This window comes from Pseudoalteromonas sp. SR41-1, from assembly GCF_014164015.1.
GTDB lineage: Bacteria > Pseudomonadota > Gammaproteobacteria > Enterobacterales > Alteromonadaceae > Pseudoalteromonas > Pseudoalteromonas distincta.
Genome location: NZ_JACJEK010000017.1, coordinates 57,672 through 106,735 on the forward strand (window position 1 = coordinate 57,672; position 49,064 = coordinate 106,735).

48 protein-coding genes and 2 rRNA genes (1 of these 50 only partly in view) are annotated in these 49,064 nt (G+C 39.1%); 18 read left to right on the plus strand and 32 right to left on the minus strand.

Annotated features, from left to right (window positions below; all coding sequences use genetic code 11):
- The 5 genes from metK to serA form a co-directional block, all read left to right on the plus strand.
- On the plus strand, positions 1-558 hold the end of the coding sequence (gene metK, locus H5118_RS15010) for a methionine adenosyltransferase (protein WP_002958976.1). It extends 594 nt beyond the left edge of the window; 558 of the gene's 1,152 nt are visible here — the last part of the coding sequence; its start codon lies beyond the left edge, outside the window; it ends in the stop codon at positions 556-558.
- A 175-nt stretch (positions 559-733) separates the two neighbouring features.
- A complete protein-coding gene (locus H5118_RS15015) occupies positions 734-1,282 on the plus strand; it encodes a hypothetical protein (RefSeq protein ID WP_024595234.1) in 549 nt (182 codons plus the stop codon).
- Positions 1,283-1,300: 18 nt separating this feature from the next.
- Positions 1,301-1,897 (plus strand): 5-formyltetrahydrofolate cyclo-ligase, encoded by a 597-nt coding sequence (locus H5118_RS15020; protein WP_182749307.1) that lies wholly within the window; start codon positions 1,301-1,303, stop codon positions 1,895-1,897.
- A gap of 53 nt (positions 1,898-1,950) precedes the next feature.
- Positions 1,951-2,604, plus strand: coding sequence for a ribose-5-phosphate isomerase RpiA (gene rpiA / locus H5118_RS15025; RefSeq protein WP_002958979.1), 654 nt, complete (start codon positions 1,951-1,953; stop codon positions 2,602-2,604).
- A gap of 9 nt (positions 2,605-2,613) precedes the next feature.
- Entirely contained in the window at positions 2,614-3,843 is a 1,230-nt protein-coding gene (gene serA, locus H5118_RS15030) for a phosphoglycerate dehydrogenase (protein WP_024595232.1), read from the plus strand.
- 52 nt (positions 3,844-3,895) lie between these two features.
- On the opposite strand, the gene panP is transcribed toward serA, so the two are convergent.
- On the minus strand, positions 3,896-5,521 hold the full coding sequence (gene panP, locus H5118_RS15035) for a pyridoxal-dependent aspartate 1-decarboxylase PanP (RefSeq protein ID WP_002958981.1): 1,626 nt from the start codon (positions 5,519-5,521) through the stop codon (positions 3,896-3,898).
- A gap of 532 nt (positions 5,522-6,053) precedes the next feature.
- Here panP and H5118_RS15040 point away from each other — a divergent pair.
- The gene (locus H5118_RS15040; RefSeq protein ID WP_182749309.1) at positions 6,054-7,934 is read left to right on the plus strand and encodes a GGDEF domain-containing protein; all 1,881 of its coding nucleotides are present in this window, start codon (positions 6,054-6,056) and stop codon (positions 7,932-7,934) included.
- Positions 7,935-8,200: 266 nt separating this feature from the next.
- Here H5118_RS15040 and H5118_RS15045 read toward each other — a convergent pair whose 3' ends face one another.
- The 8 genes from H5118_RS15045 to folB form a co-directional block, all read right to left on the minus strand.
- Positions 8,201-8,878 carry a tRNA (guanosine(46)-N(7))-methyltransferase TrmB gene (locus H5118_RS15045; RefSeq protein ID WP_002961024.1) on the minus strand — a complete coding sequence of 226 codons (678 nt, stop codon included), beginning with the start codon at positions 8,876-8,878 and terminating at the stop codon, positions 8,201-8,203.
- Entirely contained in the window at positions 8,878-9,645 is a 768-nt protein-coding gene (locus H5118_RS15050; protein ID WP_002961025.1) for an ABC transporter permease, read from the minus strand. The genes H5118_RS15045 and H5118_RS15050 overlap by 1 nt, the downstream gene beginning before the upstream one ends.
- Complete coding sequence (locus H5118_RS15055) at positions 9,646-10,575, minus strand: ABC transporter ATP-binding protein (RefSeq protein ID WP_182749311.1); 930 nt, start codon at positions 10,573-10,575, stop codon at positions 9,646-9,648.
- The gene (locus H5118_RS15060; RefSeq protein ID WP_182749313.1) at positions 10,575-11,195 is read right to left on the minus strand and encodes a flavin prenyltransferase UbiX; all 621 of its coding nucleotides are present in this window, start codon (positions 11,193-11,195) and stop codon (positions 10,575-10,577) included. Before H5118_RS15060 ends, H5118_RS15055 begins: the two co-directional genes overlap by 1 nt.
- Position 11,196: 1 nt before the next feature.
- Positions 11,197-12,552: a UDP-N-acetylmuramate:L-alanyl-gamma-D-glutamyl-meso-diaminopimelate ligase gene (gene mpl, locus H5118_RS15065; protein ID WP_182749315.1), complete on the minus strand. Its 1,356-nt coding sequence runs from the start codon at positions 12,550-12,552 to the stop codon at positions 11,197-11,199.
- 175 nt (positions 12,553-12,727) lie between these two features.
- Positions 12,728-13,528, minus strand: coding sequence for an undecaprenyl-diphosphate phosphatase (locus tag H5118_RS15070; RefSeq protein WP_182716854.1), 801 nt, complete (start codon positions 13,526-13,528; stop codon positions 12,728-12,730).
- Positions 13,525-14,013: a 2-amino-4-hydroxy-6-hydroxymethyldihydropteridine diphosphokinase gene (gene folK, locus H5118_RS15075; RefSeq protein ID WP_024595488.1), complete on the minus strand. Its 489-nt coding sequence runs from the start codon at positions 14,011-14,013 to the stop codon at positions 13,525-13,527. The genes H5118_RS15070 and folK overlap by 4 nt, the downstream gene beginning before the upstream one ends.
- Positions 14,014-14,373, minus strand: coding sequence for a dihydroneopterin aldolase (gene folB, locus H5118_RS15080; RefSeq protein WP_024595489.1), 360 nt, complete (start codon positions 14,371-14,373; stop codon positions 14,014-14,016). It abuts the gene before it with no gap.
- Between the two features lie 230 nt (positions 14,374-14,603).
- Here folB and plsY point away from each other — a divergent pair, with 230 nt between their 5' ends.
- On the plus strand, positions 14,604-15,215 hold the full coding sequence (gene plsY / locus H5118_RS15085) for a glycerol-3-phosphate 1-O-acyltransferase PlsY (RefSeq protein WP_182749316.1): 612 nt from the start codon (positions 14,604-14,606) through the stop codon (positions 15,213-15,215).
- A gap of 11 nt (positions 15,216-15,226) precedes the next feature.
- Here the strand turns inward: plsY and tsaD are convergent, their stop codons facing one another.
- From tsaD to H5118_RS15100, 3 genes are read right to left on the minus strand one after another with little or no spacing between them, the layout of a single operon-like run.
- Positions 15,227-16,240, minus strand: a complete 1,014-nt coding sequence (gene tsaD, locus H5118_RS15090; protein WP_165744224.1) for a tRNA (adenosine(37)-N6)-threonylcarbamoyltransferase complex transferase subunit TsaD — start codon at positions 16,238-16,240, stop codon at positions 15,227-15,229.
- Positions 16,241-16,278: 38 nt separating this feature from the next.
- Positions 16,279-16,869 carry a YjaG family protein gene (locus H5118_RS15095; RefSeq protein WP_002961040.1) on the minus strand — a complete coding sequence of 197 codons (591 nt, stop codon included), beginning with the start codon at positions 16,867-16,869 and terminating at the stop codon, positions 16,279-16,281.
- The gene (locus H5118_RS15100) at positions 16,862-17,215 is read right to left on the minus strand and encodes a DUF2007 domain-containing protein (RefSeq protein WP_002961041.1); all 354 of its coding nucleotides are present in this window, start codon (positions 17,213-17,215) and stop codon (positions 16,862-16,864) included. The genes H5118_RS15095 and H5118_RS15100 overlap by 8 nt, the downstream gene beginning before the upstream one ends.
- A 75-nt stretch (positions 17,216-17,290) precedes the next feature.
- On the opposite strand from H5118_RS15100, the gene H5118_RS15105 reads away from it, so the two are divergent.
- The 3 genes from H5118_RS15105 (at position 17,291) to H5118_RS15115 (ending at position 19,687) form a co-directional block, all read left to right on the plus strand.
- Positions 17,291-17,713: a DUF2721 domain-containing protein gene (locus H5118_RS15105; protein ID WP_002961042.1), complete on the plus strand. Its 423-nt coding sequence runs from the start codon at positions 17,291-17,293 to the stop codon at positions 17,711-17,713.
- 377 nt (positions 17,714-18,090) lie between these two features.
- A complete protein-coding gene (locus H5118_RS15110; RefSeq protein ID WP_182720489.1) occupies positions 18,091-18,975 on the plus strand; it encodes a LysR family transcriptional regulator in 885 nt (294 codons plus the stop codon).
- Positions 18,976-19,066: 91 nt separating this feature from the next.
- Entirely contained in the window at positions 19,067-19,687 is a 621-nt protein-coding gene (locus H5118_RS15115; protein WP_002961046.1) for a 2OG-Fe(II) oxygenase, read from the plus strand.
- Between the two features lie 38 nt (positions 19,688-19,725).
- Here the strand turns inward: H5118_RS15115 and ubiA are convergent, their stop codons facing one another.
- Together ubiA and H5118_RS15125 are read right to left on the minus strand one after the other, a co-directional pair.
- On the minus strand, positions 19,726-20,604 hold the full coding sequence (gene ubiA, locus H5118_RS15120; RefSeq protein ID WP_182749319.1) for a 4-hydroxybenzoate octaprenyltransferase: 879 nt from the start codon (positions 20,602-20,604) through the stop codon (positions 19,726-19,728).
- A complete protein-coding gene (locus tag H5118_RS15125; RefSeq protein WP_002961048.1) occupies positions 20,601-21,140 on the minus strand; it encodes a chorismate lyase in 540 nt (179 codons plus the stop codon). The genes ubiA and H5118_RS15125 overlap by 4 nt, the downstream gene beginning before the upstream one ends.
- Before the next feature lie 154 nt (positions 21,141-21,294).
- Between H5118_RS15125 and H5118_RS15130 the strand changes: the two genes are divergently transcribed.
- Entirely contained in the window at positions 21,295-21,693 is a 399-nt protein-coding gene (locus tag H5118_RS15130; protein WP_182749320.1) for a flagellar basal body-associated protein FliL, read from the plus strand.
- Positions 21,694-21,696: 3 nt separating this feature from the next.
- Here H5118_RS15130 and glpG read toward each other — a convergent pair whose 3' ends face one another.
- The 6 genes from glpG to H5118_RS15160 form a co-directional block, all read right to left on the minus strand.
- The gene (gene glpG / locus H5118_RS15135) at positions 21,697-22,515 is read right to left on the minus strand and encodes a rhomboid family intramembrane serine protease GlpG (RefSeq protein WP_182749322.1); all 819 of its coding nucleotides are present in this window, start codon (positions 22,513-22,515) and stop codon (positions 21,697-21,699) included.
- Complete coding sequence (glpE, locus tag H5118_RS15140; RefSeq protein WP_010554397.1) at positions 22,512-22,829, minus strand: thiosulfate sulfurtransferase GlpE; 318 nt, start codon at positions 22,827-22,829, stop codon at positions 22,512-22,514. Before glpE ends, glpG begins: the two co-directional genes overlap by 4 nt.
- Before the next feature lie 68 nt (positions 22,830-22,897).
- Positions 22,898-23,923 carry an L-threonine 3-dehydrogenase gene (gene tdh / locus H5118_RS15145; protein ID WP_024595694.1) on the minus strand — a complete coding sequence of 342 codons (1,026 nt, stop codon included), beginning with the start codon at positions 23,921-23,923 and terminating at the stop codon, positions 22,898-22,900.
- A 50-nt stretch (positions 23,924-23,973) separates the two neighbouring features.
- Complete coding sequence (locus H5118_RS15150; protein WP_182749324.1) at positions 23,974-25,167, minus strand: glycine C-acetyltransferase; 1,194 nt, start codon at positions 25,165-25,167, stop codon at positions 23,974-23,976.
- A gap of 159 nt (positions 25,168-25,326) precedes the next feature.
- On the minus strand, positions 25,327-25,890 hold the full coding sequence (gene gmhB, locus H5118_RS15155; RefSeq protein ID WP_182749326.1) for a D-glycero-beta-D-manno-heptose 1,7-bisphosphate 7-phosphatase: 564 nt from the start codon (positions 25,888-25,890) through the stop codon (positions 25,327-25,329).
- A complete protein-coding gene (locus H5118_RS15160) occupies positions 25,890-26,948 on the minus strand; it encodes a glycosyltransferase family 9 protein (protein WP_182749328.1) in 1,059 nt (352 codons plus the stop codon). The genes gmhB and H5118_RS15160 overlap by 1 nt, the downstream gene beginning before the upstream one ends.
- 122 nt (positions 26,949-27,070) lie before the next feature.
- On the opposite strand from H5118_RS15160, the gene H5118_RS15165 reads away from it, so the two are divergent.
- Positions 27,071-27,799: a 3-deoxy-D-manno-octulosonic acid kinase gene (locus H5118_RS15165; RefSeq protein ID WP_182749330.1), complete on the plus strand. Its 729-nt coding sequence runs from the start codon at positions 27,071-27,073 to the stop codon at positions 27,797-27,799.
- A gap of 31 nt (positions 27,800-27,830) precedes the next feature.
- Here H5118_RS15165 and H5118_RS15170 read toward each other — a convergent pair whose 3' ends face one another.
- Both H5118_RS15170 and H5118_RS15175 read right to left on the minus strand, forming a co-directional pair.
- A complete protein-coding gene (locus H5118_RS15170) occupies positions 27,831-28,916 on the minus strand; it encodes a glycosyltransferase (protein ID WP_182720495.1) in 1,086 nt (361 codons plus the stop codon).
- Positions 28,913-29,986 (minus strand): glycosyltransferase, encoded by a 1,074-nt coding sequence (locus tag H5118_RS15175; protein WP_182720496.1) that lies wholly within the window; start codon positions 29,984-29,986, stop codon positions 28,913-28,915. The genes H5118_RS15170 and H5118_RS15175 overlap by 4 nt, the downstream gene beginning before the upstream one ends.
- A gap of 211 nt (positions 29,987-30,197) precedes the next feature.
- Between H5118_RS15175 and H5118_RS15180 the strand changes: the two genes are divergently transcribed.
- The gene (locus tag H5118_RS15180) at positions 30,198-31,703 is read left to right on the plus strand and encodes a capsule assembly Wzi family protein (protein WP_182749336.1); all 1,506 of its coding nucleotides are present in this window, start codon (positions 30,198-30,200) and stop codon (positions 31,701-31,703) included.
- A gap of 259 nt (positions 31,704-31,962) precedes the next feature.
- Here H5118_RS15180 and hldE read toward each other — a convergent pair whose 3' ends face one another.
- Positions 31,963-33,402 carry a bifunctional D-glycero-beta-D-manno-heptose-7-phosphate kinase/D-glycero-beta-D-manno-heptose 1-phosphate adenylyltransferase HldE gene (gene hldE / locus H5118_RS15185; protein WP_182749332.1) on the minus strand — a complete coding sequence of 480 codons (1,440 nt, stop codon included), beginning with the start codon at positions 33,400-33,402 and terminating at the stop codon, positions 31,963-31,965.
- On the minus strand, positions 33,402-33,992 hold the full coding sequence (locus tag H5118_RS15190) for an SIS domain-containing protein (RefSeq protein ID WP_002961065.1): 591 nt from the start codon (positions 33,990-33,992) through the stop codon (positions 33,402-33,404). The genes hldE and H5118_RS15190 overlap by 1 nt, the downstream gene beginning before the upstream one ends.
- Positions 33,993-34,174: 182 nt before the next feature.
- Between H5118_RS15190 and waaA the strand changes: the two genes are divergently transcribed.
- Positions 34,175-35,458: a lipid IV(A) 3-deoxy-D-manno-octulosonic acid transferase gene (waaA, locus tag H5118_RS15195; protein ID WP_024595686.1), complete on the plus strand. Its 1,284-nt coding sequence runs from the start codon at positions 34,175-34,177 to the stop codon at positions 35,456-35,458.
- Positions 35,455-36,003, plus strand: a complete 549-nt coding sequence (locus tag H5118_RS15200; protein ID WP_002961067.1) for a DUF1415 domain-containing protein — start codon at positions 35,455-35,457, stop codon at positions 36,001-36,003. Before waaA ends, H5118_RS15200 begins: the two co-directional genes overlap by 4 nt.
- 48 nt (positions 36,004-36,051) lie before the next feature.
- Here H5118_RS15200 and H5118_RS15205 read toward each other — a convergent pair whose 3' ends face one another.
- The 4 genes from H5118_RS15205 to purL all read right to left on the minus strand — a co-directional run bounded on the left by H5118_RS15205 (position 36,052) and on the right by purL (position 43,211).
- Positions 36,052-36,381 (minus strand): YdbL family protein, encoded by a 330-nt coding sequence (locus H5118_RS15205; protein WP_002961068.1) that lies wholly within the window; start codon positions 36,379-36,381, stop codon positions 36,052-36,054.
- An 11-nt stretch (positions 36,382-36,392) separates the two neighbouring features.
- Positions 36,393-36,590 (minus strand): YnbE family lipoprotein, encoded by a 198-nt coding sequence (locus tag H5118_RS15210; RefSeq protein WP_007378800.1) that lies wholly within the window; start codon positions 36,588-36,590, stop codon positions 36,393-36,395.
- Between the two features lie 2 nt (positions 36,591-36,592).
- On the minus strand, positions 36,593-39,043 hold the full coding sequence (locus H5118_RS15215; protein ID WP_182749335.1) for a YdbH domain-containing protein: 2,451 nt from the start codon (positions 39,041-39,043) through the stop codon (positions 36,593-36,595).
- 277 nt (positions 39,044-39,320) lie between these two features.
- Positions 39,321-43,211 carry a phosphoribosylformylglycinamidine synthase gene (purL, locus tag H5118_RS15220; protein WP_154903689.1) on the minus strand — a complete coding sequence of 1,297 codons (3,891 nt, stop codon included), beginning with the start codon at positions 43,209-43,211 and terminating at the stop codon, positions 39,321-39,323.
- Between the two features lie 211 nt (positions 43,212-43,422).
- On the opposite strand from purL, the gene mltF reads away from it, so the two are divergent.
- Together mltF and H5118_RS15230 are read left to right on the plus strand one after the other, a co-directional pair.
- Positions 43,423-44,931, plus strand: a complete 1,509-nt coding sequence (gene mltF, locus H5118_RS15225) for a membrane-bound lytic murein transglycosylase MltF (protein WP_182696573.1) — start codon at positions 43,423-43,425, stop codon at positions 44,929-44,931.
- A gap of 164 nt (positions 44,932-45,095) precedes the next feature.
- Positions 45,096-45,263: a hypothetical protein gene (locus tag H5118_RS15230; protein ID WP_002961076.1), complete on the plus strand. Its 168-nt coding sequence runs from the start codon at positions 45,096-45,098 to the stop codon at positions 45,261-45,263.
- A 2-nt stretch (positions 45,264-45,265) separates the two neighbouring features.
- On the opposite strand, the gene tadA is transcribed toward H5118_RS15230, so the two are convergent.
- Entirely contained in the window at positions 45,266-45,781 is a 516-nt protein-coding gene (gene tadA / locus H5118_RS15235) for a tRNA adenosine(34) deaminase TadA (protein ID WP_002961078.1), read from the minus strand.
- Between the two features lie 178 nt (positions 45,782-45,959).
- Between tadA and H5118_RS15240 the strand changes: the two genes are divergently transcribed.
- Complete coding sequence (locus H5118_RS15240) at positions 45,960-47,264, plus strand: inosine/guanosine kinase (RefSeq protein WP_033021433.1); 1,305 nt, start codon at positions 45,960-45,962, stop codon at positions 47,262-47,264.
- Positions 47,265-47,300: 36 nt separating this feature from the next.
- Here H5118_RS15240 and glsB read toward each other — a convergent pair whose 3' ends face one another.
- The 3 genes from glsB to rrf (H5118_RS15255) all read right to left on the minus strand — a co-directional run bounded on the left by glsB (position 47,301) and on the right by rrf (H5118_RS15255) (position 49,062).
- Positions 47,301-48,224, minus strand: a complete 924-nt coding sequence (glsB, locus tag H5118_RS15245) for a glutaminase B (RefSeq protein ID WP_002961081.1) — start codon at positions 48,222-48,224, stop codon at positions 47,301-47,303.
- A 546-nt stretch (positions 48,225-48,770) separates the two neighbouring features.
- Positions 48,771-48,885, minus strand: a 5S ribosomal RNA gene (gene rrf, locus H5118_RS15250).
- A gap of 62 nt (positions 48,886-48,947) precedes the next feature.
- Positions 48,948-49,062, minus strand: a 5S ribosomal RNA gene (rrf, locus tag H5118_RS15255).
- Positions 49,063-49,064 lie beyond the last annotated feature (2 nt).

Below are 49,064 nucleotides of genomic sequence, written 5' to 3' on the forward strand. Positions count from 1 at the left end.
TTAGTAGAAGCGGTGATGGAGACTATCATCAAGCCGGTACTTCCTGCAGAGCTTATTACAAGCGCGACTAAATTTTTCATTAACCCAACGGGTCGCTTTGTAATTGGCGGACCAATGGGCGATTGTGGTTTAACAGGTCGTAAAATCATCGTTGATACATACGGTGGTATGGCTCGTCACGGTGGTGGTGCTTTCTCTGGTAAAGATCCATCAAAAGTTGACCGCTCAGCTGCATACGCTGCACGTTACGTTGCTAAAAACGTAGTTGCGGCTGGCCTTGCTGATAAATGTGAATTACAAGTTTCTTACGCAATCGGTGTTGCAGAGCCTACATCTATCAGCGTTGAAACGTTTGGTACAAGCAAGTTAGAAGAAAGCCGTTTAATCGAACTTATTCGTGAACACTTTGACCTGCGCCCTTACGGCTTAATTCAAATGCTTGATTTAGAGCGCCCTATCTACCTTCCTACAGCGGCTTACGGCCACTTTGGTCGTGACGAATTCCCTTGGGAACGTACAGATAAAGCTGATGCACTTCGTGCAGCTGCTGGCCTTTAAGCTAAAAGTGTTGAAGTAAATTAAAAACGGCCCTTAATAGGGCCGTTTTTGTATCTAAAACTTATCAGTTACATTGTTTGTAGTACGTCTACAAAATAACTATAAAATCAACCTCGAATTCTTTTGTACTTTAGGTATATACTCATTTCATTATAAAAGCTTTAGGGATAGTTAAATGGCCGATAACTTTCGCGTTATATTTGCAGGACTTGCCGATAACGTTGACATAAAAACAGCGTGCGCAAACTTAGCTGCAAAATTAAAAACGTCAGATGAAAAAGTAGCTCTTTTTTTTAAAGGTAAGCCGCTGTTTGCGCCAAGCGATAAAGACAAAGCGTTAAAACAGACTAAGTTATTAGCAAGCCTAGGTATTAAAAGTAAGCTGCAAGCTGTTTCAAATGCGATTCAAAATAGCTCCCCCGCAGCTGCAAATAACAACCAACGTGATGAACGTATTTTTGATGCACTTGATTACATCACTAGCAGCTTAATACGCCTTGAAGAAAAGCTAGATGAGCTAGAGCAACGCCTTCCTGAAGCTCAATTAAATACACCAGACGAAAGTGTAGACGAATGGCAAAATGACGACCTAATGCTAGATGAGGATTTAGCTACTCCTAAAAAACGCAGTAACTTACTTTTATATTCATTGATTGCAACTGCCACCATTTTGCTAGTTGTACTTGCTGTTTTTTTAATTTTTCCCGATTTATTCTCTTTTTAAAAATGGCTAATTAGTTTAATGAGCAATGAACGCGCACAAATAAGAGCTGAAATTCGTAACACCCGTAAAAACTTGTCAAATAATCAGCAAATAATTGCTGCGCAATCGCTAAAAATGAATTTTATTCAACACTTAAAAAGCGAAAACACAACGAATTCAAAGCATATTGCCATTTATTTAAGTAACGACGGAGAACTAGACACTTCATTGTTAATTAAAGAATTATGGAACTTAAACCATGCTGTTTATCTACCTATAATACACCCATTCAATGGCGCTAATTTACTATTTCAGCGCTATGAGAAAAACTCACCCATGAGGGCAAATCGCTATGGTATCTTGGAGCCTAAGCTGAACTGCTCTCAAATATGCCCATTACCAGCGCTTGATTACCTCCTTATGCCATTAGTGGCATTTGATAAACAAGGTAATCGCCTAGGAATGGGAGGTGGGTTTTACGACCGGACATTGGCACGTTTACATGAACAAAATTGGCAAAAACCACAACTAATTGGCCTTGCACATGAATGCCAAAAAGTTGATGCTCTACCAATCGAGTCATGGGACGTACCTCTTAAAACCATTATCACCCCAGATAAAACATACTGTTGGTAACATTTAATTTTGGTTACTAACCGCATATTTCTGACATACATGAGCACAAAGCAATGACACAAGACGAATTAAAAAAAGCAGCTGCTTGGGCAGCTCTCGAGTTTGTAAAAGAAAACACCATTGTAGGTGTCGGTACAGGCTCTACTGTTAATCACTTTATTGATGCCCTTGGCTCAGTAAAGGACACTATTGTAGGCGCTGTATCAAGCTCAGAAGCGTCAACTGCACGTTTGGAAGCGTTAGGTATTGAAGTGTTTGAACTTAATAACGTTGATGCTTTAGATGTATACGTTGACGGCGCTGACGAAATAAACGCTCAAAACGAAATGATTAAAGGCGGCGGCGCAGCACTAACACGTGAAAAAATAGTAGCTGCAGTTGCAAAACAGTTTGTGTGTATTGTTGATGACACAAAGCTGGTAGATACATTGGGCGACTTCCCGCTTCCGGTGGAAGTTATTCCAATGGCGCGCAGCTACGTTGCACGAGAATTATTAAAACTTGGTGGTGACCCTGTTTATCGCCAAGGCGTAGTTACCGATAATGGTAACGTTATATTAGATGTATTTAACTTAAAAATTACCAATGCCAAACAACTTGAAACACAAATAAATTCAATTGTTGGCGTAGTTACCAACGGCCTATTTGCGATGCGAGGTGCTGATAAAGTGATTATCGGTACCAAAAATGGGCCACAAATTAAATAGGATGAGGTTATGAGTAAGGTATCGTTAGCAAAAGACAAAATTAAAATTCTCTTGCTTGAAGGTGTTCACCAAAGCGCTGTTGAAACGCTAAAACGTAACGGTTACAGCAATATCGACTACGTTAAAACATCCTTACCTGAGGACGAGCTTAAAGAGCGCATTAAAGATGTTCACTTTGTAGGACTTCGTTCTCGTACTCATATTAACCAAGCCGTATTAGACTCAGCTGAAAAGCTAGTTGCTATTGGTTGTTTTTGTATTGGTACAAACCAAGTTGATTTAGATGCTGCACGCGAACGTGGTATTGCTGTATTTAACGCTCCATTTTCTAATACTCGTTCAGTTGCTGAACTTGTACTTGGCGAAATTCTACTTTTATTACGTGGTATTCCAGAGCGTAATGCAGCGGCTCATCGTGGTGGCTGGTTAAAAACAGCAAATGGTTCGTTTGAAGCACGTGGTAAAACATTAGGTATTATTGGCTACGGTCACATTGGTACTCAGCTAGGTATTATGGCTGAAAATATCGGTATGAACGTGGAGTTTTACGATATCGAAGATAAGTTATCACTGGGTAATGCAACACAAGTTCATAACCTTACTCAGCTGTTACAACGCTCTGATATTATTAGCTTACATGTACCAGAAACACCGCAAACTAAAAACCTTATTGGTACAGCAGAACTTGCAGTTATGAAGCAGGGGTCTATTTTGATCAATGCATCACGCGGAACTGTTGTTGATATTGATGCTCTTGCAGAAGCGCTTACAGAGAAAAAACTAAGTGGTGCAGCAATCGATGTGTTCCCTACTGAGCCAAAATCTAACGATGAAGAATTTGTATCGCCACTGCGCCAATTCGACAATGTTATTTTAACGCCGCACATTGGTGGTTCTACACAAGAAGCGCAAGAAAACATTGGTATTGAAGTAGCGGGTAAATTGGCTAAATATTCAGATAATGGCTCAACTATTACTGCGGTTAACTTCCCTGAAGTATCGCTACCTGAGCTTGCTAATCGTAGCCGTTTATTACACGTACACCACAACCGCCCAGGTGTACTAACGCAAATTAACCAAGCGTTTGCACAGCACGGTATTAATATTGCTGCGCAATACCTACAAACAGACGCATCTATTGGTTATGTAGTTATTGATGTTGATACAGATCAATCTGAAGTAGCACTTAAAGAACTGAGCGCTGTTGAGGGTACAATTAGAGCACGTATTTTACATTAACCATTCTTTGATATTAAAAAAGGGTCCTTATGGACCCTTTTTTGTATTTAGATTACATATACTTTCTCAAGTATTTTTTGAATACCGGATCTGTTGCAGCCAACTCTTTTTGCTCAGCTAATATCTCTTTTAAAATAGCGCCTGAGGTAAGCGGGTTAGCTAGAACCACTCTAAATACAACCGTTGGTTGATTGTCGTATTTAGAAGGCGTTAAGCGTGTACGTGATACAAATGAGCGACCTGACTCGCGTTGACGCTTTTGCATACTGGCAGTAAAACGGTTCAGTGAAGCAAAAATATCTAACCGAGTTGCAGCATCTGCATCGGCTATTGCTTGTTTAATTTGCTTAGGTACATAACGATACGTTAATAAGCACAACTCAGGCTCCGAAATAAGCTCAAAGTCTTCATCAGCCTTAATTAAATCAGCAAAGTAATGTGCTTTTTTGATGCTGCGATCAATCAGCATTTCGTAACCTTTACGACCAATAACACGTAAGCAAGCGTGTACTAACATTGCCATACCCGGTCGGCTGCCTTCAAGCGTGTGGCTACCTAAGTCTTTTGAACCTTTACGTAATATGTACTCAGCGTGATGCTCTATTGCATCAGTTGCAGCGGGGTCTTTAAATAAAACCAAACCCGCTCCCATTGGTACATACATTTGTTTATGTGCATCGATGGTAATTGAATCTGCTCGCTCAATCCCTTTTAGTAAAGGACGGTGCGTACTCGATAAAAGGGTCGCTCCCCCCCATGCAGCATCTACATGAAAATGGCAGTTAATGTCTTGTGCTAAGTCGGCCATTTCATCAAGTGGGTCAATATTACCGGTTTCGGTTGTCCCCGCGACCCCAATAATCGCCATTACTTTAATGCCTTGCGCTTCAAGCTCACGTGCTTTTTCACGCATAGCTGTTACATCGACTTTATTATTTTCACAAGTTTTAATACCAATTAAGTTATCGCGACCAATGCCGAGTAAATCAACCGATTTACCTAATGAGTAATGTCCGCGTTCTGATATTAATACTGCTAAACCTTTATAACCGTAATGCAGCATACCAGCAATTAAGCCTTGTGCACCAATGCCTCTAAAATCGCCATCAGGTTTTAATAAGCGGTTTCGCGCAATCCAAAGCGCAGTAATATTAGCAACCGTACCACCAGAGCAAAATGCACCTAATGAGGTTTTAGCACTGTGCATCCATTTAGAATAAAATGAGTCTTCTTGCCCATAAGCTAAATGATGCATCATCCCAAGCACTTGACGCTCAAGAGGCGTAAACGCTTTAGATGTTTCTATTTTTACTAGATTTTGATTTAGCCCTACCATCAATTTTGACAGCGGTAATAAAAAGTGCGGCAAGGCAGAGGTCATGTGACCAATAAAACTAGGCGCAGCTGTATGCACAGAATGTGCAACAAGTTGCTCCATTATGTCTTGGGCATAAGCAGAGACAAACGTTGGATCTTCTGGGATCACTGCCGATTGAAAATCTTTTTCTATTTCATGTAATGGTTTTTCAATTGCCGCTATATTTTCGTTTAGAAAACCTGCTAAATTACTCGAAATTTCAAGCTCGATTTTGCTTAAAGTTGAGTCTGGCGCTTCAGGTACAGTAAATATACGCTTAAGGCTTTCTTTAGAGGCGACGGCACAACGCTTTTGATCCATCTTAATACCTAGTGTGTGTGTAGCTAAAACACGCGCTTACCCATCAAAAACGCCTACTTATTAGGACATTTGGAGCAATCGTGTTTCTTTAAAAATTGCGCTAACTTTACTGCAATATAACTAAAATGTCTCGTTTAAACCTATAAAAGCAATCAAAGCGATGACAAAAAAATGATAATTTAGGGTCTATTTATCTTTCAAGGTTAAATTTGCAGCAGCCTGTTTGGTATTTAGGCAAGGCAGCGCCTATGTAGTGTGGTTATTCCCCATAAATAGGCGATAACGTAGCATTAATGCCAAACAGGCGCTGCCCAAAGGGTTCTGCCTAGGGTCTATTTACTCTTTGTTGCTCGGTTTTTACTTAGACCACTAGGTTACAAATCTCGCGCCGCGATTAAATCGCCCCTAGTTTGAACAAATTATAATCCGCAAAGATAAACAGACCCTAATTAAAACTCTACCAAACCTAATTATTTATTGGGCATTTACTTATTTTGGGTATAATAAATTTGATAACAAAAAAGGGACACATATGCCAGAAGGAAGAGTCAAAGTTAGTTGGATAGTGGCAGGCTTTAGCTTGTTTTTAATAAGCTTGCTAACCTACGTTTACTACACTTACCAAACCACGCGTGCTGAAATAATGCAGTCGGTTGATAATCGCTTACTTAATGCCGCCACCAGCGTTAAACATATTTTAGGTGACGATTATTTAAGTGCGGTTAATCAAGGCGATAATATAAGTTTTTCTTACTATCAAGATAAAAGTAAACAACTCTCTGAGTTTGCTCAAGCACTTGATATTGCTTATGTCTATTCAATGATTTTAAAAGACGGTAAGGTGCTTTTTAGCTCATCAAGCTACACGCAAGACGATCAGAATAATGGCAAGGTAACTCAATTTTTAGATCTCTACCCTGAAGCTACCGATGCAAATATAAGTGCTTTTTATTCAACAGAGCCAGTATTTGAAATATCGAGCGATCAGTGGGGCCACTTTAAAACAATTTTTATTCCTTACGTTGACCCAATCAACGGCAATACCTATTTAACGGGTGCCGATATCACTATTTATGACTTAAACGAGAAACTTAAAGAAAGCGTATCAAAAGCTGCTGCAATGGCTAGCTTCTTCTTTTTTATCGCGATACTCGTTGCCGCCATATATATTTATTTACTAAAACGGTCTTTAGCAACTGACTCAAGTACTGGTTTTTCAAATCATATTGCACTTGAGTATTTTATTAAAAAAAGTAATGCACATCACATGCAATTAGCCGTTATTTGGGTTAATGAAATAGAAGATATAAACAGTTTTTATGGCACTGAAGTGGGTGACAAGGTAATGAAAAACTTACTTATTCACTTTAAACTTAGAAGCTCTACGCATTGCCATATATACAGACTAGCAACAAATAAAATAGTATTACTCGCGCCTAAGGAAATGAGTAATGACGAATTTACCGACCTCGTAAAAACATATAACTTTAATACACCGGTGTTAACTGACCCTTTTATCTACATAACCCTATGTGCAGGTATTGCCAGTGGTAATAAATCGCTACTACTTGAAAACGCTCATATAGCAGCGCTGCAAGCTAAACAAGGCAGGCATAGTGTAGTTAACTACTCAAAAGCGCTACACGATGTAAAAACGCAATATCAATACAATGTAGAAATGGCTAAAGAAGTGCGAGAAGCGTTTGATAACAATCGTATAGTGCCTTACTTTCAACCCATTATTGACACAAATACCAATAAGGTCGTTCAATACGAATGTTTAGCTCGAATGGTAACAGCGCAAGGGGAAGTATTAAAACCTGATGCATTTTTAAATGTTGTTACCCGCTCAAGACTGGACGGAATACTTACCCGTACTATATTTTCACAATGTGTTAGTCGCTTTAGAAAAACCGATATTTGCTGGAGTTTAAATATAACAGCACAAGATATGCTCGACCCTAATTTAAGTGAGTTTATTGCGGACGAACTTAAGCGCTACCCGCATCCTGGTAATATCACATTAGAGCTTTTAGAAACCCAAGCTATTGCCAACTTCTCTGAAGTAAAAGCATTTATTGGCATGGTTAAAACGAAAGGCGTTAAGGTTATTATTGATGACTTTGGTAGTGGTTATTCAAATATATCAAACGTACTTAAGCTTGAAGTAGATGGTATTAAATTAGATGGCGCATTAATAAAGCAAATAGTGAATGACAAAGATATCTACTTGTTTATTGAGCATATAGCCAGCTTTGCTAATCAACTTGGTTTACAATTAATGGCAGAATCGGTAGAAAATACAACCATAGTAACCGCACTTAAAAAGGCGAATGTGACACTAATGCAAGGCAATTATTTTGCCCACCCAGTCCCACATGTTAATACGGTTACAGAAGAATTAGCACTTTGACTTACTTTAACCAGGGCGTGTTGATCTTTGTGGATTGAAATTTGTTCAATCTAGGGGCGATTAAATCGCGGCGCGAGGTTTGTAACCTAGTGGGCTAAGTAAAAACTGAGCAACAAAGAGTTAATCGTCCCTAGAAAGAACCCAAAGGGCAGCACATGTTTGGTCTTTATGCTGCGTTATCGCCTATTTATGGGGAATAACCACACTACATAGGCTCCGCCTTGCCTAAAAACCAAACATGCTGCTGCAAAATCAATCACGAAAGGTCAACACGCCCTAGGTAAGTTTATAACGAGTCGGTGGCTTTGCTGGCCACTGGCCCAGTATTTACGCTCAAAAGGCGTAATTGCATCGTCTGACTCATAAAGTGTTACATCGCAAGGGTTGCCTGTTAATTCAAGCGCCCGAGCAAACTCCTTAACGTAAATATCCCAATTGCTGCGCACTTCTAATTTTCCACCTAACTTAACGATAAATGGAAAAATAGCTGCGCCATGCCAGCGCCTACGAATATGCTTAGATTTAGGCCACGGGTTTGGATACAACAAATAATGGTGCGTAGGTTGCCAATTGGCGGCTACCGCTAAACGCCAAAAGTCATTTAAATCTGCTTGCACTAAGATGTACTGACCACTGTCGGTTTGCTTATATTCAACATCATGCTTATCTAATCGGTGCGAAGATTTATCAATTCCAACTATAAGTGCATCAGGGTGGCGCTTAGCTAAGTTAGCTGAGCTTTCACCCACGCCACAACACGAGTCCAAAATAAGCGGGCCACTAAAGGCTTGTACTTTAGCATTAACCTCGTCAAATGCGGCTTGGGTATGCGCTGCTATTGGCTTTTTAAATTCAGCATCTAAATGCTTATTTACTATTTCATCAAGCTTTTCGTGAATACCCGCTTGATTAGATACAATACTACGTGAATTTGCATCACTCATTAGTGTCTTAGCCCCACACCTTTTTTAATTAAAGTTAGCGCTAAAGTAAATAACACCGTAATAAACACCAAAATAACACCTAGCGCTACACTTAAATCAACATCCGACACACCTAAAAAGCCATAGCGAAATGCATTTACCATGTAAATAATAGGGTTTATTTGCGATACGTTTTGCCAAAATTCTGGCAATAACGTAATTGAATAAAATACACCGCCTAAGTAAGTTAATGGCGTTAGTATAAAGGTGGGAATAATGCTTATATCGTCAAAGCTATTTGCATAAATTGCATTAATTAAGCCACCTAAAGCAAACACAGCTGAGGTTAAAATAACGGTCGCCATAATTACAAAAATATTATGAATTTGAATATCAACAAATAATAACGATACACAAGTAACTATAAAGCCCACCATAATACCGCGCGTCATACCGCCGCCCATATAACCCAGTACAATGATGTAATTAGGCACAGGTGCAACTAAAAGCTCTTCAATGCTTTTTTGAAATTTTGTTGAGTAAAAACTAGAGGCTACGTTGGAATAGGAATTAGTAATAACCGACATCATTATAAGACCAGGTACAATAAACTCCATATAACTAAAGCCGCCCATATCACCAATACGTGAACCAATTAAGTTACCAAAAATAACAAAATATAAGCTCATCGTAATTGCTGGCGGCACTAAGGTTTGTACCCAGATACGTAAAAAACGAATACACTCTTTAATCCATAAACTCTTTAAGGCTACGCCATATTTAAACATTTATTCGCCCCGCCCTTGCTCTAGTAATCCTACAAATAACTCTTCTAGTCTGTTTGCTTTATTTCGCATACTCAATACTGTATTTCCTTGGGTTGTTAATGCGCTAAATACCGCATTTAAGCCCTGTGATTTAGCGACTTCTACTTCAACAGTATGATCGTCCGTCATCGTAAACTTATAACCTTCAAGCGTGACAGGGTTTGCTGGCATTTTTAAATCTAAAATAAAGGTTTCTTTATCAAGTTTTGCAAGCAGTGCTTTAATGGTGGTGTTTTCAACAATTCGACCAGAATCAATAATCGCTATGTTTTTACACAGTAACTCAGCTTCTTCAAGGTAGTGTGTGGTTAAAATAATAGTAACGCTTTGCTCATTTATTTGGCGTAAAAAATCCCACATTGAACGACGAAGTTCTATGTCTACACCCGCTGTTGGCTCATCAAGTATAAGTAATTTTGGCTCGTGCATAAGGGCGCGTGCAATCATTAATCGACGTTTCATTCCGCCTGAAAGCGTACGAGCTTGCTTGTCTTTTTTCTCTAATAAACCCAGCTGTGCTAGGTATTTATCAGCACGTTTATGGGCTTCACCACGTGGCACACCATAATAACCGGCTTGGTTAACCAGTATTTGGCTAAGCGTTTCAAACTGGCTAAAATTAAATTCTTGCGGCACTAAGCCTAAATGCGCTTTTGCAGCTTCTAAATCAGTATCAATATCACAGCCAAATACTTCTACTTTGCCTTTTGTTTTATTAACAAGTGACGAAATAACACCAATAGTAGTTGATTTACCAGCTCCATTTGGACCAAGCAAAGCGAAAAAATCGCCCTCTTCAACTTGTAAATCAACGCCTTTAATAGCCTCAACACCATTTTTATAAACCTTGGTAAGGCCTTCTATATTTAAAGCAATATTTTGCTTATTCATTACTTACCCTCACCATAACCCCAACGTTTTGTTAGGTTATGCTCAATATTTAAATGATCTAAAATTCTCGCCACCATAAAATCAACTAAGTCTTCAATACTTTGTGGCTTATGATAAAAACCAGGTGCGGCTGGCATAATTGTTACCCCTAAACGAGATAACTTAAGCATGTTTTCTAAATGAATTTCGTTAAATGGTGTTTCGCGAGGCACTAAAATGAGCTGTCCGCGTTCTTTAATTACCACATCAGCGGCGCGCTCTAATAAATTATCAGACGCCCCCACTGCAATTGCAGAAACCGACCCGGCACTACATGGGCATACTACCATTTTTTTAGGAGCAGCAGAGCCCGAAGCCACAGGGCTAAACCAGTTATCTTTACCGTATACTTTTAGCTGTTCAGGTTTGGCATTAAACAGCGAACTTAACTGCTCTGTGGCTTTATCTTCATTACCAGAGAGCTTAATATTTGATTCTGTATCAAGCACCACGCGTGCTGCACTTGAAATGAGAACGTAGACCTGAAATTGCTGCTCTAGTAATACTTCAAGTAACCTAAGCCCATAAGGCGCACCCGATGCACCACTAAAAGCGAGCGTAATTCTATCTTTAAATTGCACACTATTCTCCGCTGTATTTATCAGCTAAGCCATCAACAAGGTGTTGATGAAGGCCATTAAAACCGCCATTGCTCATAATTAAAATATGCTGATTAGGCTCAATATTTTCAAGCACCGTATCAATAATTGTTTGTGTGCTGTTAAAGCACTGCATGCCTGCTTTATCTGCTTGCTCTTTTAGCGACCAATTTAGATTCTCTGGTTCAAAAAGGAGTACGTTGTCAGCATCACGTAATGAATCTAATAATGTATATTGGTGCACGCCCATTTTCATGGTGTTTGAGCGCGGCTCTAAAATAGCGATAATTTTTTCATCGCCTACTTTTGCGCGCAATCCTGCTAGCGTAGTTTTAATTGCTGTTGGGTGATGCGCAAAGTCGTCATACACTTTAATATTATTTATATCCGCTTTTAGCTCCATACGCCTTTTAGGGCTAATAAATTCTCCTAACGCATCAATACTATGATCAACAGCTATACCCACATGGCGCGCTGCTGCGATAGTCATAATCGCATTTTTAACGTTATGCTCGCCTATTGCTTGCCAACAGACAGTGCCCTGCTTTTCGCCATTAAGTAATACATTAAACTCACTTCCATCGGCTTTTATTAATTCATAGCTCCAATCATCGCCTAGCGTTTCGCTTTCGCTCCAAAGCCCTTGTGCTATTACGTCATTAAGCGCTACGTCTTGCTTTGGCCAAATTACCTTGCCGCTTTGAGGTAATGTACGCATTAAGTGATGAAATTGTTTTTTTATTGCGTTTAAATCTTCAAAAATATCAGCGTGATCGAATTCAAGATTATTTAAGATAAGTGTACGCGGGAGGTAATGCACAAACTTACTGCGCTTATCAAAAAAAGCAGTGTCGTATTCATCTGCTTCAATAACAAAAAAAGGCGTTTCACCCACTTTTGCCGATACACCAAAATTTTGCACTATGCCGCCAATTAAAAACCCTGGTTTCAAACCTGCGTACTCTAACACCCACGCAAGCATACTTGCTGTGGTTGTTTTACCATGCGTACCAGCAACCGCAAGCACCCAAGAATCTTGCAGTAAGTTATGCTTAAGCCACTCAGGGCCTGAAGTATAAGGCAGGCCTTTATCAAGCACATATTCAACACACGGGTTACCACGGCTCATTGCATTACCAATAACGACCATATCTGGCTTTGGCTCTAATTGAGATACGTCGTAGCCTTGAGTCAGTTCAATGCCAAGCTCTTCAAGTTGCGTACTCATTGGTGGGTAAACGTTCTGATCAGAACCCGTTACTTTATGACCTAATGATTTAGCAATGGCTGCAATGCCACCCATAAACGTGCCACAAATGCCCAAAATATGTATATGCATATACTTTCCTTAAATCGTATGCTCACTTTACAGCTATGCAAAGTTTAATGGCGCTATAATGCCAAAATTCGTGCTTAGTTACCATTGCGAGTAAGCATTTCACTCGTGCCAAAATGACCACTTGATAATAAAAAAGCCTTCTTAATTAGAAGGCTTTTTTATTAGTCATTATTTGCTACATCATTAAAAATACTATTAAACCTATACCGAGCAATAAACGATATATCACAAATGGCAACATGCCCATTCGCTCTATTACTTTTAAAAACATAAATATACATGCATAAGCCGATAAGAACGATAGCACCACACCTAGTAATAATGTATTCCAATCAACCACATGGTCACCCAAAGCAAGCTCTGCAGTATAATAAAGCCCCATCATAGAAATAATTGGAATTGCCAGTAAGAACGAAAAACGCGCTGCGCTTTGCTTATTCATTCCAAGCATTAAACCAGCAGTCATCGTGATACCTGAGCGAGAAGTTCCCGGGATCATTGCAACAGCTTGTGCAAAACCAATAATAAGTGCTGTTTTCCAATTAAGCTGATAAATAGTTTTAATTTGCTTACCTTTTGCATCCGCGTACCAAAGCAATAAACCAAACACAATTGTGGTAGTAGCAATTACCCAAGCGCTTCGTAGGTACAACTCTATAAAGTCTTTTAAAAGTAAGCCTAAAATAGCGGCAGGCACAGTGCCTAAAATTATCCACCAACCTAGCTTACTATCATCACTAGTACCCTGTGCTCCAAAGGATTTAAACCACGCACTGAGTATGTCGACGACCTCTTTGCGAAAATAAATAACAACAGCAATTAAAGTACCAACATGGACTGCCACGTCAAACGCAAGCCCTTGATCTTCCCAGCCTAAAATTTGCGATGGGAGAATTAAGTGCGCAGAACTAGAAATTGGTAAAAACTCAGTAAATCCCTGTATGAGGGCTAAAATAATTATTTCGATGATACTCATGGGTTAGAAAACTCCACCTTCCATAGCTTTTGTTGAGGGTTATTATATTCATTCCATAACTGCGCAATCGTTTGTTTAGCTACAGGATGATAGAAATCTGGGGCAACCTCGCTAAGAGGTTGTAATACAAATGCGTTTTTAGTTATTTCATCTCGTGGTAATTGTGCTGGGGAGTCGCAAATTACATCATCATAAAATAGTAAATCTAAATCGAGCGTTCGTGGACTAAATTTTTTATCGTTCGCTGTGCGTCCATTATCACGCTCTATTTGTTTTAATAAAGCGCATACATCAACAAGCGACATATCAGTTGTAGCGCCAACGACTGAATTATAAAAATTATTGCCAGCAAACCCAACTGCTTCACTTTCAAAAACAGACGAGTGTACAATATGTTCAAAGTGCTGCTTAAGTGCAATTAATGCACATTGTATATAATGCGCTTTATTTATATTTGACCCTAGGCTGATATAAATTTGAGCCATTTAACCAATTGCCTTAACACGTGTAATTTCAACACCTACAGTTTGCGCTTGTGCTACTGCTGCAGGTTTACTTACTCTTATAGTAACTTGTGGAGTATTAAACTCGCTTAAAATAATATGCGCTAATTGTTCAACTAAAGTTTCTAGCAACTCTACAGGTTTTAAAGTGCAGTGCTCAATAACTCGCTCACTTACTTTTGAGTAATCCAGTGCTAAATTAATATCGTCATTTTCAGCTGCAGGCTTAATATCGCTTAGCATTTCAATATCAAAATAAAGGCTCTGTTTACTTTCTTTTTCAAAGTCGTACACTCCAATAATAGTGTCGACGTGCAATTGAGATATAAAAACCTTATCCATTGATACTCCAAATAACAACAAACTACTAAGCAACTATACTAAGCATCAATAAAATTAATACTGTATATGGTTTAGCCAGTGTTTAAATATGTAAAAATAACTTCTACAATAGCAAAATAACTAAACTAGCTATTAAATAGCCTGTTAATAATTTTTACGATAAATTTTGCTGTCAATAATAGCCTAAAAGCACTATCAATTGGTATAGCAATTAAAAAATAAGGAAGCGCGTGTTAGCCTCTATAATGTTTGTTTTAGCTTATTTACTTGGGTCGATTTCGTCGGCTATTTTAGTGTCGCGGTTGTTCAAACTTCCAGACCCTCGTAATAGTGGTTCTAACAACCCAGGAGCTACAAATGTCTATAGATTAGGCGGAGCATTTCCGGCTTGCTTGGTTCTGGTGTTTGATATTTTAAAAGGCACTATTCCGGTATGGGGGGCTTATTTTTTAGAAGTTGAACCTTTAGAGCTTGGTTTAGTCGCAGTAGCTGCTTGTTTAGGCCATATGTACCCACTGTTTTTTAGCTTCAAAGGCGGTAAAGCCGTAGCAACGGCATTTGGCTCATTATTACCTATTGGCTTATCATTGGCAGGTTTACTTGTGAGTACTTGGTTAGTTATAGTGGCAATAACACGCTATTCATCACTGGCGGCGCTTGTAGCTGTATCTTTAGCGCCCTTGTATACATGGCTAATAAAGCCACTTTATACTCTTCCCGTTACTTTTATCACGCTGTTAATTATATTTCGTCACCGTACTAATATTATTCGATTATTTAGTGGGGAAGAACCAAAAGTGGGTGCTAAAAAAGCACCCACCGATGAAAACAAAAATATCTAAAATATGAGTCATTAAATCGGCTCAAGGCTATCTATAGGCCAACGAGGTTTTGTTTTCATATCAAGCGTGGCAAATTGCCCTGCTTTTAAACGTTGCATTCCGGCATAAGCAATCATTGCACCATTGTCGGTACAAAATTCAGTACGCGGATAGAACACTTCGCCTTTCATACCTTTCATTACGCGTTCGAGCTGCAGTCGAAGCTGTGTATTTGCACTCACACCACCGGCGATGACCAAACGCTTAATACCTGTTTGTTTAAGCGCACGCTTGCACTTAATAACGAGGGTATCAATAACCGCAGTTTGAAATGCATGCGCTATATCAGCTTTGGTTTGATCGTCGTCGTCATTTTCACGAATCGTGATTGATGCCGCTGTTTTTAAACCACTAAAACTAAAATCAAGACCTGGCTTGTCGGTCATAGGGCGAGGAAATACAAAGCGCTTTGCTACGCCTTGTTCGGCCATTTTAGCTAAGCGTGGGCCACCGGGGTAATCAAGACCAAGTAACTTAGCCGTTTTATCAAAGGCCTCGCCTGCGGCATCATCAACTGACTCACCTAGTACTTCGTATTGTCCAATACCCGCTACTTTAACCATCATGGTATGACCGCCCGATACAAGCAATGCAATAAACGGAAACTCAGGGGTATTTTCCTCAAGCATCGGAGCAAGTAAATGCCCTTCCATGTGATGTACTGCTACCGCAGGTATATCCCAACCGTATGCTAATGAACGACCAATAGACGTACCTACCAATAATGCACCAACTAGACCTGGGCCTGCAGTATAAGCAATACCGTCTAAATCTTCAGGGCCACAACCTGCTTGTGCAAATGCTGCATCTATAAGTGGTAATGTTTTACGAACATGATCGCGCGATGCAAGTTCCGGCACTACACCGCCGTAATCAGCGTGTACTTTTACTTGGCTGTATAATTGATGAGCTAACAAGCCTTTTTCGTCATCATATATTGCAATACCCGTTTCATCACATGACGATTCAATGCCTAAAATTCGCACTGTACTTCTCCTGCCTTTTAAATTCTACTTTGCTTCTTTTATAACGTAAGACCAATATTTGTTTGGCCATCTTCAAGGGCAAACTTTTTAAGTGCCTTTACGCTATCAGAGGTAATACGCCCCATATTTTCTACAAAATCAATTAGCTCACCTAATACTTCAATTTCGTACTGCATTAATGGGTGCTCTCTCACTGCTGTGTTATCAGCAATCTCACCTTCAACCGTCATTTGATATTCAATAAAGCGAGCCACTGTTGCTTGAGATATTTTGCTCACACTAATGAACTCTTGCTCATCTTGCGCCACTAAACCGTGCATTAAGCTAAGTAAAGACGTTGCAGCATCAATAGCAGGATAAGTACCAAACATATCAAAATCAGCAAGTTCAGGAACATTTGGCTCTATTTTTTCAACTTGTTTTTCGAGATCTATTTTACTTTTAGGCAGTAAGATTTTTTCCCAACAAACATTAAGCGAATTACGTAATAAGGTTTCATCACCAAACCCCGTTGCTTCGCTAAATAAACCGTAATTTGGCAGCATTCGCTCTATTAAAGCACTTGCTAAGACGGCCTTTTGTAAATAGTTAAGCTCTCTAATACGCTGAAAATTATTTGCTTTAGTCATTCTTTAACGTCTCACACGACCAACAAAAATCAAATGTTGATCCATTATGCTCATTACAATTAGGGCATACCCAATCTGGAGCGGATTGTTTTACTTGTTGATAGTTTACCAATATTTGCCGCGCATGGCGCTCTTTTATCGCATAAACCTGCACACTAACTTGCGCCTGATCATATGGAATTTCTCCAAGCGCCCCTTGGAGCATCTCGCCTTTAATTTTACACTCTATTCCAGCAGTTTGTATTAAGCCTTTTACGATATTCGCTTCCAAGGTATTTTCAGCTTTATAAATTGTAACCCATTGAAAAGAGCTATCTGTTGAATTGTTATTATTAATATTTTGCAATATTCACCTCATTTATTTTGTGTTAACAATATCCTGCGCTAAATTATTAGCATGCTGTACTTTTAAGGAATAAACATGACACTAACAACCCCAGGCTTACTTTTTCCGGCCATATCGCTGCTATTACTCGCCTATACAAACCGATTTTTAGTTTTAGCGCAATTAATTAGGGAGCTAAATGCGCGTGAAGGTGAATCTATTCGGCCTGTTGTAGTGGCTCAAATCACTAACTTACGTAAACGCATTAAGCTAATTAGAACGATGCAAGTGTACGGGGTAGCCTCTTTTCTACTGTGTACACTATCAATGTTTGCATTATTTATTGAGTTTAATGCCACAGGAATTATTTTATTTGGCATTAGCTTAGCTTGCTTAAGTTTATCGTTATTAACGTCTTTATTTGAAATACATATTTCCTGTGATGCAATCGAGATAGAACTGCAAAGCATTGAAAATAAACCACTAAGTAGCCGAATAAATAGAAATTTTGTAAAATAGTTTATTATAAATAAAACACTCTATTCTTTGCCACAATCATGTTGTATGAACGCCCCTTTTTGGGGCGTACTTTTTTATTAATTAGAACAATTTAATCCAAATATACTAACTAACTTACTGACTACAAATAAGTTTACTTAGCTAGCCCATTGCAAAAACATAGATAAAATACAATAAACAACTAGTTATGAATTTAAAAAGTAATACTATTTGGTCGCTTTTCTCTTTAATTAATACTAAAAGGGGGGTATCCTGCTGGAAACACGTATGAACTTGCAACCGTATTTCAATATAGAATTTTACTAAACTTTAGAATAAAAATTAATATATTTGATGTCCGTGGTATCTGCGACTTACTTATAAAAAGGGACTATAAAGTGAGATTTGAACAATTAGAGCAATTTGTAGCACTTGGTATATTACGTCATTTTAGACAAGCTGCTGAACAAACCCAAATTAGTACTTCAGCGCTAACGCGCAGCATTCAAACACTTGAAGATGAAATGGGATATGAGTTAGTAAAACGCTCAACACGCTCTGTTAAATTAACGCCAGAAGGCGAGCTTTTTCTAGAATATGCTAAAACAACCCTATCGGAACTTGAGCTAACGAAAAAGCGGATTTTTCAATCAGTAAACGGTAATGCCAATGAAAAGCTCGTTATTGGGTATACCAATAAGGCAAGCAGCATAGTACCTATTTCTTGTGGACAGTTTTTAGCTCAATACCCTCATATAAAAATTGAGATGCAGCTACAAGATCAGCAAGAGTTAACACGCAAACTCCAACAAGGTGAAATAGACATTAGCGTATACTCTCAAGCTATTAATAGTATTGGCAGTGACATTCACTTACCTGATCAGCTTGTGTTATTTGTTTCAAAAAACCACCCTCTTGCCCATAAAAACGATATAAGTAAACAAAACCTTGATAACTATCCGATGTTTGGCTGTTTCTCTGAGTCTAAACAAGTACAAACTATGCTTAATGAAGCAATTGATTCTTTAAATAAATCATCAAGTATTAAAGTGGGCAGTATTGAGCAAGTAATGGCAGGTGTAGTTAAATCAGATCATTTTGCTATTGCAAGCATTGAACATGCTAATGCAATCGCAGAGAATTCTGAATTAGTACAACTTAAAACAAATAAAGATTTAAACCACGAACAACTCGTTGTACAAACAAGCCAACAGACGTCGATTACTGAACATGTAGAGCATTTACTATCGCTTATAAAAAAAGCGGGTGCTGCATTTAGCTAATCTGATGTTTCAAAAAGTGCGGCACAATAAACAGTAGCTTTTAACAGCTTTTCGGCTACACTGTCGCACCTTTTTTAAACAGCTGATGTGAATGAACACACTTTTTGGTCCTGATGTCTATTTAGATGATATAGAACGCCAAGGATATACCGTAATTCATAACGCGCTTATTGCCGATTTAGTTAACGATTTAGTTGCAGACTGCCACCGTATAAACCCTCACTTTAGCCTTGCTGGTATTGGTCGATTAAATGACTTACAAATAGATAAAACCGTACGTACTGATAAAACCTATTGGTTTGACGGCAGCTCTCAAGCACAGCTTACCTATCAAGCAATAATGCAAAGTATAAAGACCACGTTAAATCGCAGTTTTTTTATGGGGTTATTTGATTACGAATGCCATTATGCAAAATATACACAGGGTGATTTTTACAAAAAGCACTTAGATGCATTTAAAGGTCGCTCTAATCGAGTATTTACAACGGTACTTTATTTAAATACGCCTAAGCAAGGTGGCGAACTTGTTATTTATAAACCTAAAAGTAAAGAGATAGAAATAACAATTAAACCAACTGCTGGCACATTAGTAATGTTTGAAAGCGAACGCTTTGCCCACGAAGTACTTCCCGCCGTTGACGATCGCTATTCTATTGCAGGCTGGTTTAGAAAAAACGCCTCTATTAGCGGCATTATTGATCCGCCCCGATAACTCCTAATAGAGCATTTTAACAGCCTTTATTGAGGCTTTTAAAATGCTATTGGGTATGAAAGTAATAACCCTATAAAGATAGCCAAACCCACGTAATGATTATTTAAAAACGCTTTAAAACAGGCATCTCTTTCACGTTTATGAATAAGCGTTTGTTGGTATGCCAATAGGCCCGCAGCAATACTTAAACCAACGCCAAATGCGACACTTAAATGATTGCTTATACCAATAAAAGCAACCAACGCTATAAATACAGCATTAAGTAAAAAGATAATATGGCGGTCGTATTTACCAAATAAAATAGCGGTTGATTTTACCCCTATTTTTAAATCGTCGTCCCTATCAACCATCGCATACATGGTATCGTAAGCCACTGTCCAGCAAATATTGGCTATAAATAATAACCATGCCTGCTGTGGTAGTGCATTAATTGAAGCCATATAAGCCATAGGAATAGCCCAACCAAATGCAGCCCCTAAAATAACTTGAGGTAACTGTGTATAGCGCTTCATAAAGGGGTAACAAAAGGCTAAAGCCAAAGCACCAAAAGAAAGCAAAATAGTATTAACGCTAAGCATTAATACTAAAATGAACGCAATAACTATGAGTAGTAAAAATAGACTAAGTGCTTCACCACTACTCACCTGCCCTGAAGCTAGCGGCCGTTGAGCTGTGCGTTTTACCGAGCCGTCTATTTTTCTATCTGCAAAATCATTAATTACACACCCTGCGCTACGCATAACAACAACGCCCAACGTGAATATAATAAGGTTGAGTAAGCTCGGCATCCCACTATTAGCAAGCCATAAAGCCCAGTATGTTGGCCAAAGTAATAACAAGGTACCAATGGGCTTATCTATACGCATTAACTGTATATAATAAGGAATATGTTTTGGCTTTAAAGCGGCTAATTTCATGAGTATAAATATGCTCCAGGTAAAAACACTTCACACACTAAAAACTTATATTCTTTGAGTGAGAATACACTTCGACGCCCTAGTAAGTTTTTCTCGGGTAAGTTCAATTTTGTAACTAATTGCTGAATAGGGTGCGTGTCATCAAAATAAGCAATTTCTATATCCGTTCTTTTTAATGCTGGGTCTTGAAAAATCACATCACCTAAAGGACGCTCGCCCATATTGTGCAAAGGATTAATAGAATCATTTTTAGGAAGCCAGCTTTGTGCGTACACCACAGGTTTGTTATCGCACAGTAAGAGAACTTCTCTATTAATAGCTGTTTTAGCTGTGCTGTTTAGTAGTAAGTTTTGCTCTGGGCTTAAAGTAAATAACTGCTCACTTAATACCTTTACATTAAAAGTTTTTGAGTTACTTTTTAATTTAGCCGTTAATGAATTCTGTTCAAAAAGCCACTCTTGCTCTAGAGGAGATAAGTCACTTATATAAGAAGTGGACTGCCAATTAGCAGATATAGACAGAGGATAAGTAATCACAATAGCTCAACAAAATAAAAAACAACGAGATGATACCATTGCCAAAGCTTTTGAAAAAGTGATGTTTTATAACCATAAATAATTGCTTGGCGCTGTTTATTACCTACTATTAAGTATAAACTATTTGTAACAAGTTTTAAGAAACGCTTTAAATATGAAAAAAATAGTATACGCAGGTCTTTTTACGTTCTTTGTAAGCGTTATAAGCTTTACAGCTCGTGCTGAATCCACAGTTGGTTATTTTGGTTTTGAGCCAGATATAATCACCAACTACATTGGCGCATCAAGTAAAAAAATGGGCTATGTGCGTGTAACTATTGATTTAATGCTTACTGATACTACTGATATTGCAGTGGTTGAACACCACACGCCATTACTTCGTGATGCACTAGTAGAGATTTTATCTAAAGAACCAGAAGAAAAAATAAAGTCACTTACTGGCCGTGAAGAAATACGTGCAAAGTGCGCCGAAAAACTAAAAAGCCTGCTAAAAGAAGAAACAGGACAAGAGATCATCCGTGAAGTCTTGTTCACTAAATATTTATATCATTAGTATTTAACGTTTTGCGTTAAATATTTTGGCGGTATAGGCAAAAGCCATACCGCTAACTAACCCACCTAAGTGCGCCCAATTAGCCATACCTACAAACAATACATCAGCAAACCCAAGCACTAACCAAATCAACATAAAACCAATAATAGCCGTACTAACTAGGGCAGGCTTGTTAGGATTTAAAAAGCTATGAATCCAACAAAAACCAAGTAATCCATATACTACGCCACTCAAACCGCCAAAGTTAGGACCAACCATTAGGTATTGCGCCCAATTACTAATAAGTGCAGTCACTAAAAACAAGCCTATTAAGCTTAGTTTTCCGCATTGTTTTTCGATATTGTCACCAAGCGACATCCACCAAATTAAATTAAACACTATATGCATCGCGCTAAAATGTACGAGGACGGGCGTTAACCAACTTAAAGGCTGCGTAGGTTTAAACTGCATCATGGTGTAAATGGTCTCAAAACCACCTAGTAAAAAAGCAAAATAAATTATAACACTTACAATACTTACGGTTTGATTTAACCAGCTGAGCGCTTTAAAACGGGCTATTAGATTAAGTGATTGCCCTTGATATTTAAGCGGTGATTGCGTGCTGCCTACATCCCAAGATGCTTGTAGGTATTTTTCATGATTAGGGTTTTGTGTAAATTCGGCCCATAACGGCTGAACTTGATGAAAGTCCTCCTCAGTCACGCTAATAATGACATTACTGCCATCTGCCGAGTGTATCTTTGCATCTAGGCCTTGGCTTTTTAAATAATCTATAAAGCCCTGTGCGGCGCGCGGGTTATTTAAACTGCCAAGCTCTATCATCGCTCTACTTTCTCGCTGTAAGCAGCTTCCCAAGCTGTAAAGCCGCCATCCATACTGTAAACGTCTTCAAAACCTTGCTCAACTAAGTAGCTAGCTGCGCCTTGTGAGCTCATACCGTGGTAGCAGACAATAATAATTGGCTGATCGAATTCTTTTTCCATCATAAATTGTGCGATATTACCGTTAGAAAGTGCTTCTGAGCCTGGAATGCGACCGGCTTGATACGAATTAGGATCACGAATATCTGCAATTACCACGTCTTCTTTATCTAAAAGCTCTAACGTTTGCGCTATAGAAATATGTTTAAATGCCATTGAAATCTCTTTAATTAATAGTATAAAAAAGGCGGCTAAAGCCGCCCTTCTTGTAATTTAGTTAGGAACTAATCCCAGTTTAAAATTACTTTACCTGACTGACCTGAAATCATCATATCAAAGCCAGCTTGGAAGTCATCCACAGAATATTGATGTGTAATGATTGGGTTTAAATCTAGGCCAGATTGAATCAAACTTGCCATTTTGTACCACGTTTCGAACATTTCGCGACCGTAAATACCTTTAATCACTAAACCTTTAAAAATAACTTGGTTCCAGTCAACTGCCATATCAGATGGTGGAATACCCAGCATGGCAATTTTACCGCCGTGGTTCATATTATTAAGCATTGAATTAAACGCGCTTGGCACACCTGACATTTCAAGGCCAATATCAAAACCCTCTGTCATACCTAGCTCTTTCATTACATCTTCAAGCTTTTCATTGGCAACGTTTACAGCGCGTGAAGCCCCCATTTTACGTGCTAAATCTAGGCGGTATTCGTTTACGTCGGTAATTACAACGTGGCGAGCACCAACATGTTTTGCAACAGCTGCTGCCATAATACCAATTGGGCCTGCACCAGTGATAAGTACATCTTCGCCAACTAAGTCAAACGATAGTGCGGTATGAACTGCGTTACCAAATGGGTCGAAAATAGAAGCGAGTTCGTCAGAAATATTATCTGGAATTTTAAATGCGTTAAATGCAGGGATAACTAAATATTCGGCAAACGCACCTTCACGGTTTACACCTACACCCGTTGTATTACGGCATAAATGTACACGCCCTGCACGACAATTTCGACAATGCCCACACGTAATATGCCCTTCGCCAGATACGCGGTCGCCAACCTGAAAGCCACGAACTTCTTGGCCCATATCAACGACTTCACCAACATATTCATGGCCAACAACCATAGGCGTTGGAATGGTTTTACTTGCCCATTCGTCCCACTTGTAAATATGTACGTCGGTACCACAAATAGCTGTTTTGCGAATTTTAATCAGTAAGTCGTTATGACCTACTTCTGGCTTTGGTGCATCTGTCATCCAAATGCCCGGTTCTGCTTTTAATTTTGATAATGCTTTCATAATCCACACTCAATTAAAAAACCGAAGCGAGGCTTCGGTTTAAAATAAAATTAAATAACGCCCATTTCTTTACCAATACGGGTAAATGCATCGATAGCTGTATCGAGTTGCTCAATACTATGTGCCGCTGAAATTTGTGTACGAATACGCGCTTGCCCTTTTGGTACTACAGGGAATGAAAAACCGGTTACGTAAATGCCTTCAGCAAGTAATTTATCAGCCATTAACGAGGCTACTTTGGCATCTCCTAGCATTACGGGGATAATTGCATGATCTTTACCTGCACACGTAAAACCAGCAGCTTCCATTTGCTCACGGAAATATTTAGCATTTGACCAAAGTTTAGCGCGAAGCTCGCCGCCATTTTCAAGCATTTCAAGTACTTTAATTGATGCAGTAACAATTGAAGGCGCTAATGAGTTTGAGAACAAGTATGGGCGTGAACGCTGACGTAACCATTCAACAATTTCTTTTTTACCTGATGTATAACCACCTGAAGCACCGCCCAGCGCCTTACCTAATGTACCGGTGATAATATCTACACGGTCTAATACATTACAGTACTCAGGTGTACCCTTACCGTTTTCGCCAACAAAGCCAACTGCGTGAGAGTCATCTACCATTACAAGCGCATCATATTTATCGGCTAAGTCGCACACCGCTTCTAAATTACAAATAACGCCGTCCATAGAAAACACGCCATCGGTAGCAATTAGTTTATTTTTAGCACCGGCTTCGTCTGCTGCAATAAGTTGCTTCTCAAGATCAGCCATGTCGTTATTAGCATAGCGAAAACGCTTAGCTTTACATAAACGTACACCGTCAATAATTGATGCATGATTTAATGAATCAGAAATAATAGCATCTTCTGCGCCTAAAATAGTTTCGAACAAACCTGTGTTTGCATCAAAACATGAAGAATATAAAATAGTATCCTCTGTTTCTAAAAACGCACTGATTTTTTGCTCTAGTGTTTTATGGATATCTTGAGTGCCACAAATAAAACGTACTGAAGCCACACCAAAACCATGATTATTTAAACCATTCTGCGCCGCTTCAATTAACTCTGGGCTATTAGCTAAACCTAAATAGTTATTAGCACAAAAGTTGATTACTTTACCTGATGCAACTTCGATTTGAGCTTGCTGCTGGGACTTAATAATACGTTCGTTTTTATACAAACCTTCGGTTTTTACGTCTTCAATTTGCTGTTGTAGCTGGCTAAAAAAAGCAGATGCTCTCATCTAGGTTCTCCATATATTTGAACGGGTAAACAACCGCACTTTCGCGGCTGTTTATTATGCGGGGTATTGTAAAAGTTTAATGGGTAAAATGCACGGTTTGCAGTTCGTCGCAAACGCCCTCAGTTGGAAGGAATTCCTGCCAGTTTACAGGCTGTTTATTTACGTATTTAAAAGTGCAGGTAAACTACTTATAGAATCGATAATTAAATCAGCTTCTTGCTTAGCGCTTTCGTCAAAGCTTTGCCCTGAACGCACTAAAACGCGTGTAGTGATCCCTGCTTTTTTCGCAGCCTGCATATCACTGAGTTTATCGCCCACCATAATACTGCAAGCAGGGTCGATATTATGCTCTTGTATGCCTTGTAATAACATACCTGGCGCAGGCTTTCTGCAACTGCACTCTTTCAAATATTCAGGGCGCGCTTTTTTAGGGTGATGCGGGCAAAAATACACATCGGTAACTGCAATGCTGTGGGCACTAAACTGGTCTTTCATCCACTCGGTCAGTGCTAAAAAATCAGCTTCGGTGTAATAACCTCGACCAATTCCAGATTGATTAGTGACGATTATGATTTTATAGCCTGTATCATAAAATGTTTTACAAGTGCTAAAAACACCGTCAATAAATTCAAATTTATCGCTTTGATACACATAACCATGATCAACATTTACCACGCCATCTCGGTCTAAAAAAAGCGCTTTATTTTTTTGTTGTGCATTCATTACAAAGACTCTTTTTGTACAACATGGTCAAACATCGCTTTTACATCATCAACTGTAATTTGGCTCATTAAATCATCGCCTTTTACGCGTGTCCCCCACGAGACTTGCTCAGCCGTTTTACCTGTTTGCTTAAACAAGTTTTGATGATAAACCTCTACCACGTAGTCTTGATATAAATAAGGACCTGTGCGTGCTGGATTTGAATGTGCATATAAACCAATAACCGGCGTACCAACTGTTACTGCCATATGCGCAGGACCCGTATCGGGCGCGAGCACTAAGCTGCCACGCTTTAACACGCACAACAACTCTTTGAGTTTTGTTTTACCGACTAAATTTAAAATAGGCGTGTTGCTGTGCTCAATAATGCTATTTGCTAGGTTAATCTCAAGCTCTGTTGGGCCACCCGTCAATACCACCTTAAAGCCTTGCTCGCTTGCATAATCAGCCAATGTGGCATAACGATCAGCGAGCCAATTACGCTGCGCTTTACTAGCTGCGGGCGATATTACTAATAGTTTATTAGTTAGGTATTCTGATGTTAATAACTCATCTGCAACCGCTTGGTCTTGCTCGGTATATGGCATGTCCCAACTCGGTTTATAATCAGCTACACCAATGGCTTTTGCAAAACCTTTAAAGCCTTCAAGCACATGCGCCTGGGCTTGTGGGTCTATTCGTTTATTAATAAATAAGCTGTGCAATTCTTTTGAACGAGCCCAATCGAACCCTATTTTTACTTTTGCAGGAATACAGCGCGCTACAAGCCCAGCCCTTAATGCAACTTGCATATTAAGAAGCACATCAAATTTTTGGTTGTTGAAGCGTTGCTTCAAGCTTTTAAGCGCTGCTTTGCCTTGCTTTTTATCAAATACCACCAGCTCAACACCCGGTAAGTCAGCAAGTAACATGGCTTCTATTTTGCCAATTACCCAGGTGATTTTTGCATTTGGGTGTGCCTTTTGAATGGCTTGTACAGCACTCACACCATGACATACGTCACCAATGGCAGAGAGTCTTAATATACAAATAGATGAATAATTAGGAGCTTGAGTCACACATTCCCTTAGGTATTAAATACAAAAGCCGATCTTAAATTATAATCACGCTATTGCAAGCACTTATCCTGCGCTTTAAAACGCGCTAATATAGACACATTATTTAGCAATTACACAGAGCTATGTTTAAACAACACGTGCAAGGCAACCACACTGTATTAAGCCACCCTAAATACACAAGCCAAATTACCCTCGATTGGTTTGATGCAAATTATTGGCAACAACAAAATAAAATTGTGGGCGCTAAAAAAGGTCGAGCAACTGCGTGGTTTTTTAAGCAAGACGAATTAACAGCCGTACTTAGGCATTATTGGCGCGGTGGTTTAGTGGGTAAATTGCTAAGCGATCAATATTTATACCCAGGGCTTGAACAAACCCGTGTGTATAAAGAGTTTAGTTTAATGAGTAAACTTATAGAGTTTGGTTTAAACGTACCAACCCCTGTTGCAGCTAAAGTAACCCACAGCGGGTTAATTTATCGTGGTGATATTATTACCGAGGCTGTTAAAGGCGCTAAAAGTGTACTCGATATATTAATTGAACGCTCATTGGCTGAAGATGAGTTAGAGCGCATTGCTAAAACAATCGCGCTATTTCATTCAAAAGGCGTTTACCACGCTGATTTAAACATTAATAACATTTTATTTAATGATATTGGTGATGTGTATATTATCGACTTTGACAGAGGTGAAATAAGAACGCCTAACCCACAGTGGCAACAAAGTAATATAACACGCCTTGAGCGCTCATTTTTAAAAGAGCAAGGTCGAAATGATGCATTTAATTGGCAAGCGAATGACTGGCAAACTCTGCATAGCAATTACTTCAAAGCGCTCGCCAATATCAGTTAACCTAATATCAGTTAACCTAATATCAGTTAACTTAGTTAGCCAAAGCTAAATACTGCAGAGCAACCTGCTCTGCCTGTACTTGTTTTAGAATATCTGCGTTTTCTACATTTGGCTTATCTGCTAGCACCTGCATAACGGCATTGGCTAATGCCTCACTTTGTTGAACGGGTACTAAATATTTACTCAGCTCGCCTGTTAATATCTCGCTTGGTCCAAATGTACAATTAGTGCTAACTACCGGAGTACCCACCGCTAAAGCCTCAATTAATACCGTTGGCAGCCCTTCAAAATCAGAGCTCAAAACTAAAGCTTTGGCATGCTTAATCCAGTTGTATGGGTTTTGTTGAAATCCAGGCACTACTAACTGTTTATCTATGCCATATTGCTGTGCAAGCTTTAACGCTTTTGCAGGTTTATTACATAAAAGGACTAACTTGTATTTTTTATCAAGCTTTGCAAATGCTGCAAATAATATATCGTGGCGTTTTTGTTTAGCGAGCCTTCCTACATGAATTAAGTAAGGCTCATTTGGGATGTCGTTATTTTTCTCATTTGCTTGTTGGTTTATTTTTTCAAAATCGAACGGGTTATAAATAGTCGCGATTGCACTTGGGTTAATTAAATCCCCTTGTGTTATTTCTTTTTCAACACCCTTTGATACGCAAATAAGTGATTTACCATTTAAGTTTTGCTTACTTTTTTTAAGGTATAAATATGAAAATGGACCTAACTTTTTTTGACGGGCAAGTTCTGAATTGACGGAGTTATGAATAACAAAGTGAACATTTTTGATATTACTACGTGCAAGTAAATTATTACTTCTATCAAGGTTAGAAAGCACTAGGTCAATATTGCCAATCTCGCTTTGTTTTTTTTCAAACCACGCTTCTAATCGCAAAATACTATTTTTTCGCTGCCAGAATCTATCTACTTTAGATGCTCTATCAGGAAAAAGGCTGTCAACTTTAACTATATCAGGAATGTCATACTCAGCGTTGCTCGCAAGAGATAATATAGTGACATTGTGCTGTAGTTTCGCCATTTTTTCAGCCAAAGTAAGCATTACTTTTTCAGCACCACCACCTACTAGTGAATCAATTACAATCACTATATTCATAAGCGATCTCCTACAAGCATATTTTTTATACCAGTAGTGATCACGTCGAAGCTATGTGTACTATCGAGTTGCTTATACTTACCAATAAATTCACTATAAAAAGGCTCGGTAATAACTTGAGCTATTTTCGTTGTAATTTCATCAATATCAAGATTTGCTTTTATTACAACACCTGCATTAACGCAATGATCCAAACGTGTATTTTGATCTTTTGAGATAGCACATGCCACAACAGGGGTTTGAACTGCAATTGCTTGCAATAAAGTATCTCCACCACTAAGTAATGCGACTTTAGCTTGGCTCATTAATGCCAAAAATTCGGTTCCTTGCAGGCTTGATAAACAAGTAACCTCATCACTTTTAGGAATTGCTTTATTATAATTTGCACCAAACACAACAACTGCTTTTAACCCAGTATGCTTAGTAATTTTAAGCGCGGCTTTAAAGTAAACCTCAGCACAATTAAGATTATTTAATATATGCCCGCCAGAACCCGCATTAACAATAAAATAGCCATCAGATACTAAGTTATAGCGATTTAAAACATCACGTTTTTGCTCACAAGAAGCAAATGCAACAAAAGGGCCTACATTACGAGGGGGTGCCAAGGGAAACATGTCTAACTTCGCACTTTCAGCCCATGTAAGTGGCTCAATACAATAATCAGGCTGTACAACCCAATGTGTATCAATTAAATTAATCCTGTTTAGCTTCAATCCCTTAGCGCGTTTTTTTGCATGCTGAGAAATAAATATAACTTTAGCGCCTACTTTTTTAGCCGCTTTCATATGCCCTGCACGTCCTGCACAATCAAAAACAACGACGTCAGGTTTAAATTGCTCTATAAAGTCGCAAACAGAATCAAGCTCTTTAGTCGCTGAGTGTTCAAGCAATGTGGCTTCAAAAGGACACTTTTTTGCGTAGCTTGTATGCTTGTTTAGTATGAAGTGAATATCGAGAGAATCAGTAAGTTCTGCCTTTAAACTTTGAGCCAACAACAACGAGCGCATATATTCACCAATGCCTTCTGGTGATGATACGGGAATAAATAAAAGTCGTTTGTTGCTCATTACATTCTCAATTTCCTATTTGAACTCTAGTATACCAATCAGATACTTATTACGATAGCTAGGTTACATTTTAATATATTAAATTAGCTCTATAAATTTGATTATTTACTGCAATAACAAGCTTAGGTTGATAAACTTAGCCGCAATCTAAATCACAAGGATCTGAACTTTGCGAAACAGAATTTTTCTACTTTCTACTCTTTTTTGCGCTATGAGCGCGTCAGTTAATGCTGAACCATGGGTAAAACCCGATGATTACGGCCTTAGAGCTGATATTCAACAATTAGCTGATGCCGGTGTTATTTTAGCTCCTGTAACTACCTATCCGCTTATGTGGAAAAGTTTTATAAGTGATGTGCAAAGCATGCCGCTTGAGCAATTATCTCCAAGCTTGCAAGATGCTTTACTTCGCGTTAAGCATCGATATAAATCAGAAAATAGCAGCTCGCATAGTCTTCAATTATCTGCTTTTGCAGCCACAGATCCGATCATAGCAACAAGCTTTGGTGCAACAAATACACAAGAAACAGAGCTTTCAGCAGCTTACGCTTATTTAGGCGATAACTTTGCAGCTAAAGTAGCTATAAATTACAGAAGCGACGGTAAAAAATGTTTAGTTGATGGAAAAACGACTGACGATATAGTTACCGATGAGCAAGCTTTAACCGATTGTAACGATACCTCACTTGACGATAGTTACTTAGCTTACCGTTTAGGTAATTGGATTTTTAGAGCCGGTGCTGTTGAACAATTTTGGGGACCTGGTGTTGATAACAGCTTAATTATGTCTGGTAATGCGAAACCTTTACCTGCACTAAGTGTAACCAGAGAAAAAAGTACTGCTTTTGAAACACCATGGTTAAGCTGGATTGGTCAATGGGGCTTTACCGCACAAATGGCTAAACTTGAGTCTACACGTGTTATACCTGATGCATTGCTGTGGAGTACTCGTGTTAATTTTCGCCCCATTCAGCAGTTAGAAATTGCACTTAGCTGGTCTGCACAATGGGCAGGTGACGGACAACCGAGCTCTGCGGGTGATTTTATTGATGTCATAACTGGGCAAACAGCATGTATCGATGGCAATGAGAGTTGTGATAGCCAGTTAGAGTCGAAAATAGGTAATCAATTGGCTGGTATTGATATTCGTTGGTCAGATACCTTATTTGATCAACCATATGCGGTTTATGCCAGCACTATAGGTGAAGATGCTAGCTCACAGTTTAAACCCGCTGATAGAGCTTACTTATTTGGTGTGCAAACAACACAGCGCATTTATGCTCAAAACATATTAGTAAATGTTGAATATATAGATACTGGTGTTTCATGCCAAGCTGAATCAATAGTTGAAAATTGTTACTATGAGCATGATACTTATAAGTCTGGCTATCGCTACCATGGACGCACTATTGGTTCGACGTATGATAATGATTCGCAATCAGTTGTCCTAACCCTACTTGGTCAGCTTTCTAATGGTGATGATTGGCAGGTAAAATTACGCAGTGTTGATTACAATAGTGACAATAGCGATTGGTACCCTAGCAATCCAGATTTAGGTAACAGCATAACTAAAACAGCCTACAACAGTAAGCAATTAGAACTTCGTTACAGAATGCTTTCTTTGGGAGGACGCGTCACTTTAGGCGCTTTTGCATCTAACAATGACAGTGCTGAAAACGATACATCAGCATTTGCTAAGTACGAATATAACTTTTAATACATTACTTTAATAAAGTAGCGTATTAAAAGTAAAAAAGGGATGAAAACAGTGTTTTCATCCCTTTTTTGTATTTTTAGTAACTTAAATCAGTAATTATACCAATTGCATTAAATTAGTGTTCTATTATAGCGATAAGAAAATAGCTCAATAACAAGGCTAAAATTATGATACATAGTTGTTCTATATAAATAATTTTTAACGTAGTTAGTGAGTTATTTAATACGCTAGAATGATCATGTTTTTAATAAAATTGGTATTACTGTTTAATTTTACTTATTACTTTTGATGTTGAGCACCCATCTAAAAATTCAAGCACTTCAACTTTTCCGCCATGGCGAAGTACATGCTCAGCACCCGCGATTTGATCTACAGTGTAGTCGCCACCCTTAACTAAAATATCAGGGCTTATTTGCTCAATTAAGTTAGCGGGAGTGTCGTTTTCATCTAAGCTACCAAACGGAATAACCCAATCAACTGATGAAAGTGCGCTAAGTACCATCGCACGCTCATCTAGTGGGTTAATAGGACGTTCAGCCCCTTTTAAACGCGTAATAGATTCATCATTATTTAATCCAACAACGAGTCTATCGCCTCGTGCTTTAGCTTGCGCTAAATAACGTACATGCCCGGCGTGTAAAATATCAAAACAGCCATTAGTGAATACAATGGTTTCGCCGTTTTGTTTTGCAAATTCAATATGCTGAAGTACATCATCAAATGGTATTTGGTAATGCTCACCCGTAGTATGTAAATACTGACCAAGCTTACGGCTTAGCTCTTCTGGCGAGACTGTTGCAGCCCCAAACTTACTCACAACGATACCTGCGGCTAAATTAGCAATTTCCACAGCATCTTTAGGTTCCATGCCCGCGCCAAGCATAACAGCTAATGTAGCTATAACCGTATCACCGGCCCCGGTTACATCGCTTACTTCAAGCTCTTGCGCTGCAAAATCAAATTTTTCATCTGCACTAATAAGCGACATACCTTGCTCAGAACGCGTAAGTAACATGGCTTTAATGCCATTTTTGCTTATTAAATCACGCGCACTTGCTGCTAAAGCCTCTTCTGAATCGGTTTGACCACCCGCTAACTTAAACTCATGTAAGTTAGGTGTAATGTAATCAGCACCTTCATATAAATGTAAATCTGGCGATTTAGGGTCAATTAAAACGGTTTTTCCGGCGCCCTTAGCAAGGCTTACCATTTCTTTAATTAAACTTAAAGATCCTTTGCTGTAATCAGAGAACACTATAAAGTCGTATTCATCAAGTACAAGCTCTAAGCGGTTTAATAAAAGCTGGCTATGTTGCTCAGTAAACATTTCTTCTAAATCAAGTCGAACCAATTGTTGGTGGCGGCTAATAACACGCATTTTTGAAATAGTCGGTAAATCACATACACTCACTAATTGTGAGCTTATTTTTTCACCTTTTAGGATGGTCTCTAAAATCTGCCCGCTTTCGTCCTCACCAATTAAACCCAATAAGCCAACTTTTGCATCTAACCGCGCTATATTTTTTGCAACGTTAGCTGCACCGCCCGCTTTGTCTTCAAATTTACTTACTTTAACAACCGGTACTGGCGCTTCTGGCGAAATTCGACCTGTATCACCATACCAATAGCGGTCTAGCATTACATCGCCAACAACTAATATTCGTGCCGCTGATAAGTTTTTTAATAACGATAAATCCATTACTGCTGCTCCGCAACAACCATATCCATGGCTTCACATAACCAGTGACCTATAAACATGTGAGCTTCTTGAATACGTGCTGTTTCGTCATTTTTTATAATAATAGGTAACTTAGCAATGTCTTTTACTTTACCGCCATCACGTCCAGTTAATGCAACAGTAAAAGCGCCTAGTTTATTTGCAGCCTCTAATGCTAAATTAATATTGTTACTAGTACCTGATGTGGTTAAACCAATAACTAAATCTTCTGGCTTGCATAGCGCTTGAACTTGGCGTTCAAACACCGTATCAAAGTGATAATCGTTGCTGTGCGCTGTTAAAATTGAGGTATCAGTGGTCAATGCCATTGAGGCAAGCGGACCTCGTTCTAATTTATAACGCACTACAAATTCTGCAGCTAAATGCTGTGCATCTGCTGCACTACCACCGTTACCAAACCAAACAATCTTGCCACCAGCTTGTAATGCACTATGGCATGCTTCTAACAATTGCATAGATTCTTGATGATAAGCCTCCATCGTTTCAAATAATGCCTGATGACGGTTTAATGTTTCAACGTAGCTAGTTGCCACTGAATCGATAATTGACATGAAAAAATTCCTCTTGGAACTGAAATGGCAGGAAAAATTAAATTCATTATTCCATAATTTTATTTAATTGTGTGTATTTTATCGGGTTATAACTGAACCCAGACCATATTTTATAACGAGTCTGTTTAGAAAACGGCTATTTCACGGTAAACTAACGCCACTTCCCTTTAAGAAAGATCAGTATGGCACGCATTTTTTACTCATTCGCATTAATTATTATTAGCCCACTGATTGTATTTTATCTCTATATTTTACGAGGTAAAAAAAACCAAGGCTATCGTGCACACTTTAAAGAGCGCTTTGGGTTTGTCAGTAAGTCTTTATTTACGGTTAAAACTAAGCCTTTAGTTTTTCATTGTGCTTCTGTTGGTGAGGTACTTGCCGCAACGCCACTTATTAAAGCTTTGCAAAAAGTGCATCCAAATTTAAATATACTTATAACCTGTAATACTCCAACAGGCAGAGAGCAAATACTTAGCCAGTTTAAAAATACTGTAGCGTGTAGCTATTTACCAATCGATTTCCCGTTTGCAACGGCTCGATTTTTAAAGCGTATAAAGCCACAAGCATTATGTATTTTAGAAACCGAGCTATGGCCAAATTTAATGGCGATAAGCCACAAAAAAAACATACCAGTGCTTGTCATCAATGCAAGACTCTCTGAAAAGTCACTGCAGGGCTATCAAAAGGTCGCTAAATTAACGCATATTATTATGCGCTCAATTACGGTACTTGCGAGTCACAATAAAACAGATGCTACACGCTTTATTGAACTTGGTCTTGAAGCTTCAAAAAGCCATGTAACAGGCTCAATAAAATTTGATATAACACCAAGTGAAGAGCAACTAGCTAAAGTACTCAACCTTAAACAGCTTTATAGTAGTAATGAACGCTTTGTATGGGTGGCAGGCTCAACACATCCTGTTGAGCATGAGCTGGTACTTTTAGCCCATCAAGAATTACTAAAAAAGCAACCGAACGCATTACTTATAATTGCCCCGCGCCATCCAGAGCAATTTGACAAAGTGGCAGAGCTTTTAACGCAAAGCCCACTTAGCTTTAGCCGTCGTAGCCAAAATAACTATAATAATGAGCAAATACTCCTTGCTGATACGCTTGGTGAATTACAGTGTTTATATGGCGCTGCAAATGTGAGCTTTATTGGTGGCAGCTTAATTCGCAGAGGTGGGCATAACCCACTGGAATCAGCAGCGTTTTCGGTAGGTGTAATAACAGGTCCACACACATACAATTTTGACCATGTTTATCCCGAGCTAACAAAGCTCAAAGGTGCTGTAGTGGTTGATAGTAACGACGAACTCGCAAAGCAGCTTATAACGTTTAGCCAAAACACAAAAGCGTGCCAAACCTTAGGTATTAAAGCTGCGCAATGCGTAACTAAAAACCAAGGTGCTATACAAAAAACACTTAACATTATTAATCAATATTTAGAGCCAAAACCGTGACCAACATAGCTATAAGCCAAACCCGTGAATGGGTGTCATCTGTTATTGTTAAATATAACTTTTGCCCATTTGCACGTAAAGAAGTGGAAAATAACTGTATTCATTACATAGTAAGCTCTGCAACGAGCATGGATGATGCTGTAATGGATATGCTTGAGCAATGTGTTGAGCTTGACCGTGAACCAGAGCGCGAAACAACCCTTATCATGTTTGACAATGGCTTTAGTGACTTTGAAGACTTTTTAGACTTGGTCGATTTAGCTAATGCACTTTTAGTCGCGCAAGGCTTTGAAGGTAAGTATCAAATCGCTAATTTTCATCCTGATTACGTATTTGCTGACAGTGATGAAACCGATGCCGCAAACTACACAAATAGAGCGCCCTTTCCTACATTGCATTTAATCCGCGAAGCAAGTATGAGCGAAGCACTTGATAGTTATAACGAGCCTGAATCTATTCCTGAGCATAATATAAATCTAGCAAGGCGTAAGGGGATTGATTTTTGGCAGCAGTTACTTGAAGGCTGTAAAAAACCGAGCGCTTAAATGCTCGGTTTTATTTTGGTTTGTGCAGAACAAGACAATAACAAACGCTTATTTTTTAACCCAGTTACCATTTACTTCAACGTAATGACCACTTTGGGTTTTTTCAATTGTTTTAGCAGCAGCAAGTGCTTCTACTTGTGAAAGCGACAAGTTATTCTTTTTAGCGAGCTTTAAGTACTGCGCTTTACGCTTTGCATTTATGTCATCAACAACGGCTTTTGCCTCTGCGTTTTGTACAACAAGTCCTAAATAACCAGAGCTATCTTCACCTACTAGACCTTGGTTTTTAGCGTCATCAAGGCTAATAGCCCAAGCAGAGAAAGACATACATACTGCACTAACTAACGTAATAATATTTAATTTTTTCTTCGTATTCATGTTCTAGCTCCTCAAAATAACTCACTGTCGTCACTAAATAAATTGTCGAGTTCTTTATCTACTTTTACGCGAATTTCGTGATCGACCTTCACATTTAAATTAATAGTAATGGGCTCTTTAGCAGACACCTCAACACGATGCGTGCAAGCACTGAGTGCACTAATAGCACTCAGCGCGAGCAGTACTTTTATCAATAACGACTGTCTCATTATTAGTTTCCTTTTTGTGAGTATTGTTGCTCAACTTTTTGTGTAATTTCGTCACTTAAACGCAGTGCGCGTAAAAGTGTAAATACGTTTTCTTCGTGGTTATAATTAAAGTTAACCTGCTGCTGCTCTGCTTTATTATAGCCTTGCAAATTAACCCCTAGTTTTAACCAACCATCATTTTTTAGTGCCACACTGCTATTAAGTTTTTGAATATCTAAATTAGTTAATAGCCCTAACACAGGTTGTAACTCTTGCTGTTGCTGCATTACTGAATCAAAAGCGGCATTATTGGTAATTTTTAAATTACCTGTTCCTTGGCTAAATAAGCTACCGTCAATTATTTCAATTTTTCCACTATCAAAGTGAACCGGTAAAGACCCCGCCAAGCGTCCCGTTAATACAATGCCCGACTTATCGTCGAGTGTAACAAGTTTGCTTGCATCAATATTTTCAAACTTAACATTAGCAACTTGATTTGGCTTCCCTACTGTGTAGCTATCTAATGAAAACTCACCACCAAACACACTTCCTTTTACATCATTTATAAGCGCGGTATTGTTATTAACTTGCCATTGACCTTTAATAGTTTTAACTACGGCACCGGCTCTAAATTCATTTAAATTAAAGGTAGTTGGTTTTACATTAAGCTTACCTGAATTATATTCCCCGCTAAATGTACTGCTTAAATCACTCGCAAGGTAATCGTTATACAATGCACTTGTATGACTAATCCCTATATTGAACAGTGCATTTTGTAAGTTTATATCGCCACTAATATAGCCATTAAATTCGCCCTCTGTTAACTGTGCAAGTGGCTCAAATTGACTAATAAACGCATTTAACGACAGCGCACTTTGTTCAGGAATAACTACTTCAAATGGATGAGCTTGCGACGACATATGATGATTTATCACTAACTCAACATCGTTTATAAATGCGTGATGCGTGGCTTTTAGTGCACGGCTTTGCAAGCCCGTAGACTCTACTTTTATATTATTAAGTTTTATGTCGGGGCTATTAACAGCCTTTATATTCGTTTTTGCTGTTAGATCAGCAAATAACTCACCTACGCCTAAATTAGCATTTGCTGTTAATGTGTTACTTATATCTGTGACTTTAAACTCTTTATATTCTGCGCTTTTTAATTGCTGAGTTAACGCTACCTCTGCGTTTAACTGTTTATCCATTTTTGCTATTAAATCACCTTGGTATTGCACCGCACTTATATTAAACGCATCTACACTATTAAGCGTTAATTTAGCATTTATAAGCCCAATTGGTTTTGAGTCTATAAACTCACTTATATTAAAGTGACCACTAAGGCTAAGCCCATCCGCTGTTGCGGGTACAAACTCAGGTAAATTTTCAAGCATAACGGCGTAATCGCCTTTAATTGCAGTGCCAGATAACTGAGCATTAACGTTAATATTATTTATATCGGGTGTATTTATTTGAGCTGATAAAGTTGACTGTAAGTCTTTAAATGGAGATGTAATATTTAGTGTTGTATCTGTTATTAAAATATCAAATTGCTTATCGCCCACGCTTACCAAATTAATTGCAGGCACCCTCAACCCACTAGCCTCTAAGCTAATTGATTGAGGGAGTTTAAGTTGCCAATTTAAAGGAACTTGTTTGCTAATAAAGCCTGCATATTCACTTGGTGGAATTAACTCAGTACAGCTTGGTGTTAAATTAATTTTGTTATTAAGCAAATCGGTATTAAACATTAACGCTTGGCTATTTAAATTAAAACGCGTCGCCAATTTACCAGTGGTTAATACGTTAACTTTGCACTGCTCATACGTGTGAGCAAACTGGGAGCTAATATCGCCATTTAACTCAAGTTCTATACCATCAAAGCTAAATGCTTGCTGAGTATTAAAGTTAAAATCTGCTATTAATGTATTTTTAGTGTTTATAACGTGCTTTAAAAAAGTGTCATTAATTTCAAACTGACCCCTTACTTTATTAGCAGTCAAAATTGCACTTGCGTTTATATCACCTGAGACATTAAATTTATTTAATTCGGGTTCTAATATGCTTATTTTAAGTGGCTTATTGAGCTCATCACTTTTTACTACAAGCTGTTTAATATTGATTAATGGGCGATTTAAGGGAAGTGCTAAATCGAGATTTTTAGCAAGCTGATTAGCATTATCACTTTTAGGGAGTGGATTAACTGTTAGCACTGCATTTTCAATATCTACACGCTTTGTATTTGCAGTAATACCAGTAAGTTGTAATTGTTGATTTTGATAATTTAAACACACTTTATCAGCATGAATATTTAAGCTAGACGTGATTGAAAAATCAAGGCAGTTTAATGTGACACCCGCTTTTTCGAGCTCAGGCGCTATAACCCACTGTAATAAAGGCAAGCGAAATACATAACCAAGCAGTAAGGTACTTAGTAATACAGCTCCAACAATTAAACCAATTCGCTTAAACATACTATCCTTAAATGCTTTGTGCTTTTAGCTATACTAATACCAACCTGCATAAATCTTTGATCAATTTAACGAATTTAATTGCACTATAACGTCGTTAAAAGTTTTTTATTTAGAACAACTAGATATAAAAACTTTTGCCTAGTTCTAGCGTAATTTTTTTAACGTTAAATAGACCCCATATATAAGCAGATTGGTATAATCAAAAAAGGCTGCACAATGCAGCCTTTTTTATTTTACAGTAAGATTATGAATCTAACTTGTATAAACGTAAATATAATTAACCTACGTTTTTACGTGCATTACGGAACATACGCATCCACGGGCTATCCTCGAGCCACTCATCTGGGTGCCAAGAGTTGGCAACGCTTCTGAATACACGTTCTGGATGCGGCATCATTACAGTGGCACGACCATCAGTTGACGTAATACCGGTAATACCTTCTGGAGAACCATTAGGATTCGCTGGGTACTGCGTTGTAGGGTTACCGTAGTTATCTACAAATTTAACCGCTACAGTGCCGCTATCAAGCGCCGCTTTAGTGGCTGCATCGTTTGCAAACTCAGCATGACCTTCACCATGAGAAACCGCTATAGGCATACGCGAGCCAGCCATTCCGTTAAAGAACACAGACGGATTCTCTTGTATTTCTACTAAACTAAAGCGTGCTTCAAAACGCTCTGATTTATTAGTTACAAAGCGCGGCCAATGTTCAGTACCAGGGATCAACTCTTTTAACGTTGATAACATTTGGCAACCGTTACATACACCTAAGCTGAAAGTATCTTCACGGTGGAAAAAGTTTTGGAATTGATCGCGTGCCATGTCGTTAAACAAAATAGACTTAGCCCAACCTTCACCCGCACCAAGTACGTCACCGTATGAGAAACCACCACAGGCCACTAAACCTTTAAATTGCTCTAGTGTTAAACGACCTTCTAAAATGTCGCTCATGTGTACATCAACGGCTGCAAAACCTGCGCGATTAAACGCCGCCGCCATTTCTAAATGAGAGTTAACACCCTGCTCACGTAAAATAGCCATTTGCGGTTTAGCACCGGTTGCAATGTATGGCGCTGCTATATCTTCATTTAAATCAAAGTTAAGTTTTACGTTTAAGCCTGGATCTTTTGCATCAAATTTAGCATCAAACTCTTGCTTAGCACACTCAGGGTTATCACGGCGCGCTTGCATTTGATACGTTGTTTCAGCCCAAATAGTACGAAGCTCAGTACGCGTATGATTAAGTACCGTATTTTCGCCACGGTTAAATATAATCGTATCATCACTGTTAAGCGTGCCAATGTTGTGACTAATGGCTGCTATACCATGTTGTTCAAACACCACATTTACTGCATCTAAATCAGCATTAGCAACTTGAATTACCGCACCTAGCTCTTCGTTATAAAGCGCTTCAATGTCTGAACCTGTTAAAGCTGCTAAATCAACAGTTACACCGGTATGACCCGTAAACGCCATTTCAGCTACTGTGGTAAATAAACCACCATCTGAGCGGTCATGATAAGCAAGTAACTTACTATCAGCCACAAGTGCTTGCATTGCGTTATAGAAGCCTTTCAATAACTCAGGGCTATCAACATCAGGGGTTACATCACCTAATTGCTTATAAACTTGTGCAAGGCTTGATGCACCCATGCGGTTTTTACCCGCACCTAAATCAACTAATATAAGCGATGTATCGCCTTTATCTGTGCGCAGTTGTGGCGTTACTGTTTTACGTACGTCGTCAACACGACCAAACGCAGTTATAACCAGTGAAAGCGGCGATGTTACTGACTTCTCTTGTGAGTCACCTTCATCTTTCCATGTCGTTTTCATCGACATAGAATCTTTACCTACAGGAATCGTTAAACCAAGCGCAGGACAAAGCTCTTCGCCTACGGCTTTAACAGCTTCATATAAACCAGCATCTTCACCTGGGTGACCCGCTGCTGCCATCCAGTTTGCCGATAACTTAATGTTTTCAAGGCTACCAATATTTGCACAAGCAATATTAGTTAACGACTCTGCCACAGCTAAACGAGCAGATGCACCGTAATTAAGTAATGCAGCCGGAGTACGCTCACCGAGTGACATAGCTTCACCGTGGTAAGTGTCATACGTTGCCGCAGTTACAGCACAGTTAGCAACAGGTACTTGCCAAGGACCAACCATTTGGTCGCGCGCCACCAAACCAGTAACTGAGCGATCGCCGATTGTTATTAAGAATGTTTTTTCTGCAATGGTTGGTAAACGCATTAAGCGCTGCGCTGCATCTGCTGCATTTATTGATGTGATATCAAGCGCTTTGCCAACAACTTGCTTTGACGTTACATCGCGGTGCATTTTAGGTGCTTTACCTAATAATACGTCCAGCGGCAAATCAACAGGGTTATTTTCAAAGTGGCTGTCTGACACCGTTAAGTGAGGTTCAGCTGTTGCTTCACCAATAACAGCGTACTGGGCACGTTCGCGCTTACAAATTGCTTCAAAGCGGTCAAAGTCCTCTACGCCAACAGCGAGTACATAACGCTCTTGTGATTCATTACACCAAATTTCGTGTGGTGCCATGCCTGGCTCATCGTTAGGGATGCTACGTAATTGGAACTTACCACCACGTCCGCCATCATTAACAAGCTCAGGAAACGCGTTAGATAAACCGCCGGCACCTACATCATGGATAAACGCGATTGGGTTTTCATCACCTAGCTGCCAACATTTATCGATAACTTCTTGGCAACGACGTTCCATTTCTGGGTTTTCGCGCTGTACTGAAGCAAAGTCTAAATCTTCGTTTGACTGACCTGAGGCCATACTTGATGCAGCACCACCGCCTAAACCAATGTTCATTGCAGGCCCGCCTAGCGCAATTAATTTAGCGCCTACAGGAATATCACCTTTTTGAACATGATCAGAGCGAATATTACCTAAACCACCGGCAAGCATAATTGGTTTATGGTAACCACGTACTTCTTCACCGTTATGGCTTGTTACTTTTTCTTCGTAAGTACGGAAGTAGCCTAATAAATTAGGACGACCAAACTCATTATTAAATGCAGCGCCACCTAGTGGACCTTCTGTCATTATATCAAGTGCGTTTACAATACGACCCGGCTTACCAAAATCGCTTTCCCACGGTTGCTCGTAACCTGGAATACGTAAATTTGATACAGTAAAGCCAACTAACCCTGCTTTTGGCTTAGAGCCACGACCAGTTGCGCCTTCATCGCGAATCTCACCACCAGAACCTGTAGCAGCACCTGAGAATGGCGCAATAGCTGTTGGGTGGTTATGAGTTTCAACTTTCATTAGTATTTCAATGTCTTCTTGATGATACGCATATTCACCTTGCGCATTTGGGAAGAAGCGACCCGCTTTTGAGCCTTTCATTACTGCCGCGTTATCTTTATACGCCGACAATACATTTTCAGGATTTAGCTCAAACGTATTTTTAATCATTTTAAACAGCGATTTTGGCTGCTCTTTACCATCGATTGTCCAGTCAGCATTAAATATTTTATGGCGACAATGCTCTGAGTTCGCTTGTGCAAACATAAACAATTCGATGTCGTTAGGGTTACGTCCTAACTTTGTAAAATTTTCTACTAAGTAGTCTATTTCGTCATCAGCAAGCGCAAAGCCTTGCTCAACATTGGCTGTTGCTAGTGCTTCGCGTCCACCACCTAAAATATCGACAGACGACATTTGGCGTGGGGCATCACTGCGAAACAGCTGAGCCGCATCTTCAAGTTCATTGTGTGTGGCTTCAGTCATGCGGTCGTGCAATAACGCAGTTACTTGTGCAAGTTGTTCTGCGTTTAAATCACCTTCAACATAATAAGCAATACCGCGTTCAACACGGTGAACCTGCTTTAAACCACAGTTGTGGGCGATGTCGGTAGCTTTAGATGCCCAAGGTGAAATGGTACCTGGGCGAGGTGTAACAAGTACAAGTTTGCCAGCTGGGGTATGCTCAGCAATAGTTGGACCGTAAGTTAATAGTTTTTCAAGCTTGGTTTGCTCAGAGCTACTCAACGGCGATGTTAAATCGGCAAAGTGAGTATACTCGGCGTATACGTTAGTGACTGGAAGTTGCGATTGTTGGCAACGCGCTAAAATTTTATTAACTCTGAACTCTGAAAGTGCTGGTGCACCACGAAGGATCAACATAGGTAATTTCATCCGGGGTTAGGGATTGAACGATATTTTAGGCACGCATTATAGTCCAATTAGCATTCAGATTTAACTCAAAATTACGCTTTTCATAAAATTAACTTTTTAGCTTTATTTATAGCCTCTTTTGGTTAATAAAATAAAAGGTAAAGTGACGCGATGGCTTAGTTTTGCTATAACGGTGGCTGGCGAGCTTAAGGGGCACTCAATGTTCAAAGAAAAACTAATAATAATCATTACTTTAGTTATGCTGTTATGTGCATGTGATATGCAAGAGCAGCCAACTCAACTCGCCCAAATAAAAGAACAAAACAAAATACGTGTGGGTACACTTGCAAGTGCTAGTAATTATTATCAAGCCGTTCAAGGTGAACAAGGCTTTGAATATGAGCTATCTCAAGCATTTGCTGAATATCTAGGTGTAGAGCTTGAAATAGTGCCATTTTTTAACTTATCCGATATGTTTGAACGCCTTGAAAGCGGTGATTTAGATTTAATTGCCTCAGGACTTACCTATAATAAAACCCGTGCAGAGCAATACCGTTATGGACCAACTTACAGAACAATCAGCCAAAAATTAGTTTATAAGCAAGGACGTGTTCGTCCTCGAGAGTTTGCCGACTTAGATGGCAACTTTACTGTTATCGCTAAAAGTAGTCATTCGCTTACTCTGCAAAAAATGAAAAAAAACAATCCAGATCTTACTTGGATAGAAAGCGAAGAGTTTGATGAAGAAGAACTACTTCAAGCAGTTATTGATGGCGAGATTGATTACACACTCGCTGATACACATACGCTATCGTTATTTCGCCGTTATCATCCAAATTTAAGTATCGGTTTTTCTGTTAGTCATAACGACCCGATTGCATGGATACTTAATAAATCAAAAGATGATTCTTTATATTCCTTATTAGTGCCATTTTTTGGCGATATAAAACAGAGTAATCAGCTCTACGTACTTGAAGAAAAATACTTTGGCCACGTACGCCAATTTAACTATGTAAATACCCTTGCTTATATCGAAGCTATCAAAGAAACCTTACCAACATACCAACCATGGTTTGAACAATATGCTGGTAGCCTTGATTGGCGTTTATTAGCGGCACTTAGCTATCAAGAATCTATGTGGAATCCTCGTGCTAAATCGCCAACAGGCGTTCGCGGTATTATGATGCTAACCCGCAGTACAGCAAAACAAGTAGGTGTTACCAACCGCTTAGAGCCAGAGCAAAATATTCGCGGTGGTGGTAAGTATTTAAGTAAACTGATTAAGCGTATACCTGATAGAATTCCTCAACCTGATAGAACATGGCTTGCACTAGCGGCTTACAATGTAGGTTGGGGGCACGTTAACGACGCGCGTATAATTACCGAGCAGCAAGGCGCAAGCCCTGATAAATGGGCTGATGTAAAAAAACGCTTACCGCTGTTAATTAAAAAGCGCTATTACCGTAAAACTCGCTATGGTTATGCGCGTGGCGATGTAGCGGTTAAATATGTTGATAATATTCGTCGCTATTACGATGCACTTGTTTGGCTAGATGAGAATAATGCTATTGCTGTTGAGTCTGAGCCAGAACCAATCACAGAGCAGAGCACTGATACCGAGCCAAACTTAAATGAAGAAAGTGACGATAAAAGTAACAAAGATGAAGCGCAAACAGAAAAACAACAGCCTATAATTGAGCCCGAACTACCAAGTGAAAACAATAACTAAGATTTATATAGGTATCAGTTTTTTGAGCAAACCAGTAAGCAAAATTTAAGTAAATTAAATATCTGTTTACTTGTCATCAAATGATCACTAATGTGTATTACTTGTATATTATTATTTTATAAGATATACCCTGCGCCTTTCTCACTCTTGCATTAGGAGAAAACATGCTAAAACGTAGACGCACACAAAAATTAAAACGCAATGTGATTTATTCAACAGCCACACGTCGTCGTGTTATGCTAAGAAAACTGCACAAAAAAATCATCTGGCGCCGCCGAATGTTTGCTATGCAGCAAATGGCTGAAACAGAAATAGAGCCAATCGCTAGTTAACTCTAGCTAGGTTTATTTATTTGTTCATCACGAGCAGCTTTCTTAGCTGCTTTAATTTGCGCTCTTCTACGCTTAAAAAAATTCGAAATAGTATCACCGCATTGCTGTGCCAAAACACCACCGCACACCTCAACTTGATGATTTAACCTCGGCTCTTGTAATAAGTTCATAATTGAACCTGCAGACCCTGTTTTAGCATCGAGGGCACCAAATACTAAACGCTTTATTCTGCTATGCACCAACAGTCCTGCACACATAGAGCAAGGCTCTAACGTTACATATAGTGTGCAATCAATTAAGCGGTAATTATTAAGTACTTTTCCAGCTTCTCGCACTGCAATCATTTCCGCATGGGCTGATGGGTCGTTATCCGTTATTGAGCGGTTGTACCCCACTGAAATTAGCTGGTTATCTTTTACTACAATTGCTCCAACCGGAATTTCATCAAGCAACTCTGCTTGCTTTGCATACAAAAGCGCTTGCTCCATCCAGTAGGAATCATTAAATGGCTCGTTCATTCTTTCTACTTAAATAACTTTTTATGCTGTAATTATACCTAGTTAGCACTCTAAAGTGCGTCATTCATTACTTTATTGCAAAAATAAAACGATATTTACCTGTTTGTAATGGCTCACTAGTGTGGATTTACGCTATAATCTCACGCTTTTTTTATTTAGCTCACAACACGGGTAGCAAATGAAATTTCCTGGACGCCGCAGGCATAAACATTATTTTCCAGTGGAAGCCAAAGATCCACTTACTAATCAACTTAACGCAACAGAGCGATTACAACGTAGTTATATTACGGGTATCGATCAGATCGTTGTTGATATAGAGGCAAAAGTTGATCAAGCTTTCCTTGACGAATTTCAACTACGTAGAGGTATGTCACAAGTTATTGATAGCGACATAACGAACGCCTTATACGATCGTTTAAAATTAAACGATATGGTTGATTTTGAGTTTGCCGGTGGGACCATTGGTAACACTATGCACAACTACTCTGTACTTGCAGATGATCGCTCAGTTTTATTAGGCGTAATGAGCGAAAATATAAAAATAGGTAGCTATGCTTACCGCTTTTTATGTAATACCTCAAGCCGTGTAGATTTAAACTATCTCCAACCAGTAGATGGGCCTATAGGTCGTTGTTTTACATTAATTGATGAAACCGGTGAGCGTACTTTTGCGATAAGTGCGGGCCTAATGAATCACTTACGTCCTGAATCTATCGATAAAAACCTTATTGAAAATTCATCAGCATTAGTGATCAGTGCCTACCTCATGCGTACGCAAGGTAGTGAAACGATGACTGAAGCGACTATGCAAGCGGTAAAATACGCTAATGATGCAGGTGTGCCAGTTGTTCTTACACTCGGAACTAAATTCTTAATTGAACAAGACCCGACCTGGTGGGCAAACTTTGTTGAAAAGCATGTTGATATTCTTGCTATGAACGAAGAAGAAGGGTTAGCTATTACAGGTTTTGAAGACCCTCTTCTAGCTGCCGATAAAGCACTTGATTGGGTAGATTTGGTAATTTGCACCGCTGGCGAAAAAGGCTTATTTATGGCCGGCTACGTAGACGAAAGCTTAAAGCGTGAAACCGAATATCCGTTATTACCAGGCGCCATACCTGATTTTAATCGATACGAATTTTCACGTGCTATGCGTAAAACCGAGTGTGATGAGCCTATCAGAGCATATAGCCATACAGCCCCATTTATGGGTGGACCTGATTCAATCAAAAACACCAATGGTGCAGGCGATTGCGCACTTGCGGCTGTGCTTCATGATTTGTCAGCGAATGTTTACCATAAGCTTAATGTGGCAAACTCAGCTAAACATCAGCAACAAGCTATTACTTACTCGTCACTATCGCAAATTAGTAAATATGCTAACCGAGCTAGTTATGAAGTGTTAGTTCAGCACTCTCCTCGTTTATCTCGCGGTTTACCAGAACGCGAAGACTGCTTAGAACAGGTTTATTGGGAACAATAATAACGGTGGGAGCAATCATTGCTCCCTATCAACTTCCTAAAAAATAGAAATATCGAGCTTTTTAGATAGCAGTTCCAACGCTGCAATTCCTGCAACCGAATTACCAAACGAATTAAGTCCCGGAGAATAAACAGCTACCGTAAACTTATTTGGTAACACGGCTAAAATAGTCCCTGACACTCCCGATTTACCTGGCATACCTACTCTGTAACCAAAATCCCCCGCAGCATCGTATAAGCCACTGGTAAATAATAGCGAATTAAGCTGCTTATTTTGACGGCTACTTAAAACACGATCGCCCGATCGATTATCAACACCTTTATTTGCTAAAAAATTATAAGCTTTGGCTAATTCAATACAGTTGAGCTCAATAGAACAAAAGTTAAAGTAAGACCATAAAACATCATCGACTTCATTTTCAAAATTACCAAACGACTTCATTAAATGTGCCATAGCAGCATTACGGTGTCTAAATTCATACTCAGAATTAGCGACTTTTTTATCAATCACTATCCCTCTATTACCAGCTAACAACCTAAAGGTCTCGAGCATAGAGTGCATTGGTGCAGATAAGCGGCTGTATAACGCATCACACGTTACAATTGCGCCTGCATTTATGAAAGGGTTACGAGGAATCCCTTTTTCAAACTCAAGCTGTGTAAGCGAATTAAAGGCAGTACCTGAAGGCTCCTTTCCAACTCGATGCCAAAGTTCATCACCATAACGTTGCAGTGCCATAGTAAGTGTCATAACTTTTGAAACAGACTGAATGGTAAAACGTTGAGAGCAATCCCCCGCACATACAGTCTTACCATCAGTTGTATAAATAGCGATAGAAAATTGCTCAGGATCGACCTCTGCAAGGGCTGGTATATAATCAGCTACTTTTCCTTGTGATAATAAAGGGCGTACTTCATGTGCTATTTCATCAAGCACCTTTTGGTAATCAGCTGTAGGCAAACTAGACCTCTATATCATCATTCATAAAAATTGGATTTTAGCACGCGCGAATAAACGCAACTAGTTTTGTTGTTGAATTTAATGGGGGATGTTTTTCTTAATTTAAAAAAGCAAAAAACGTCACATTACTGTAACGGGTTTCTCTTAATTAAATCTTGGTAATATCGTAGTGCCACAGCGGTGGAGAGCCACATAGCAAATGCTACACTATCTTTGTGTCGGGGCGTCCTTCTGCGGGGGCTCGCCCTAGAACTATTTTATTTCGCCACTGAGTTCGGCATGGACTATTTACAAAATTTCAGAAAGCAAAAAACCCGTCACATTACTGTAACGGGTTTCTCTTAATTAAATATTGGTAATGTCGTAGTGCCACAGCGGTGGAGAGGCACATAGCAAATGCTACACTATCTTTGTGTCGGGGCGTCCTTCTGCGGGGCTCGCTTTAGAACTACTTTATTTCGCCACTGAGTTCGGCATGGACTATTTACAAAATTCCAAAAAGCAAAAAACCCGTCACATTACTGTAACGGGTTTCTCTTAATTAAATCCTGGTAATGTCCTACTTTCACATAGCAAATGCTACACTATCATCGGCGCTGTTTCGTTTCACTACTGAGTTCGGCATGGGGTCAGGTGGGTCCAAAACGCTATTGTCACCAAGAAAATTCTTTTCAATTTTCTTATTTTAATTATTAAGATTAAAGTCCTTCGACTGAATTTGAAGCCTGGTAATGTCCTACTTTCACATAGCAAATGCTACACTATCATCGGCGCTGTTTCGTTTCACTACTGAGTTCGGCATGGAGTCAGGTGGGTCCAAAACGCTATTGTCACCAAGCA

What these genes read in the sequence shown, in the direction of transcription:
- H5118_RS15130 (WP_182749320.1), top strand. Translation starts at nt 21,295, where the DNA reads ATGAAAAAAATAGTATACGCAGGTCTTTTTACGTTCTTTGTAAGCGTT.
- mpl (WP_182749315.1), bottom strand. Translation starts at nt 12,552, where the DNA reads ATGCATATACATATTTTGGGCATTTGTGGCACGTTTATGGGTGGCATT.
- H5118_RS15205 (WP_002961068.1), bottom strand. Translation starts at nt 36,381, where the DNA reads ATGAATACGAAGAAAAAATTAAATATTATTACGTTAGTTAGTGCAGTA.
- H5118_RS15240 (WP_033021433.1), top strand. Translation starts at nt 45,960, where the DNA reads ATGAAATTTCCTGGACGCCGCAGGCATAAACATTATTTTCCAGTGGAA.
- H5118_RS15020 (WP_182749307.1), top strand. Translation starts at nt 1,301, where the DNA reads ATGAGCAATGAACGCGCACAAATAAGAGCTGAAATTCGTAACACCCGT.
- ubiA (WP_182749319.1), bottom strand. Translation starts at nt 20,604, where the DNA reads ATGAAATTAGCCGCTTTAAAGCCAAAACATATTCCTTATTATATACAG.
- H5118_RS15095 (WP_002961040.1), bottom strand. Translation starts at nt 16,869, where the DNA reads ATGACTAAAGCAAATAATTTTCAGCGTATTAGAGAGCTTAACTATTTA.
- H5118_RS15180 (WP_182749336.1), top strand. Translation starts at nt 30,198, where the DNA reads ATGAGCGCGTCAGTTAATGCTGAACCATGGGTAAAACCCGATGATTAC.
- H5118_RS15150 (WP_182749324.1), bottom strand. Translation starts at nt 25,167, where the DNA reads ATGAGAGCATCTGCTTTTTTTAGCCAGCTACAACAGCAAATTGAAGAC.
- glpE (WP_010554397.1), bottom strand. Translation starts at nt 22,829, where the DNA reads ATGGCATTTAAACATATTTCTATAGCGCAAACGTTAGAGCTTTTAGAT.
- H5118_RS15215 (WP_182749335.1), bottom strand. Translation starts at nt 39,043, where the DNA reads ATGTTTAAGCGAATTGGTTTAATTGTTGGAGCTGTATTACTAAGTACC.
- folB (WP_024595489.1), bottom strand. Translation starts at nt 14,373, where the DNA reads ATGGATAAGGTTTTTATATCTCAATTGCACGTCGACACTATTATTGGA.
- mltF (WP_182696573.1), top strand. Translation starts at nt 43,423, where the DNA reads ATGTTCAAAGAAAAACTAATAATAATCATTACTTTAGTTATGCTGTTA.
- H5118_RS15015 (WP_024595234.1), top strand. Translation starts at nt 734, where the DNA reads ATGGCCGATAACTTTCGCGTTATATTTGCAGGACTTGCCGATAACGTT.
- serA (WP_024595232.1), top strand. Translation starts at nt 2,614, where the DNA reads ATGAGTAAGGTATCGTTAGCAAAAGACAAAATTAAAATTCTCTTGCTT.
- tdh (WP_024595694.1), bottom strand. Translation starts at nt 23,923, where the DNA reads ATGAAAGCATTATCAAAATTAAAAGCAGAACCGGGCATTTGGATGACA.
- H5118_RS15210 (WP_007378800.1), bottom strand. Translation starts at nt 36,590, where the DNA reads ATGAGACAGTCGTTATTGATAAAAGTACTGCTCGCGCTGAGTGCTATT.
- H5118_RS15190 (WP_002961065.1), bottom strand. Translation starts at nt 33,992, where the DNA reads ATGTCAATTATCGATTCAGTGGCAACTAGCTACGTTGAAACATTAAAC.
- glpG (WP_182749322.1), bottom strand. Translation starts at nt 22,515, where the DNA reads ATGATAGAGCTTGGCAGTTTAAATAACCCGCGCGCCGCACAGGGCTTT.
- H5118_RS15045 (WP_002961024.1), bottom strand. Translation starts at nt 8,878, where the DNA reads ATGAGTGATGCAAATTCACGTAGTATTGTATCTAATCAAGCGGGTATT.
- purL (WP_154903689.1), bottom strand. Translation starts at nt 43,211, where the DNA reads ATGTTGATCCTTCGTGGTGCACCAGCACTTTCAGAGTTCAGAGTTAAT.
- waaA (WP_024595686.1), top strand. Translation starts at nt 34,175, where the DNA reads ATGGCACGCATTTTTTACTCATTCGCATTAATTATTATTAGCCCACTG.
- hldE (WP_182749332.1), bottom strand. Translation starts at nt 33,402, where the DNA reads ATGGATTTATCGTTATTAAAAAACTTATCAGCGGCACGAATATTAGTT.
- gmhB (WP_182749326.1), bottom strand. Translation starts at nt 25,890, where the DNA reads ATGAATGCACAACAAAAAAATAAAGCGCTTTTTTTAGACCGAGATGGC.
- H5118_RS15115 (WP_002961046.1), top strand. Translation starts at nt 19,067, where the DNA reads ATGAACACACTTTTTGGTCCTGATGTCTATTTAGATGATATAGAACGC.
- H5118_RS15165 (WP_182749330.1), top strand. Translation starts at nt 27,071, where the DNA reads ATGTTTAAACAACACGTGCAAGGCAACCACACTGTATTAAGCCACCCT.
- H5118_RS15105 (WP_002961042.1), top strand. Translation starts at nt 17,291, where the DNA reads ATGACACTAACAACCCCAGGCTTACTTTTTCCGGCCATATCGCTGCTA.
- tadA (WP_002961078.1), bottom strand. Translation starts at nt 45,781, where the DNA reads ATGAACGAGCCATTTAATGATTCCTACTGGATGGAGCAAGCGCTTTTG.
- H5118_RS15230 (WP_002961076.1), top strand. Translation starts at nt 45,096, where the DNA reads ATGCTAAAACGTAGACGCACACAAAAATTAAAACGCAATGTGATTTAT.
- folK (WP_024595488.1), bottom strand. Translation starts at nt 14,013, where the DNA reads ATGGCTCAAATTTATATCAGCCTAGGGTCAAATATAAATAAAGCGCAT.
- H5118_RS15175 (WP_182720496.1), bottom strand. Translation starts at nt 29,986, where the DNA reads ATGAGCAACAAACGACTTTTATTTATTCCCGTATCATCACCAGAAGGC.
- H5118_RS15070 (WP_182716854.1), bottom strand. Translation starts at nt 13,528, where the DNA reads ATGAGTATCATCGAAATAATTATTTTAGCCCTCATACAGGGATTTACT.
- rpiA (WP_002958979.1), top strand. Translation starts at nt 1,951, where the DNA reads ATGACACAAGACGAATTAAAAAAAGCAGCTGCTTGGGCAGCTCTCGAG.
- H5118_RS15050 (WP_002961025.1), bottom strand. Translation starts at nt 9,645, where the DNA reads ATGTTTAAATATGGCGTAGCCTTAAAGAGTTTATGGATTAAAGAGTGT.
- H5118_RS15040 (WP_182749309.1), top strand. Translation starts at nt 6,054, where the DNA reads ATGCCAGAAGGAAGAGTCAAAGTTAGTTGGATAGTGGCAGGCTTTAGC.
- H5118_RS15170 (WP_182720495.1), bottom strand. Translation starts at nt 28,916, where the DNA reads ATGAATATAGTGATTGTAATTGATTCACTAGTAGGTGGTGGTGCTGAA.
- H5118_RS15055 (WP_182749311.1), bottom strand. Translation starts at nt 10,575, where the DNA reads ATGAATAAGCAAAATATTGCTTTAAATATAGAAGGCCTTACCAAGGTT.
- panP (WP_002958981.1), bottom strand. Translation starts at nt 5,521, where the DNA reads ATGGATCAAAAGCGTTGTGCCGTCGCCTCTAAAGAAAGCCTTAAGCGT.